The 55,417-nt window shown below is 71.1% G+C and carries 53 protein-coding genes and 1 pseudogene (2 of these 54 cut by a window edge); 25 read left to right on the top strand and 29 right to left on the bottom strand.

Features of this window, described 5'->3' with window-relative positions; genetic code table 11:
• Positions 1–469, bottom strand: partial view of a hypothetical protein gene (locus tag ACIGXX_RS22500; RefSeq protein WP_399978047.1) — the 5' end (the start) only. The gene continues 698 nt to the left of window position 1, outside the view; the window shows 469 of its 1,167 coding nt (coding positions 1–469); it begins with the start codon at positions 467–469; its stop codon lies beyond the left edge, outside the window.
• Complete coding sequence (locus tag ACIGXX_RS22495; RefSeq protein ID WP_351161945.1) at positions 466–1,419, bottom strand: 5-dehydro-4-deoxyglucarate dehydratase; 954 nt, start codon at positions 1,417–1,419, stop codon at positions 466–468. The genes ACIGXX_RS22500 and ACIGXX_RS22495 overlap by 4 nt, the downstream gene beginning before the upstream one ends.
• A gap of 283 nt (positions 1,420–1,702) precedes the next feature.
• Here ACIGXX_RS22495 and ACIGXX_RS22490 point away from each other — a divergent pair, with 283 nt between their 5' ends.
• The 7 genes from ACIGXX_RS22490 to ACIGXX_RS22460 all read left to right on the top strand — a co-directional run bounded on the left by ACIGXX_RS22490 (position 1,703) and on the right by ACIGXX_RS22460 (position 9,232).
• Positions 1,703–2,512 carry an NAD(P)-dependent oxidoreductase gene (locus ACIGXX_RS22490; protein WP_361463521.1) on the top strand — a complete coding sequence of 270 codons (810 nt, stop codon included), beginning with the start codon at positions 1,703–1,705 and terminating at the stop codon, positions 2,510–2,512.
• A gap of 260 nt (positions 2,513–2,772) precedes the next feature.
• On the top strand, positions 2,773–3,543 hold the full coding sequence (locus ACIGXX_RS22485) for a DeoR/GlpR family DNA-binding transcription regulator (protein ID WP_351161949.1): 771 nt from the start codon (positions 2,773–2,775) through the stop codon (positions 3,541–3,543).
• A 165-nt stretch (positions 3,544–3,708) separates the two neighbouring features.
• Entirely contained in the window at positions 3,709–5,076 is a 1,368-nt protein-coding gene (locus ACIGXX_RS22480; protein ID WP_351161951.1) for a sugar ABC transporter substrate-binding protein, read from the top strand.
• Positions 5,073–6,026, top strand: coding sequence for a sugar ABC transporter permease (locus ACIGXX_RS22475; RefSeq protein ID WP_366463973.1), 954 nt, complete (start codon positions 5,073–5,075; stop codon positions 6,024–6,026). The genes ACIGXX_RS22480 and ACIGXX_RS22475 overlap by 4 nt, the downstream gene beginning before the upstream one ends.
• Positions 6,023–6,892 (top strand): carbohydrate ABC transporter permease, encoded by an 870-nt coding sequence (locus ACIGXX_RS22470; protein WP_399978039.1) that lies wholly within the window; start codon positions 6,023–6,025, stop codon positions 6,890–6,892. The genes ACIGXX_RS22475 and ACIGXX_RS22470 overlap by 4 nt, the downstream gene beginning before the upstream one ends.
• Positions 6,889–7,878, top strand: coding sequence for a zinc-dependent alcohol dehydrogenase family protein (locus ACIGXX_RS22465; RefSeq protein WP_399978036.1), 990 nt, complete (start codon positions 6,889–6,891; stop codon positions 7,876–7,878). The genes ACIGXX_RS22470 and ACIGXX_RS22465 overlap by 4 nt, the downstream gene beginning before the upstream one ends.
• Before the next feature lie 127 nt (positions 7,879–8,005).
• The gene (locus tag ACIGXX_RS22460; protein WP_361463798.1) at positions 8,006–9,232 is read left to right on the top strand and encodes a TerD family protein; all 1,227 of its coding nucleotides are present in this window, start codon (positions 8,006–8,008) and stop codon (positions 9,230–9,232) included.
• A 134-nt stretch (positions 9,233–9,366) separates the two neighbouring features.
• Here the strand turns inward: ACIGXX_RS22460 and ACIGXX_RS22455 are convergent, their stop codons facing one another.
• The 4 genes from ACIGXX_RS22455 to ACIGXX_RS22440 all read right to left on the bottom strand — a co-directional run bounded on the left by ACIGXX_RS22455 (position 9,367) and on the right by ACIGXX_RS22440 (position 13,089).
• The gene (locus ACIGXX_RS22455) at positions 9,367–9,594 is read right to left on the bottom strand and encodes a CarD family transcriptional regulator (RefSeq protein ID WP_351161959.1); all 228 of its coding nucleotides are present in this window, start codon (positions 9,592–9,594) and stop codon (positions 9,367–9,369) included.
• A 179-nt stretch (positions 9,595–9,773) separates the two neighbouring features.
• The gene (locus tag ACIGXX_RS22450) at positions 9,774–10,796 is read right to left on the bottom strand and encodes a 1-aminocyclopropane-1-carboxylate deaminase (protein ID WP_351161961.1); all 1,023 of its coding nucleotides are present in this window, start codon (positions 10,794–10,796) and stop codon (positions 9,774–9,776) included.
• A gap of 16 nt (positions 10,797–10,812) precedes the next feature.
• On the bottom strand, positions 10,813–11,457 hold the full coding sequence (locus ACIGXX_RS22445; RefSeq protein ID WP_351161963.1) for a GntR family transcriptional regulator: 645 nt from the start codon (positions 11,455–11,457) through the stop codon (positions 10,813–10,815).
• Positions 11,458–11,505: 48 nt separating this feature from the next.
• Complete coding sequence (locus tag ACIGXX_RS22440; protein WP_399978031.1) at positions 11,506–13,089, bottom strand: TROVE domain-containing protein; 1,584 nt, start codon at positions 13,087–13,089, stop codon at positions 11,506–11,508.
• A 319-nt stretch (positions 13,090–13,408) separates the two neighbouring features.
• On the opposite strand from ACIGXX_RS22440, the gene ACIGXX_RS22435 reads away from it, so the two are divergent.
• The gene (locus ACIGXX_RS22435; RefSeq protein WP_399978028.1) at positions 13,409–15,655 is read left to right on the top strand and encodes a PQQ-binding-like beta-propeller repeat protein; all 2,247 of its coding nucleotides are present in this window, start codon (positions 13,409–13,411) and stop codon (positions 15,653–15,655) included.
• A 52-nt stretch (positions 15,656–15,707) separates the two neighbouring features.
• Positions 15,708–18,137, top strand: coding sequence for a protein kinase (locus ACIGXX_RS22430; protein WP_399978025.1), 2,430 nt, complete (start codon positions 15,708–15,710; stop codon positions 18,135–18,137).
• Here ACIGXX_RS22430 and ACIGXX_RS22425 read toward each other — a convergent pair.
• Positions 18,106–19,545: an alkaline phosphatase PhoX gene (locus tag ACIGXX_RS22425; protein WP_383819769.1), complete on the bottom strand. Its 1,440-nt coding sequence runs from the start codon at positions 19,543–19,545 to the stop codon at positions 18,106–18,108. The genes ACIGXX_RS22430 and ACIGXX_RS22425 overlap by 32 nt on opposite strands.
• 176 nt (positions 19,546–19,721) lie before the next feature.
• Between ACIGXX_RS22425 and ACIGXX_RS22420 the strand changes: the two genes are divergently transcribed.
• From ACIGXX_RS22420 to ACIGXX_RS22405, 4 genes are all read left to right on the top strand, one after another.
• Complete coding sequence (locus tag ACIGXX_RS22420) at positions 19,722–20,498, top strand: SDR family oxidoreductase (protein WP_351161974.1); 777 nt, start codon at positions 19,722–19,724, stop codon at positions 20,496–20,498.
• A 147-nt stretch (positions 20,499–20,645) separates the two neighbouring features.
• Positions 20,646–20,873, top strand: a complete 228-nt coding sequence (locus tag ACIGXX_RS22415) for a hypothetical protein (protein ID WP_351161976.1) — start codon at positions 20,646–20,648, stop codon at positions 20,871–20,873.
• A 64-nt stretch (positions 20,874–20,937) separates the two neighbouring features.
• Positions 20,938–22,092, top strand: a complete 1,155-nt coding sequence (locus tag ACIGXX_RS22410) for a hypothetical protein (RefSeq protein ID WP_399978020.1) — start codon at positions 20,938–20,940, stop codon at positions 22,090–22,092.
• Positions 22,093–22,120: 28 nt separating this feature from the next.
• Positions 22,121–22,567, top strand: coding sequence for a hypothetical protein (locus ACIGXX_RS22405; protein ID WP_351161980.1), 447 nt, complete (start codon positions 22,121–22,123; stop codon positions 22,565–22,567).
• 61 nt (positions 22,568–22,628) lie between these two features.
• Here the strand turns inward: ACIGXX_RS22405 and ACIGXX_RS22400 are convergent, their stop codons facing one another.
• Positions 22,629–24,098 (bottom strand): hypothetical protein, encoded by a 1,470-nt coding sequence (locus tag ACIGXX_RS22400; RefSeq protein WP_351161982.1) that lies wholly within the window; start codon positions 24,096–24,098, stop codon positions 22,629–22,631.
• 288 nt (positions 24,099–24,386) lie between these two features.
• Here ACIGXX_RS22400 and ACIGXX_RS22395 point away from each other — a divergent pair, with 288 nt between their 5' ends.
• Entirely contained in the window at positions 24,387–26,243 is a 1,857-nt protein-coding gene (locus tag ACIGXX_RS22395; protein ID WP_351161984.1) for an endonuclease/exonuclease/phosphatase family protein, read from the top strand.
• A gap of 34 nt (positions 26,244–26,277) precedes the next feature.
• Here the strand turns inward: ACIGXX_RS22395 and ACIGXX_RS22390 are convergent, their stop codons facing one another.
• From ACIGXX_RS22390 to ACIGXX_RS22370, 5 genes are all read right to left on the bottom strand, one after another.
• Positions 26,278–27,018, bottom strand: a complete 741-nt coding sequence (locus tag ACIGXX_RS22390; protein ID WP_351161986.1) for an SRPBCC domain-containing protein — start codon at positions 27,016–27,018, stop codon at positions 26,278–26,280.
• 144 nt (positions 27,019–27,162) lie between these two features.
• Positions 27,163–27,729, bottom strand: a complete 567-nt coding sequence (locus ACIGXX_RS22385) for a hypothetical protein (protein ID WP_366463965.1) — start codon at positions 27,727–27,729, stop codon at positions 27,163–27,165.
• A gap of 72 nt (positions 27,730–27,801) precedes the next feature.
• Positions 27,802–28,590: an SGNH/GDSL hydrolase family protein gene (locus ACIGXX_RS22380; RefSeq protein ID WP_366463964.1), complete on the bottom strand. Its 789-nt coding sequence runs from the start codon at positions 28,588–28,590 to the stop codon at positions 27,802–27,804.
• A gap of 291 nt (positions 28,591–28,881) precedes the next feature.
• Positions 28,882–29,538 carry a hypothetical protein gene (locus ACIGXX_RS22375; protein ID WP_399978012.1) on the bottom strand — a complete coding sequence of 219 codons (657 nt, stop codon included), beginning with the start codon at positions 29,536–29,538 and terminating at the stop codon, positions 28,882–28,884.
• A complete protein-coding gene (locus ACIGXX_RS22370; RefSeq protein WP_399978009.1) occupies positions 29,535–29,687 on the bottom strand; it encodes a hypothetical protein in 153 nt (50 codons plus the stop codon). The genes ACIGXX_RS22375 and ACIGXX_RS22370 overlap by 4 nt, the downstream gene beginning before the upstream one ends.
• Before the next feature lie 184 nt (positions 29,688–29,871).
• Between ACIGXX_RS22370 and dapA the strand changes: the two genes are divergently transcribed.
• Positions 29,872–30,777, top strand: a complete 906-nt coding sequence (gene dapA / locus ACIGXX_RS22365) for a 4-hydroxy-tetrahydrodipicolinate synthase (protein ID WP_399978006.1) — start codon at positions 29,872–29,874, stop codon at positions 30,775–30,777.
• A 14-nt stretch (positions 30,778–30,791) separates the two neighbouring features.
• On the opposite strand, the gene ACIGXX_RS22360 is transcribed toward dapA, so the two are convergent.
• The 4 genes and pseudogenes from ACIGXX_RS22360 to ACIGXX_RS22345 form a co-directional block, all read right to left on the bottom strand.
• Positions 30,792–31,406: a hypothetical protein gene (locus ACIGXX_RS22360; protein WP_399978003.1), complete on the bottom strand. Its 615-nt coding sequence runs from the start codon at positions 31,404–31,406 to the stop codon at positions 30,792–30,794.
• 149 nt (positions 31,407–31,555) lie between these two features.
• Complete coding sequence (dapD, locus tag ACIGXX_RS22355) at positions 31,556–32,545, bottom strand: 2,3,4,5-tetrahydropyridine-2,6-dicarboxylate N-succinyltransferase (RefSeq protein ID WP_351161999.1); 990 nt, start codon at positions 32,543–32,545, stop codon at positions 31,556–31,558.
• A 178-nt stretch (positions 32,546–32,723) separates the two neighbouring features.
• A pseudogene (locus ACIGXX_RS22350) lies at positions 32,724–33,257 on the bottom strand (TetR/AcrR family transcriptional regulator); the annotation flags it as partial.
• Positions 33,257–33,595 carry a multidrug efflux SMR transporter gene (locus ACIGXX_RS22345; protein WP_351162001.1) on the bottom strand — a complete coding sequence of 113 codons (339 nt, stop codon included), beginning with the start codon at positions 33,593–33,595 and terminating at the stop codon, positions 33,257–33,259. The gene ACIGXX_RS22345 and the pseudogene ACIGXX_RS22350, both read right to left, overlap by 1 nt.
• A gap of 119 nt (positions 33,596–33,714) precedes the next feature.
• Here ACIGXX_RS22345 and ACIGXX_RS22340 point away from each other — a divergent pair, with 119 nt between their 5' ends.
• Positions 33,715–34,776 carry a hypothetical protein gene (locus tag ACIGXX_RS22340; protein WP_361463552.1) on the top strand — a complete coding sequence of 354 codons (1,062 nt, stop codon included), beginning with the start codon at positions 33,715–33,717 and terminating at the stop codon, positions 34,774–34,776.
• An 82-nt stretch (positions 34,777–34,858) separates the two neighbouring features.
• Here the strand turns inward: ACIGXX_RS22340 and ACIGXX_RS22335 are convergent, their stop codons facing one another.
• From ACIGXX_RS22335 to ACIGXX_RS22300, 8 genes are all read right to left on the bottom strand, one after another.
• A complete protein-coding gene (locus tag ACIGXX_RS22335; protein ID WP_160504340.1) occupies positions 34,859–35,194 on the bottom strand; it encodes a metal-sulfur cluster assembly factor in 336 nt (111 codons plus the stop codon).
• Positions 35,191–35,661 (bottom strand): Fe-S cluster assembly sulfur transfer protein SufU, encoded by a 471-nt coding sequence (gene sufU, locus ACIGXX_RS22330; RefSeq protein ID WP_344527077.1) that lies wholly within the window; start codon positions 35,659–35,661, stop codon positions 35,191–35,193. The genes ACIGXX_RS22335 and sufU overlap by 4 nt, the downstream gene beginning before the upstream one ends.
• 16 nt (positions 35,662–35,677) lie before the next feature.
• A complete protein-coding gene (locus ACIGXX_RS22325) occupies positions 35,678–36,946 on the bottom strand; it encodes a cysteine desulfurase (protein WP_351162006.1) in 1,269 nt (422 codons plus the stop codon).
• Positions 36,943–37,707: a Fe-S cluster assembly ATPase SufC gene (gene sufC / locus ACIGXX_RS22320; RefSeq protein ID WP_351162008.1), complete on the bottom strand. Its 765-nt coding sequence runs from the start codon at positions 37,705–37,707 to the stop codon at positions 36,943–36,945. The genes ACIGXX_RS22325 and sufC overlap by 4 nt, the downstream gene beginning before the upstream one ends.
• Before the next feature lie 5 nt (positions 37,708–37,712).
• Positions 37,713–38,030 (bottom strand): bifunctional 3-phenylpropionate/cinnamic acid dioxygenase ferredoxin subunit, encoded by a 318-nt coding sequence (locus ACIGXX_RS22315; protein ID WP_351162010.1) that lies wholly within the window; start codon positions 38,028–38,030, stop codon positions 37,713–37,715.
• Complete coding sequence (sufD, locus tag ACIGXX_RS22310) at positions 38,027–39,220, bottom strand: Fe-S cluster assembly protein SufD (protein WP_399977995.1); 1,194 nt, start codon at positions 39,218–39,220, stop codon at positions 38,027–38,029. Before sufD ends, ACIGXX_RS22315 begins: the two co-directional genes overlap by 4 nt.
• Positions 39,221–39,282: 62 nt before the next feature.
• A complete protein-coding gene (sufB, locus tag ACIGXX_RS22305) occupies positions 39,283–40,704 on the bottom strand; it encodes a Fe-S cluster assembly protein SufB (protein WP_351162014.1) in 1,422 nt (473 codons plus the stop codon).
• Positions 40,701–41,432 carry a metalloregulator ArsR/SmtB family transcription factor gene (locus ACIGXX_RS22300; protein ID WP_351162016.1) on the bottom strand — a complete coding sequence of 244 codons (732 nt, stop codon included), beginning with the start codon at positions 41,430–41,432 and terminating at the stop codon, positions 40,701–40,703. Before ACIGXX_RS22300 ends, sufB begins: the two co-directional genes overlap by 4 nt.
• A 161-nt stretch (positions 41,433–41,593) precedes the next feature.
• Here ACIGXX_RS22300 and ACIGXX_RS22295 point away from each other — a divergent pair, with 161 nt between their 5' ends.
• From ACIGXX_RS22295 to ACIGXX_RS22280, 4 genes are all read left to right on the top strand, one after another.
• Positions 41,594–42,442 carry an AAC(3) family N-acetyltransferase gene (locus tag ACIGXX_RS22295; protein ID WP_366462214.1) on the top strand — a complete coding sequence of 283 codons (849 nt, stop codon included), beginning with the start codon at positions 41,594–41,596 and terminating at the stop codon, positions 42,440–42,442.
• Positions 42,443–42,452: 10 nt separating this feature from the next.
• Positions 42,453–43,379, top strand: coding sequence for an ABC transporter ATP-binding protein (locus ACIGXX_RS22290; protein ID WP_399977990.1), 927 nt, complete (start codon positions 42,453–42,455; stop codon positions 43,377–43,379).
• A complete protein-coding gene (locus tag ACIGXX_RS22285; protein ID WP_351162022.1) occupies positions 43,376–44,146 on the top strand; it encodes an ABC transporter permease in 771 nt (256 codons plus the stop codon). The genes ACIGXX_RS22290 and ACIGXX_RS22285 overlap by 4 nt, the downstream gene beginning before the upstream one ends.
• Before the next feature lie 85 nt (positions 44,147–44,231).
• Entirely contained in the window at positions 44,232–45,239 is a 1,008-nt protein-coding gene (locus tag ACIGXX_RS22280; protein WP_399977986.1) for a heme A synthase, read from the top strand.
• A 46-nt stretch (positions 45,240–45,285) separates the two neighbouring features.
• Here ACIGXX_RS22280 and ACIGXX_RS22275 read toward each other — a convergent pair whose 3' ends face one another.
• From ACIGXX_RS22275 to ACIGXX_RS22265, 3 genes are all read right to left on the bottom strand, one after another.
• Positions 45,286–46,374 (bottom strand): amidohydrolase family protein, encoded by a 1,089-nt coding sequence (locus ACIGXX_RS22275; RefSeq protein WP_399977983.1) that lies wholly within the window; start codon positions 46,372–46,374, stop codon positions 45,286–45,288.
• A 93-nt stretch (positions 46,375–46,467) separates the two neighbouring features.
• The gene (locus ACIGXX_RS22270) at positions 46,468–46,815 is read right to left on the bottom strand and encodes a hypothetical protein (RefSeq protein WP_361463565.1); all 348 of its coding nucleotides are present in this window, start codon (positions 46,813–46,815) and stop codon (positions 46,468–46,470) included.
• A 107-nt stretch (positions 46,816–46,922) separates the two neighbouring features.
• Entirely contained in the window at positions 46,923–47,876 is a 954-nt protein-coding gene (locus ACIGXX_RS22265) for a heme o synthase (RefSeq protein WP_351162502.1), read from the bottom strand.
• A gap of 388 nt (positions 47,877–48,264) precedes the next feature.
• On the opposite strand from ACIGXX_RS22265, the gene tkt reads away from it, so the two are divergent.
• From tkt to pgl, 5 genes are read left to right on the top strand one after another with little or no spacing between them, the layout of a single operon-like run.
• Positions 48,265–50,358, top strand: a complete 2,094-nt coding sequence (gene tkt / locus ACIGXX_RS22260; RefSeq protein WP_351162030.1) for a transketolase — start codon at positions 48,265–48,267, stop codon at positions 50,356–50,358.
• A 35-nt stretch (positions 50,359–50,393) separates the two neighbouring features.
• Positions 50,394–51,512 (top strand): transaldolase, encoded by a 1,119-nt coding sequence (gene tal / locus ACIGXX_RS22255; RefSeq protein WP_351162032.1) that lies wholly within the window; start codon positions 50,394–50,396, stop codon positions 51,510–51,512.
• 5 nt (positions 51,513–51,517) lie between these two features.
• Positions 51,518–53,041, top strand: coding sequence for a glucose-6-phosphate dehydrogenase (gene zwf, locus ACIGXX_RS22250; protein WP_383819719.1), 1,524 nt, complete (start codon positions 51,518–51,520; stop codon positions 53,039–53,041).
• Positions 53,038–54,075, top strand: a complete 1,038-nt coding sequence (opcA, locus tag ACIGXX_RS22245) for a glucose-6-phosphate dehydrogenase assembly protein OpcA (protein WP_351162034.1) — start codon at positions 53,038–53,040, stop codon at positions 54,073–54,075. The genes zwf and opcA overlap by 4 nt, the downstream gene beginning before the upstream one ends.
• Positions 54,072–54,851, top strand: a complete 780-nt coding sequence (gene pgl, locus ACIGXX_RS22240) for a 6-phosphogluconolactonase (protein ID WP_351162036.1) — start codon at positions 54,072–54,074, stop codon at positions 54,849–54,851. Before opcA ends, pgl begins: the two co-directional genes overlap by 4 nt.
• 67 nt (positions 54,852–54,918) lie before the next feature.
• On the opposite strand, the gene pgi is transcribed toward pgl, so the two are convergent.
• A protein-coding gene (pgi, locus tag ACIGXX_RS22235) for a glucose-6-phosphate isomerase (protein ID WP_399977975.1) crosses the window boundary here: on the bottom strand, positions 54,919–55,417 show its 3' portion. Its footprint extends 1,154 nt past the window's final position; the window shows 499 of its 1,653 coding nt (coding positions 1,155–1,653); the start codon falls outside the window, past its right edge; it ends in the stop codon at positions 54,919–54,921.

Below are 55,417 nucleotides of genomic sequence, written 5' to 3'. Positions count from 1 at the left end.
CGCCGGGGCGCACGGCGGCCTCCGCCGCGAGGTCGACGAGGTACGCGCGCGTGGCGGGCCGCGCGATGCAGGGCGCCCAGGGGTAGCGGTCTCCGTAGGCGTTGACGACGGAGGTGTCCGGATGCTCGGCGCCCATACGGGAGTTGTGCGCGAGGACCACCCAGGTGTGCACGTCGAGCCCGGCGCCCGCCAGCGCGGCGGCGGCCTCTCCGTAGGCGTCGCCCGGGGCCCAGCCGCCTGCCGCGTACGGCCGCAGCTCGCGCCCCTTCCACCGGTCACCGGGCTCGTACAGGACCGCCGCGTGCTCGGCGGTGACGATGCGGTGGCGGGGGTGGCGGGGGGTCAGCGCGCGCGTGGAGTGGTAGGCGGAGGCGAGGGTGACCTGCTGGACGCCGAGGCCGGCGATGCGGGCGGGCGCCCCGGGGTCGCCGACGACGTCCCAGGGGTACAGGAAGGCGGAGGTCCTCACGCGCTCTCCTCCCGCAGCAGGGCGCGCCCGCGCTCGGTCAGCTCGGCCAGGCGCTTGATGTGTTCGTCGGCGGGTTCGTGCAGCGGCGTCCGCACCCCGCCGACGTCGAGCCCGGCCAGGCGTACGCCCGCCTTGACGAGGGAGACCGCGTACCCCCGGCCCTCGCTGCGCAGCTCCACGAAGGGGCGATAGAACCCGTCGATGAGCCGGTTCACGGTGGCGTCACCCTCGGCGGTCCCAGCATTGAAGGCGCGGTGGAAGGCGAGCGCGATGTCGGGCGCGAAGCAGAAGACCGCCGACGAGTAGAGCGTCACGCCGATGCCGCGGTAGGCGAGCCCGGTCAGCTCGGCGGTGGGCAGGCCGTTGAAGTAGAGGAACTCCTCCGGGACCTCGGCGCGCACGGCGCTGACGACGCGCTGCATCAGGTCCATGTCGCCGAGGCCGTCCTTGAAGCCGATGATCCCCTCGGTGCGGGCGAGTTCGACCACCGTCTCCGGGGTGAACACGGCGTTGTCGCGCTGGTAGACGATGACGTCCAGCGAGGTCGCCGCGGCCAGTTCGGCGTAGTGCCCGAGCAGCCCCTCCTGCCCTGCGACGACGAGGTAGGGCGGCATCGCGAGCAGCCCGTCGGCGCCCGCCTCCTCGGCGATCCGCGCGTACCGCACGGCGAGCGCGGTGCCGTACCCGGCGCCCGCGACCACCGGCACCCGCCCGGCCGACTCCTCGACGGCGGCGCGTACGCACACCCCGAACTCCTCGGGCGTCAGGGCGTGGAACTCACCGGTGCCGCAGCAGGCGAAGACGGCCGCCGCGCCCGCGTCGACGCCCGCGCGCACGTGCGCGCGGAAGACGTCGAGGTCGATGGAGCCGTCCGGGCCGTAGGCGGTGACCGGGAAGAACAGTGGCCCGCTGGGGATGTCGAGTCGAGCGGCGAGGGGTGCTGACGTCACGGGCTCTCCCTTAGCGTGCACGTTTCTGATCCACGTCCATATTTCTGAACGCACCCACGCTAATCCGCCTCCTGAGCCCTGGTCAAGCAGCAAGGTCGCCAAGAGAACCGTGATTTCAGGAGCGGATTCCCCGCCTCCGTACGACACTTGACGCGACGAGGCACTGCTCCTTAGCGTGTCCACAGATGTGAATGCTGTACGTACACGCGAATGCGCGTACATACGGATGCGCGTACACGCGAACGCAGCCGCTGAGCAGCCCCTGATCCGAGGAGACCCCCTCATGCCCGCTCCCCGCACCGTCCTGCTCACCGGCGCCGCAGGCGGCCTCGGCACCTTGATGCGCGGGCTGCTTCCGGCCTACGGCTACGAACTGCGGCTGCTCGACGTACGGCCCATCGAGGGCGAGCCGGACGCGATCACGGCGGACCTCGCCGACAAGAAGGCGCTGCGGGAGGCCGTGCGGGGCGTCGACGCGGTCATCCATCTCGCGGGCATCTCCCTGGAGTCCACCTTCGACAAGATCCTGCGGGCCAACATCGAGGGGACGTACAACCTCTACGAGGCGGCGCGCGAGGAGGGCATCGGCCGGATCGTCTTCGCGTCGTCCAACCACGCCGTGGGGTTCACGCCGCGGCCCGTCGGCGACGATCCGCTGATCCCGGTGAACACCCCGCGCCGCCCCGACACGTTCTACGGCCTGTCGAAGTCCTTCGGCGAGGACCTCGCCCAGCTCTACTGGGACAAGCACGGGATCGAGACGGTCTCGGTGCGGATCGGCTCGTGCTTCCTCGAGCCGTCGAGCGTGCGGATGCTGTCGGTCTGGATGAGCCCCGGGGACGGCGCCCGGCTCTTCCACGCGGCGCTGACCGCTCCCGAGGTGGGGCACGCGGTGGTCTACGGCTCGTCCGCGAACACCCGGCTGTGGTGGGACCTCTCGTCGGCGCGCGCGCTCGGGTACGAGCCGCAGGACGACTCCGAGCAGTACGCGGAGAAGCTGGTCGCGGACCAGGGAGAACTGGACCCCGCCAACCCGGACCACGCGAACATCGGGGGCCACTTCTGCACCAACCCCCCGGTGTGGCCGTACTGAGGACGCCCCCGACCGGCCGGACGGGCTGAATCCAGCCGTCCGGCGGGGTGCGCCGAGCCGCCCCGGTCCGCATACGGGCACCGAACGGGCAGCCCTTGCCCCCGAACGGGCACCGCCCTCGCCCGCCGCACAGGCCGTAGCCCTGCCAACCGGGCAGATGCGGGCATCATCGCCCCGGTTTCGAGCCTGTTCACACACCGCCCCCCGCTGTAGAACTTTTCCCCAGGGCCCGAACGGGCACAGCGAGGGAAGGGGCGGTCATGACCGCGGAGGAACGCCAGCGGGAAATCGTCCGGGCAGCGCGGACATCCGGCTCCGTGGACGTCACCGCACTCGCCAGCCAACTGGGCGTCGCCAAGGAAACCGTCCGCCGTGACCTGCGCGCCCTGGAGGACCACGGCCTGGTCCGCCGCACCCACGGCGGCGCCTACCCCGTGGAGAGCGCGGGCTTCGAGACGACCCTCGCGTTCCGCACCACCATGCACGTCCCGGAGAAGCGAAGGATCGCCACCGCCGCCGCCGATCTCCTCGGCGACGCCGAAACGGTCTTCGTCGACGAGGGCTTCACCCCGCAGCTCATCGCCGAGGCCCTGCCCGAAGCGGCCAAGGGCCGCCCCCTGACCGTCGTCACCGCGTCCCTGGCCACCGCCGGCGCCCTCGCCGAGGCCGACAACATGTCCGTCCTCCTCCTCGGCGGCCGCGTCCGCCCCGGCACCCTGGCGACCGTCGACCACTGGACCACGCGCATGCTGGCCGGCTTCGTGATCGACCTCGCCTACATCGGGGCCAACGGCATCTCCCGCGAGCACGGCCTGACCACGCCCGACCCCGCGGTCAGCGAGGTGAAGGCGCAGGCCATCCGCGCGTCACGGCGCACCGTGTTCACGGGCGTGCACACCAAGTTCGGGGCGACCAGCTTCTGCCGGTTCGGGCATGTCGGCGAGCTGGAGGCGATCGTCACCAGCACACAGCTGCCCGCGTCCGAGGCACACCGCTACTCGCTCCAGGGCCCGCAGGTCATCCGCGTCTGACACCCTCGCTCGCCCTCCCTGACCCGTCCTCCCCCGCTCACCCCTCACCTCATCCCTCATCACCCCTCATCACCCGCTCGGCACCTCCCGTGATCCCGCACGCCCGAATTCACCCTCGACGCACCCCCACACCTCCCTTTGGTCCCCATACGTCCAGGAGCATTCATGCGAACCCAGAGCCGACGGAGGCCGCGCGCACTCGCCGCGGCAGCCGCAGGGACGCTGCTTGCCCCGCTGCTCTCCGGCTGCTGGGCCGGGGCGGGCGGGGCCGGCTCAGGCGGCGACTCCATCAACGTACTGATGGTGAACAACCCGCAGATGGTCGAGCTGCAGAAGCTCACCGCCGCCCACTTCACCAAGGAGACGGGCATCAAGGTGAACTTCACCGTGCTGCCCGAGAACGACGTCCGCGACAAGATCAGCCAGGACTTCGCCAACCAGGCGGGCCAGTACGACGTCGCCACGCTCAGCAACTACGAGATCCCGATCTACGCCAAGAACGACTGGCTGCACGAGCTCGGCTCGTACACCCGCAAGGACAAGGCGTACGACGAGAAGGACATCCTGCCCTCCATGCGCCAGTCGCTCACCGGCGACGACGGCAAGCTCTACGGACAGCCCTTCTACGGAGAGTCGTCCTTCCTGATGTACCGGAAGGACGTGTTCAAGAAGGCCGGTCTCACCATGCCCGAGCACCCCACCTGGCAGCAGGTGGCCAGGCTCGCGGCCGACGTGGACGGCGCCGAGCCCGGGATGAAGGGCATCTGCCTGCGCGGCCTGCCGGGCTGGGGCGAGTTGATCGCGCCCCTGACGACCGTGGTGAACACCTTCGGAGGGACGTGGTTCGACAAGGGGTGGAAGGCCCGCCTCGACTCCCCCGAGTTCGAGAAGGCAACTCGCTTCTACGTAGACCTCGTTCGCAAGCACGGCGAGTCCGGAGCCGCCCAGTCCGGCTATGCCGAGTGCCTGAACAACCTCACCCAGGGCAAGACCGCCATGTGGTACGACGCCACGGCCGCCGCCGGTTCGCTGGAGTCCGCCAAGTCGCCGGTCAAGGGCAAGATCGGCTACGTACCGGCGCCCGTGGAGAAGACCGAGAGCTCCGGGTGGCTCTACACCTGGGCCTGGGGCCTTCAGAAGGCCTCGCGCAACCCGGACAAGGCCTGGAAGTTCGTCTCCTGGGCGTCCAGCAAGGAGTACGAGCAGCTGGTCGGCGAGAAGATCGGCTGGTCCAACGTCCCCGCGGGCAAGCGCGCGTCGACGTACGACAACCCGGCGTACCGCAAGGAGGCCGCCGCCTTCCAGGACGTCACCCACGACGCCATCGAGGGCGCACGGCCGCGCGACCCGGGCGTGCAGCCCCGGCCCGCGCCCGGCATCCAGTTCGTCGGCATACCCGAGTTCACCGATCTCGGCACGAGGGTCTCCCAGGAGATCAGCGCGGCCATCGCCGGGCGTCAGTCCGTCGAGTCGGCCCTCAAGAAGTCGCAGAAGCTCGCCGACAAGATCGCCGAGGAGTACGAGGGACGATGACCGCCACCGCGAGTACCCCCACCGTCGCGCCCGCTCCCGCGCGCGTGCCCGGAGCACGGACACCGGGACGGCTGCGCGCCTGGGCCACCAGGGCCCCGCTCCTGCCCGCCCTGATCTTCATGGTCGTGGTGACCCAGCTGCCGTTCGTGGCCACGCTGGTGATCTCCTTCTTCGACTGGAACGCCCTCTACCCCGACGCCCGCAGCTTCGCCGGGTTCGACAACTACTCCGAGGTCCTGACCGACGCGGACCTGCGCAAGTCCGTCCTGACGACCATCGTGCTCACGGCCACCGTGGTGATCGCGAGCCTTGTCATCGGCCTCGGGCTCGCCCTGCTCCTGGACCGGAGGTTCCGGGGCCGGGGCATGGTGCGCACGTTGCTCATCGCGCCGTTCCTGCTGGTCCCGGTGGCCGCGGCCCTACTGTGGAAGCACGTGCTCTACAACCCCGAGTACGGCCTGTTCAACGGGCTGCTGCACTGGGTGGGCGGTGACGGCGCCGCCCAGCCCGACTGGGTCTCCAACACCCCGCTGATCGCCATCGAGGCCTCCCTGATCTGGCAGTGGACGCCCTTCATGATGCTGATCCTGCTCGCCGGGCTGCAGAGCCGCGACAGCGAACTCATCGAGGCGGCCCGCATGGACGGCGCGGGCAACTGGCAGGTGTTCCGCTACCTCACGCTGCCGCATCTGCGCCGCTACCTGGAGCTGGGCGCACTGCTCGGCTCGATCTACATCGTGCAGAACTTCGACGCCGTCTTCACGATCACCTCGGGCGGCCTGGGCACCGCCAACCTGCCCTACACCGTCTACCAGAGCTTCTATCAGGCGCACGAGAACGGCCTGGCCTCCGCCGCCGGCGTCCTCGTCGTCATCGGTTCCATCATCATCGCGACCTTCGCGCTGCGGGTCGTCTCGTCCCTGTTCCGTGAGGAGGCGTCCCGCGCATGATCACTGCCGTGACGCGTGTAGGTACACAGCCCGGGAGCCGCTTTCGCATCCGGGGTTCCGCGGGCCTCGGCCTGGCCGCCTGGCTGGCCGGAATCCTGTTCTTCCTGCCCATCGCCTGGATGACGCTGACCTCCTTCCACTCGGAGGAGGACGCGGCCACCAATCCGCCCTCGCTCGCCGCCTCGCTCACCCTGGACGGCTACCGCGACTTCTTCGGCTCGGGCGGCGGCGCGAGCCCCTGGCCCTCGCTCATCAACTCGACCGTGGCGTCGGTCGCGTCGACGCTCCTTGTGCTGCTCCTCGCGCTGCCCGCCGCGTACGCCCTGTCCATCAGGCCGGTGAAGAAGTGGACGGACGTCCTGTTCTTCTTCCTGTCGACGAAGATGCTGCCGGTCGTGGCGGGCCTGCTGCCGATCTATCTCTTCGCCAAGAACACCGAGATGCTCGACAACATCTGGCTGCTCGTCATCCTCTACACGTCGATGAACCTGCCGATCGCGGTGTGGATGATGCAGTCCTTCCTCGCCGAGGTGCCGGTCGCGATCATCGAGGCCGCGCAGATCGACGGGGCGCGCCTGCCCACCATCCTCACGCGCGTGGTGGCCCCCATCGCGCTGCCGGGGATCGCGGCGACGTCCCTGATCTGCTTCATCTTCAGCTGGAACGAGCTCCTCTTCGCGCGGGTGCTCACGGGCGTCGTCGCCCAGACCGCGCCCGTGTTCCTGACCGGCTTCATCACCAGCCAGGGCCTGTTCCTGGCGAAGGTGTGCGCCGCGTCCCTCGTGATCTCCCTGCCGGTGCTCGCCGCGGGGTTCGCCGCCCAGGACAAGCTGGTCCAGGGCCTGTCGTTGGGAGCCGTCAAGTGAAGGCCGCCATCATCGAGTCCGTCGGCAAGGCCGTCGTCGGCGAGGTGCCCGACCCCGCCCCGGGGCCGCGCGACGTCGTCGTCGAGGTCGCCGCGTGCGGACTGTGCGGGACCGATCTGCACATCCTGCAGGGCGAGTTCGCGCCCACGCTGCCGGTGGTGCCGGGGCACGAGTTCGCCGGGGAGGTGGTGGGGCTCGGCCGCGAGGTCACGGAGCTCGCGGTCGGCGACCGGGTCGCCGTCGACCCCTCGCTCTACTGCTACGAGTGTCGCTACTGTCGCACCGGCCACAACAACCTCTGCGAGCGCTGGGCCGCGATCGGCGTCACCACCGCGGGCGGAGCCGCCCAGTACGCCGTCGCGCCCGTCGCCAACTGTGTGCGGCTCCCCGAGAACGTACGCACCCAGGACGCGGCCCTCATCGAGCCGCTGTCGTGCGCGGTGCGCGGCTACGACGTGCTCCGGGCCCGGCTGGGCGCCCATGTCCTGATCTACGGCTCCGGGACGATGGGCCTGATGATGCTGGAGCTCGCCAAGCGGACGGGCGCGGCGAGCGTGGACGTCGTGGACCTCAACCCGGACCGCCTCGCCACGGCGCGGCAGCTGGGCGTATCGGGCTCGGCCGCGGGCGCCGACGAACTGGACCGGCCGCAGGGCTGGGACATCGTGGTCGACGCCACCGGCAACGCGAACGCGATCCAGGACGGCCTCGGGCGGGTCGCCAAGGCCGGGACGTTCCTTCAGTTCGGGGTGGCCGACTACGCGACACGGGTCAGCATCGACCCGTACCGCATCTACAACCAGGAGATCACCATCACCGGGTCGATGGCGGTGCTGCACAGCTACGAGCGGGCGGCGGAGCTGTTCGCCGCGGGCGTGCTGGACCCCGATGTGTTCATCAGCGACCGGATGCCGCTGGACTCCTACCCGCAGGCGCTGGAGCGGTTCGCCTCCGGTATGGGCCGCAAGATCGTGGTGGTTCCGTAGCAGCAGTTCCGGACGCCGGACCGGCCGGGAGGCGGCCCGTCCGGCGTTCCGGGAGCGCGGGAGTGAAAACTTCCGCAGGTAAGGGAACGGCAAAGCCGGGACGTTCGTTACCCCGGACATGACCGCTATGACACCCGGCTCGAACATCCCCCTCACCGCCACCCGCGTGGCGGTGGACGTCGCCGCACCGGTGCGGCTCGACGTATCGGGCCTGCTGCTCACCGCCGACGGCAAGGTGCGCTCCGACGACGACTTCATCTTCTTCAACCAGCCCGCGGGCCCCGGCGTGACCTACACGTCGGGTGGCGGCACGACCCCCGACAAGATCACGGTGGACACCACCGCCGTGCCCGCAGGCATCGAGAAGATCGTCGTCACCGCAAGCCCGGACGCGGCGGGCCAGACCTTCCAGGGCGTCGAGCCCACCGCCACCATCCGCAACGCGGACGACGGTTCCGTGCTCGCCACGTTCACGCCCCCGCAGCTCGGCGGCGAGACCGCCCTGGTGATCGTCGAGGTCTATCTGCGCAACGGCGCGTGGAAGGCCCGCGCCGTCGGCCAGGGGTACTCGAACGGCCTGGCCGGCATCGCGACGGACTTCGGTGTCTCGGTCGAGGAGCCCGCCGCCCCGGCCGCTCCGGCCGCTCCGGCCGCCGCCGCGCCCGCAGCCCCGGCCCCTGCCGCCCCGATGGCGCCCCCGGCCGCCGACCCCCGTCTCGCCGCCCCGGCGGCGCCCGCCGCTCCCCCGGCGCCCCCGGCCCCCGTGCTCGGCGCCGGGAAGATCAACCTGGACAAGGGCCGGGTCAGCCTCCAGAAGAACCAGACCGTGTCCCTGGTCAAGGGCGGCAAGCCGCTGCTCTCGCAGGTCAAGATGGGCCTCGGCTGGGAGCCGGCGTACGGCGGCAAGGACATCGACCTGGACGCCTCCGTCATCGCGTACGGCCCGCAGCGCAACCACGTGGACAGCTGCTACTTCGGCAAGCTGTCGATCGTGAACGGCGCGATCAAGCACTCCGGCGACAACCTCACGGGCGAGGGCGGCGGTGACGACGAGGTGATCGTCGTGGACCTGGGCCGTCTGCCGCAGGAGGTCACGGGCCTGGTCTTCACGGTGAACTCGTTCTCGGGCCAGAAGTTCACGGCCGTCGCCAAGGCTTATTGCCGCCTGCTGGACGCGGCGACGGGCGAGGAGCTGGTCCGCTTCGACCTCACGAACGCCGAGGCGCAGACGGGCGTGATGATGGCCAAGCTGATCAAGCAGTTCACCGGAGAGTGGGAAATGACCGGCATGGGTGACTTCGTGAAGTCACGGACCGTGCGCGGCATGGTGAAGCCCGCGGCGCAGGCGCTGTAGCCGCCGCGCGGGCGCCCTCGGGGCCCGCGCGCAGCGCGTGGGGACATGCAGGGGCGGTCGGTGGGGAAGGGTTGGACCTTCCCGCCGACCGCCCCTTGTCGTGCTTGCAGACGCGCCCGCAGGCGTACGTCAGGTCAGAGCTTGGCCAGCTTCGCGTAGGGGCTCAGGAACCTTCCCTGGCGGCCTGCGAAGTCGATGACCACCGCATCCTCGCCTTCGACTCCGACGATCCGTCCGAGTCCGTACTGGTCGTGAGAGACCCGATCGCCCACGGCGAACTGCTCGATGGGCGGTGCGGGCGGCGGCGGAACGTTAAAAGGGCTGTTCGGCAGGTGGCGTCGGGTACCGGGGGGCCTCGTCATGTTCCGAGTATGCGCCCTCCGGACCCCGACGCACCATGCTCCGAGCTCACACGGTCCTCACATCGGCATCAAACCGACACACAACCGCGGGTTCCTCGTAGCGGTACGTAGTTGCTCCGTGGCACCGCGCGCACATGTGTGCCCCACGGGTCCCCGTCAACCCCTGCCCCTCAGGAGGATCAGAACAGGGCGCTGTAGGCGTTCAGCGCGGGTTGCCCGCCGAGGTGGGCGTACAGGACGGTCGCGTCGCGCGCGATCTCTCCCCTGTCCACCAGATCGATCATCCCGGCCATCGATTTCCCCTCGTACACCGGGTCGGTCACCATGCCCTCCGTGCGGGCGGCGAGCCGCATCGCGTCGAGGGTCGCCGCGTCCGGGAGGCCGTAGGTGCCCGCGTGATAGCGCGCGTCCAGCTCGATGTCGGAGTCCTTGACCTCTGCCTGCACGCCGATGAGTTCGGCCGTCCCGCGCGTGATCCTGGCGATCTGCTCGCGGGTGCGGTCGGGATCGGCGGAGGCGTCGATGCCCAGGACACGGCGGGGGCGCTCGCCCTCCTCCGCGAGCGCGGCGAATCCGGCGACCATGCCCGCCTGCGTGGACCCGGTCACCGAGCAGACCACGACGGTGTCGAAGAAGACCCCCAACTCCGCCTCCTGCTCGGACACTTCGTATGCCCAGCGGGCGAAGCCCAGGCCGCCCAGCCGGTGCTCGGAACAGCCCGCCGGGATCGCGTACGGCCTGCCGCCCGCCTCCTCGACCTCGCGCACCGCCCGCTCCCAGCTCTCCTTGACGCCGATGCCGAATCCGGCGCGCACGAGGCGCACGTCGGCGCCCGCGAGCCTGCTGATGAGGATGTTGCCGACCTTGTCGTACACGGAGTCGGGCCAGTCGACCCAACTCTCCTGGATCAGCACGCACTTGAGCCCGGCGCGGGCGGCGACCGCCGCGACCTGGCGGGTGTGGTTGGACTGGACGCCGCCGATCGACACGAGGGTGTCGCAGCCCTGCGCGAGCGCGTCGGCGACCAGATACTCCAGCTTGCGCGTCTTGTTGCCGCCGTACGCGATGCCGGAGTTGCAGTCCTCCCGCTTGGCCCAGAGCGCGGCGCCGCCGATGTGGTGGGTGAGGCGGTCCAGGGGGTGCACGGGTGAGGGGCCGAAGAGGAGGGGGTAGCGGGCGTAGGAGTCGAGGAGCGCGGACACGGGGCCTCCGGGAGGTTCAGGGGTGGGCGAGCTCTTCCAGGACGCGCCAGATCTCCGTGGTGACGGCCGCCGCCGCGTCCGGGTCGCCGTCCGCGCAGGCTTCGATGAGCCGCTCGTGCAGTTCGGCGGAGCCGCAGGTCACGCCCTCGGCGAAGCGCTGCCGCGCCAGACGGCGGATGAGGGGGGTGTAGCGCGTGATGGTGGCCGCCGCCGCGCTGTTGCCGCAGGCCGCGACGAGGACGCCGTGCAGGTCGTCGTCGGCCCGCAGGGCGCCCTCCACGTCGCCGGACGCGACGGCCGCCGCGAACCCGCGGTTGGCTTCCCGCATCGCGTAGAGGTCCGTTGGCGCCAGGCGGGGCACCGCGGCGCGGGCCACGAGTTCGTGCATGGCGCGGACGACGGCCGCCGCGTCCCTGACGCCGGCCGCGTCCAGCGGTGTCACCCGGGTGTGGCTCTGCGGTTTGGTCTCCAGGAGTCCCTCGTCGACGAGCCGTGAGAACGCCTCGCGGACGGGCGCGCGGGACAGGCCGAGCGAGGCGGCCAGGTCGGCGTCCCGCACGACGCTGCCCGGCGGGATGTCCCCGCCGACGATCGCGTCACGGATCGATGCGTACGCCTGGTCCCTCAGGAGGGTGCGGCGCACCGGTTGCATGGCTCCCATGAACTGAAATGTTAGATACCAATTCCCGTGACGGACAAGAGCCTTGCCTCACTTCCGCACCCACGGCCAGTCGCTCGACGAGCCCGCTTCGAGCAGCTGCACCATCCGGAAGGCCGCGTCCGAAAGCCCCCCGAACACATGGCGGTTGCCCGTGCCGGACTTGCCGTGGCCCACCCGGTAGCCCGCGAGGTTCCAGGTGTAGACCGGGATGTGCGCCGGGACCTGCTCGGTCGGGTCGCCGTGGCAGTCGTACGTCACCTGCTCGTCGGTGACGATCAGGACGCGGTCGTGGTTCTTGTAGAAGCGGCGCACCGCCTCGGTGGTGTTCGTGCCGCCGAGGTCGCCGAAGCGCCCGAGCACCTTCAGGACGGACTCGCCCTTGCGGTACTTCACCCGGGCGCTGCCCGTGCCGAACTCGACCAGGTCCGCGTCCGCCGCCCGCAGTGCGAGCGCCGTGCCGAAGACCGCCGCCGCGTCCGCGCGGTTGAGCTGCGAGCGGGCCGAGAGCGGCGACCACATCGAGCCGGAGCGGTCGACCAGGATCAGCGAACGGCCGGGCAGCGCGGGCACGTTGGCCAGCGAGTGGCCGAGCGCCCGCTCCAGCGGGTACGCCCAGCGCAGCGACGGCGCGTGCCGGTACGCGGCGAGGTAGCGGAAGGGGAACTGCCGCGAGCGCGCGACCTCCGCCGGGTCCGCGAGCTTCGCCGCGACGACGCCCGCGACCTCGTCCGAGACGCCTGCCTCGTCGAAGTTGCGCAGGTTGCGCACGAGCGCCATCGCGCCCATGGACGGAATGACCGCTTCCCAGGCCGCCTTGTCCATCGGACCCTGCAGCCAGCCCGCCAGCGCCTCCCAGGTCATGCCCGCCACCGCGAGCCGCTCGGCGCCGCCCGCGCCGGTGACCACCGCACGCCGCTCGGCGACCGGCAGGGCCATCAGCTCGCGGTGTGCGGCCAGGATGCGGGCGGCGGCGGGCGGGACGGCGGTGTCGGGGTGGTGGCGGCGGTCGAGCGCGTACCGGAAGAGGTCGCCCTGCCACGGCTTGTCCGGGTCGGGCGCGGCGTGCACGAGGTTGAGGATGTCGCCGATGCGGTAACCCTTGGCGGCCGTGTCGTACTTGAGCAGGGCCTTCTCGCCGTACAGCCGGCGCACCGCGTCGGCGATGCCGCGCTTGACGGGCTTGGGGACGTTCCGGCCGTACGTCGCCGTCCAGTACCCGAGCAGCTCGCCGGGCTCGTCCGGGCGGCGCAGCACGGAGTCGACGACCCGGCGGTTGGCGGGCCCTTCGGTGGCGCCCGCGTCGAGGCGCGCCTTCACGTACTCGGCGGCGCCGACGATCGAGGCCGTGCGCATGTTGCCGTCGCCGCGCAGCCAGCCGAGCAGGCCCGCGGTCCACTCCGGGTCCTCTACGGCGAGGCGTCGCACGAGCGCGGAGAACCGGTCGTCGCGGTCGGCGCCGTTCTCGTAAAAGGTCTGCTGGGAGACGAAATTCGCCACCGCGAGCAGAAAGAGCTCGGAGCGCGGGTCACGCAGGTGACCTCGGCCGCCCTGGTGGGTCGGCGCGGTGCGTCCATTCGACTTCACGACGGAAGTGACGAGTGCCTTCGCGGACTTGGTGTTGAAGCGTGCCATGTGAATTCCCCCGAATTCAGAATTACTGGGGGAGGCAGCACAGCAGAAGGGCTGAGCCTCCCGAGATCAAAGTGGCCGCGGCGTGGATTCTTTGAAGGAAGGAGCCGCTTCCGGCGCACCGGGAGGTGCGTGACATGAAAAAGTCCTGGGTGCCCAGAGCGAGTGGGAGTAAGTCCTGCCCTCGCACCCGGACCGGATTCACATTAGGAGAGCGAACTGGCGGGGCACCAATGCTTTTCCGCTGCAACCGTACGATGGCTCACAGGCGTCGCACAGATCGTCCGTTGGGTGCGGTCGAGGCGGAGGGGGATGCCGGGGCATGGCACGGACGGCGAGGGATGAGCCGGTCGAGTTCGGCGGGTTCCGGATCGTCGCGCCGATCGGCGAGGGCGGGATGGGGCGGGTGCGGCTCGCCCGTTCCGCGTCCGGGCGGCTCGCGGCGGTCAAGACGGTGCACGAACACCTGGCGGCGGACCCGGAGTTCAGGGAGCGTTTCCGCAGGGAGACCGTGGCCGCGCGCGCCGTCGTCGGGCCCTTCACCGCGGCGGTGCTCGCCGCCGATCCGGACGCGGCGCAGCCGTGGCTGGCCACGGAGTTCTGCGCGGGCCCCGGTCTGACGGCGGCCATCGCCGCGCACGGCCCCCTCGGCGCCGCCGATCTCGCCGCGCTGGGCGCGGCCCTCGCGGAGGCGCTGGCCGGGGTGCACGCGGCGGGACTCACGCACCGCGACCTGAAACCGTCGAACATCGTCATCGGCCGCGACGGCCCGAAGGTCCTCGACTTCGGCATCGCCAAGAGCGCGGCCGACGAGAGCCTGACCGCCGCCGACGAGGCGATCGGCTCGCCCGGCTTCATCGCCCCCGAGCAGCTGGCCCGTGACGGCAGGCCCGGCCCCGCGGCCGACGTGTTCGCCCTCGGCGCGGTCCTCACGCTCGCCGCCACGGGCCGCGCCCCGTTCGGCACCGGCGGCGCCCCCGCGGTCCTGTACCGCACGCTGCACGACGAGCCGGACCTGGAGGGCGTGCCGGGCGCTCCCTGGCACACGTTCCTGGGCCGCTGCCTGGCCCGCGCCCCGGCGGACAGACCGACGGTCGGCGAGGTCCTCGCCTGGTGCGCGGCGCGCTCGGACGCGGCACCGTGGTGGGAGCGGGAGCCGATCGCGGGCCTGGTCCGCCGCCACGAGGACGAGACAGCGGAGCTGGTCGGGCGCCTGGAGGAGCCGCGGCCCGCGGGAACCCCGCCCCGGGACCTCGCGCGGGACCGCGTCCCGTCCGCCGCTCCTCGGCTCGCGTCCCCGTCACGCCGGCGCCTCTTCGCCTGGACCGGCGCGGCCATCGCCACCGCGGGCGTCGCCACCGCCACCGCCGTCGCGCTCAGCCAGGGCGGCGAAGGCGGCGGCTCGGCCGGGAAACCGGGTGCGCCCGGCGCACGGCTGCCGAAGGGACGGGTGCGGTGGAAGACCGGGATCGGTGAAATCACCTACGGGGGATCGCTGTTGCGCAAGGGGGACGATCTGTACGTCGTCGACGACGCGGCCGTCACCCGGGTGGACGCGGCGACCAGCACCGTACGCTGGGAGTATCCGGCAAAGAACCTGCGGGGCGTGGACGTCCGCGGCGATCTGGTCTACGTCCTGCACGACCCGCTCTTCGAACCCGAACTCCTCGCCCTGCACAGGGCCACGGGCCGCAAGGCCTGGGACTCGGGCCTGCTCTCCCGCAACCCCCACCGCCCCCGGCCCGTGTTCGGGAAGCCCGGCGAACAGGAGGGGAACAAGGGCCAGTTGATCGTGGCGGGCGACGTGGTCTGTCTGCTCACCTACGCCGCGTACGGCACCATCCAGGCGCGGCGCACCGCCTGGGGCCGGAAGTGGCGGGCGTACGGCTTCGACGCCCGTACGGGAGAGCCTCTCTGGTTCCACGGCGGCGGCGCGGGTGAGGTGATCAGCTCCGACCAGGCGGGCGGACGCATCGCCCTGGCCGTCTCGGCGAACCCCGGCATGCCCGGCACGGACGTGTACGCGCAGGGCGATCCGCTGATCGTCCTGCGGGCCGCGCGCGGCACGGTGGAGAAGGAGATCGGGGGCGGCGCGGTGTACCCGCACGTCCACCCCGGAGCCAAGGGGACGCGCTACTACGGGCAGCGCGGGAAGATCCGGGCCGTCGACCTGTCCACCGGCCGCACCCGCTGGACCCGCGCCGCGGACACCGCGCCGGACGTCACCCCGACCGCCGCGAACGGCCTGGTGCACGCTCCCTCGCCGGACGGCGTCCGCGCGTACGACGCTACGTCGGGCGCGGTCCGCTGGACCCGCACGGGCTATCGCGTACTGGACGGGACGCCGCTCGTCGCGGACGGCCTGGTGTACGTCGCCGGTCCGGAACCCGGCGGCTCGGGCCGGCCGGTCTGGGGCCTGTACGCCCTGGACGCGGCGACGGGCGATCCGCGGTGGGGACTCGCCCTGGACGCCGTCAGCTCCGTCGACGTCGCCACCGCCGGCACGGGCCTCGTCCACCTGTGCGCGGACGGCACCCTGTACGCGATCACCGGCCCGGACCGGCCATGACGGCTGACCGCCCCACCCGCCACCCGCCCGTGCCCGGCAACCCGGAGCGTCCATGACGACAGCACCCCACGGCGAGACGCACCCCGCCCTGCCCGGAACCCCGCTCCTGCCCGGTGACCCGATCCGTCTCGGTGGGCATCGCATCGTGCGGCGGCTCGGGGCCGGGGGGATGGGGCAGGTCTACCTGGGGCGGAGCCCCGGTGGGCGGCTCGTCGCCGTGAAGACCGTGCACGAGCACCTCGCCGCCGATCCGCACTTCAGGGAGCGGTTCCGTCGGGAGGCCACCGCCGCGCGGGCCGTGACCGGGGCGCATACCGCTGCCGTGCTCGACGCCGATCCGGACTCCGCGGTGCCGTGGCTCGCCACGGCCTTTCTCCCGGGGCTGACCCTGCGTCAGGCCGTGGCCGCCGGTGCGCCCTTCGGGGCGGGCGTCACCCGGTCGCTCGGGGCACATCTCGCCGAGGCCCTGGCCGCCATTCACGCGGCGGGCATCGTGCACCGTGACCTCAAGCCGTCGAACGTCCTGCTCACCGCCGAGGGGCCCCGCGTCATCGACTTCGGCATCGCGCGCGCCGCGGGCGACCGGGTGCTCACCGAGGCGGGCTCGATGATCGGCACTCCGGGGTTCATGGCCCCGGAGCAGATCGACGGGGCTCCCGTCGGTCCGCCCGCCGACGTGTTCGCGCTCGGCGCCGTCCTCACCTTCGCCGCGTCCGCAGAGCATCCCTTCGGCTCCGGGCCCGTGGCGGTGCTGCTCTACCGCGCCACGCACGAGGAGCCCGACCTCACCGGCGTACCGGAGCAGGGCGGGCTGCGCGGGCTCGTCGCGGAGTGCCTGCGCAAGGACCCGGCACTGCGGCCGTCCGTGGCCGACGTCCTGGCGCGGGCCGCCGATCCCGCCGCCCACCTGTGGTGGCGTGAGGAGCCACTGCGGTCCCTGATATCCCCCGGCCGCCCGCGCGCCACCGGACCGGACACGGAACCCGCCGGGTCGGGCACGGAACCCCCCGGGGCGGGCACGGAACCCCCCGGGCCGGGCAAGGAACCCACCCGGCCCGAACCCGTCGACCGTGCCGCCGCCATCGCCGCCGCCGTCCGTTCCGAGCGCCGCGGGACCCTCACCCGGCGCTCCCTCCTGACCGCCACCGGCGCGGGCTTCGCCGGGCTCCTGGGGTACGGGATCTCGCACTCGTCGCCGGACGAGGGCGGGGACGACGAGGACGCCGGGCTGCGCGTCGAGAAGGGTTCGCGGCGCCCCGGCAAGGTCCGGTGGACGCTGCGCACCGACGGCGGCACCATCGACGCCGCCCTGCTCGGCGGGTCCACCCTGCTCGTGCACGGGACCAAGCCCTACAGCAGCACCGAGGGCCTGGTCCGCGCCGCCGACACCCGCACCGGCGCCCGGCGCTGGCAGTCGTTCGAGGCCACCGTCAAGGCGCCGACGATGTGGGGCGTGGCCGATGGCATACTGATCACGCCCGAACTCACCGACGAGGTAAGGGACTTGACCACCGGCGAGCCGTGGAGTCCGGAAGGCGCCTGGTCACCGGGCACCCGGTGGTTCGCCGTCGCCGGTCGGCGCCTGGTCGCCCTGGGGAACAAGAAGAACAGCACCACCGAACTGACCCTGCGCTCCCGCGCGCTGCCCGGGGGCGGATCCCCCTGGGCCCTGGACGACGGCGTCGTGGACTGGCAGAAGCCCGCGGTCTCCGGTTCGGCACTGTTCCTCGCGCCGACGCCGTCGCCGGTCGGCGGCAAGCCGCTCTGCCTGGACGCCACGACCCGGCGCGCACTCTGGACGTACGAGGGACTCGCGGACGATGACCAGGTCCTCACCGCCCCCGTCACGCCGGCCGCCGGCCGGTTCGCGCTGCTCACCGAGGACAGCGCGCTGCACGTCGTCGACGTGCGCGACGGCCGTCGGCTGCACCGCAGGGACATGAAGGTCTCCGCAGGTCGCGGCAGCACCGCCCTCGGCCACGTCCCCGGCACCGGCGGGCGCCCCGGCACCGGCCTCCTCCTCGCCGGCGGGGCGGGGCGGCTCATCGGCTTCGATCCGATGGACGGAGAGATCCGATGGGCCTTCCCCACGGCCGGGCTCGCCGCCAGCTGGCGCCGGCTGCCCGGCGGCGGGCACGGCCCCGTCACCGCCGACGGCGTCCTGCTGCACTGGGCCGACGAGAAGACCCTGCAGGCCATCGACCTCACCAGCGGCAAGAGCCGGTGGCTGGAGACGTTCGGCGCGACCGCCCAGCTCCCCCCGGCCGTCGCGGACGGCACCGTCTACGCCACCGCGGGCCGCGTCTGCAGGGCCCTGACCCTGCGTGGCGGCAAGGTGATCGAGGAGTGGCCGGTGGACGGCGACATCACCGATCTCGCCGCCGACGCCTCCGGGTGGTACGCGCGGATCGACGGCGGCTCCGTGCGCGCCGTCAACGCCGCCCGAGCCGTCAGTGGCGCTGGCGCCGCCACGGCCCCGTGATCGCCAGCATGATGCCGGGCGTCTGGATGTTGGCGTAGAGCGTCTTGCCGTCGGGTGAGAACGTGACGCCGGTGAATTCGCTGTAGGAGGGCTTCTCGGGGGTGCCCGCGTTGAGTTCGTTGCGTGCGATCGGGTACGTGCGGCCGCGCTCGGTCGCCCCGAAGAGGTGCTGGATGCCGTCGCCGTCCTCGGCGATGACGAGGCCGCCGTACGGCGAGACGGTGATGTTGTCCGGGCCGTCGTAGGCGCCGTCCTTGGCGGGGTCCGGGTTGACGCCGAGCAGGACCTTGAGGGTGAGGGTGCGGCGCGCCGGGTGGTAGAACCACACCTGTCCGTCGTGCTGGACGGGGCTCTCGTCGCGGGCGAACGAGGCGACGATGTAGGCGCCGCCGTCGCCCCACCACATGCCTTCGAGCTTGCGGGCGCGCGTGATGTCGCCGTCGTCGAACTGCTCGCGCACCGGGACCGTGCGGGCGTCGCGGTCGGGCACCTCGACCCAGTCCACTCCGTAGACGGTGCCGATCTTGGTGGCGCGGGACAGGTCGTCCACGAAGCGGCCGCCGGAGTCGTAGCACTTGGGCGCCTTCAGTACGCCCGCGTCGTCGGAGAGGGTGCGCAGCTTGCCGCGGCCGTGCTTGAAGCCGTGGGGCGGGGTCCAGCGGTAAAACAGGCCGTTGGGCTCGTCGGCGTCCTCGGTGAGGTAAAGGTGACCGCGCTTGGGGTCGACGACGACGGCCTCGTGGGCGTAGCGGCCCAGCGCCTTGACGGGCTTGGGGGCGCGGTTGGCACGCCGGTCGTAGGGGTCGACCTCGAAGACGTAGCCGTGGTCCTTGGTCATGCCGTTCTGGCCGGCCTTGTCCTCGGTCTCCTCGCAGGTGAGCCAGGTGCCCCAAGGAGTGCTGCCGCCCGCGCAGTTGGTGGCGGTGCCCGCGATGCCGACCCACTCGGCGACGTGTCCGTCGCGGCGGACCTCGACGACGGTGCAGCCGCCGGACGCGGCCGGGTCGTAGACGAGGCCCTCGGTCAGCGGGACCGGGTGCGGCCACTTGGAGCGGGGGCCGCTCAGCTCGTGGTTGTTGACGAGCAGCGTCACGCCGCGCGGGCCCTCGAAGGCGGCCGTGCCGTCGTGGTTGGACGGCGTGAACTCGCCGGTCTCCAGCTTCGTCTTCCCACTGTGGGTGAGCACGCGGTACGAGAATCCGGCGGGCAGCGCGAGCAGGCCCTTCGGGTCGGGGACGAGGGGGCCGTAGCCGGGGGCGCCGCCGAGCAGGTCGGCCCCGTCGTCCGCCGTGTCCTCGGCGGCGAGCGCGCCGGGCGCGGTGGCGAGCGCGCCGACGCTGCCGGCCAGCGCGACCCCCGCACCGGTGATCGCGGAGCGTCTGGCGAAGTCCCTGCGGGTGAGCGGCATGATGTCTCCTGAGGCGCGTACGAGCGGGCTGCGGGCTGACTGTGTACGTGCTGCGACGCTCGGCCTGCGTACGTCGAGGTGTGCTTCCCGTTTCGGCCGGGCTGCTGTCGGCGTCACGTTCCCGCTCACGTATAAACGGCGGTTGAACGCCGTCCGACGTCGAGGGGCCTCCTTCCATGAATCTGCCTGCCACCGGCCGCCGTGTCCTGATCAGCGGAGCCTCCCGAGGACTGGGCAGAGCCCTCGCACAGGCCTTCGCGGAGAACGGTGACCGTGTCGCGGTGCACTACGGCTCGCGCGAGGAGGACGCGCGCGCGACCCTCGCGTCCCTGGCGGGCGACGGCCACGTGCTGGTGGGCGGGGACCTGTCGGATCCGGCGGGCGCGGCGGACGTCGCCGAGCGGGCCGCCGCCGTGGCCGGGGGGCTCGGAGGCCTCGACGTACTGGTCAACAACGCCGCCGTGAATCTGCCGCACCCCCTCGCCGACACCTCGTACGAGGACTGGGCGGACCTCTGGCAGCGGCACGTGGCGGTGAACCTCCTGGCCACCGCGAATCTCAGCCATCTGGCGGCCCGCCGGATGATCGACCAGGGCACGGGGGGCCGGATCGTGAACATCGGCTCGCGCGGCGCGTTCCGCGGGGAGCCCGACCACCCGGCGTACGGGGCGACCAAGGCGGCCGTCCACGCGCTCGGCCAGTCCCTCGCGGTGTCGCTGGCGCCGTACGGGATCGCGGTGGCGTCGGTCGCGCCCGGCTTCTTCGAGACGGAGCGGGTCGCCCACCGGCTGAGCGGCGACGAGGGCGCGGCGATCCGCGCGCAGAGCCCGTTCGGGCGTGCGGGCACGGCGGAGGAGATCGCCGCGGCGGTGCTGTGGCTCGCGTCGCCGGTCGCGGAGTGGGCGTCGGGCACCGTCCTGGACCTCAACGGCGCTTCACATCTGCGCACCTGAACGAGAGGGCGGAAGAGACTTCGTAAACAAGGTCAACAGGCGTGAATCACCCGCAAAGCCAAGATTTCGTGCAGAACGCCTTGACCCGCCATCCACACGGCAATAGACATCCCCTACCTGCATCACCCGTTGGGGGAGGCGAGCCGCGTGGACGCTTCGCAGGCACGCAGCCTCCATGAGGACCGGCTGATGAAGCTGGCCAATGTCACCGGCGTCGGCATCGGGAGGGACGAGCACTCGGGGGCGGACGTCATCGTCGTGTTCGTCACCCGCAAAGTGCCCCGTGACCGGCTCCGGGAAGAAGACGTGGTTCCGGAAGTGCTCGAAGGCGTCCCCGTGCGCGTACTCGCCATCGGCGAGCCCGCGGCGCAGTAGGACGGCCTGCGCGAGCGGACCGGAACTCCACCCTTCAACCAAGGGGAAGAGGTGGTCTGGCGTGGTGAGCCAGCCCGAATTGATGCGCGGACCCACCGGCGGTCAGCTCAGCGACAGCTCGCGCCAGCAGGCGACAGGGGACTTCCTGGGCCCCCAGACGTCCCTGGCCAACGTCGTCGGCTTCGGCCACGGCGTGAAGTGGACCGATGGCGAGCCCACGGGCGAACCCGCGGTCATCGTGTTCGTGACCCAGAAGGTCTCGGAGTCCATGCTCCCGGAGCGGGACGTCATCCCCGCCCAGATGGACGACGGCACCCCCACCGACGTCGTGGCCGTCGGCCACATCGCCGCACAGCGCCAGCAGCGCAAGGCCGGCCGCACCGACGACCGCTCGGTGACGTACGGACCCGACGGCGGCGTGAGCGAGCAGCTCTCGGGCATCTCGCAGCCCATGCTGGAAGAGCTCGGCGGGCTCGGCTCGTTCGAGCCGCAGCTCCTCAAGCGCCGGATGCGCCCATGCCCCTCCGGCGCCTCGGTCGGCAACGTACGCGTGACGGCCGGCACGCTCGGCAGCGTGGTCTACGACTTCCTGCCCGGCGCCTCCGTCGACCCGCCGGGCTCCGGCCTCGGCGTACCGGCGAAGTTCTACATCCTCTCCAACAACCACGTGCTCGCCGACTCCAACCGCGCCCAGCTGGGCAGCGCGATCGTGCAGCCGGGTGTCTTCGACGGCGGCCAGGACCCGGCCGACCGCATCGCGACCCTGGAGCGCTTCATCACGATCCAGTTCGCCCCGCAGATTCCGCTGGAGCGGCACAACAACGTCGTCGACGCCGCGCTCGGCACCGTCGACTTCCAGGACGCGACCCGCGAGACGTACTTCAGCGGTGCGCCGCGCGCCTGGCGCCGCAAGGCGAACGTCGCGGTCGGCGACCTGGTGAAGAAGACCGGCCGTACGACCAACATCTCCTTCGGCCGGATCATCGCCGTCGACGCGACCATCGACGTCAACTACGGCACGGCGGGCACCGCCCGCTTCAAGGACCAGATCCTGACGACGAACATCTCGGCGGGCGGCGACTCGGGGTCCCTGGTGACCTCGCTCGACAACGTCGCGCTCGGCCTGCTGTTCGCCGGTTCCTCGACCGTCACCGTGCTCAACCACTTCGAGAACGTCCGCGCGCTGCTGCGGGTCGAGGTCTCCGAACAGCTGGCCTGACCGGTCGCACCACGAGAGGAGGGCTTTCATGACCACTCAGGCACGCAAGCAGAAGGGCCAGGCCCGCGCGGAGCACCGCTTCCACAATCCGCAGGGCGCCGAGGTCAAGACGCGCGACGAGGCGTTCGCCGCGCCCCAGGAGGTGTCCGCCGAGGCGGTCGCCACCACGTCCAAGCTGGAGCTGCACAACGGCGCGATCACCTTCGCCATGGAGGTGAAGTTCAACCCGAACACCTACCCGCACGTGGTGACGGGCGGCCAGATCACCTCCGGCATCTGCGGCGCTCCGTGGGACATCACGGGCGGCTTCATCGGCGACACGATCCGCCTGGACGCCAAGCGCACGGGCCAGGGGTCCTGCGCCAACACGATCACGATCGTCGGCGAGTACCAGAACCCTCCGGCGTACCGGGGGACGTACGGCTTCGACGGCGCGACGTCGTCGTTCAAGCACACGACGCTGTACCAGTGCTGAGCTGACCGCTCGGTGCGTCGAGTACCGGCCGGGCTGGAATTCCAGCCCGGCCGGTATCGCATCACATGCCTTGCTGCGACCGCGCCTTGAACGCCGCCTTGCGGGCTTCCTTGGCCACCTTCTTGTCGGGGTGCAGCCGCCCCATCGCCTCCAGTACGTCCGCGGTGGCGGGGTGCTCGACCCGCCAGGCCGCGGCGAAGAACCCGCTGTGCTGCCGGGAGAGCCCCTCCACGAGGCCCTGCAGCTCGTCCGAGTTGCCCTCGGCGGCGAGCTGCGCCGCGATCGTGTCGATCGTCAGCCAGAAGACCATCGCCTCGGGCGGCGCGGGCACGTCCGCGGCCCCGTGCTCGGCCAGCCAGACCCGGGCGAGCCCACCGAGCTCGGCGTCGTCGAGCACCTCGCGCAGGGCGGGCTCCGCCTCACGGCCCACCAGCGAAAGCGCCTGCTGGCACCGGAGCCGCCGCAGCGGCGCACCCTCGTCGCCGCCCCGCGCGGCGGCCAGCAACTCCCGTGCCGCGTCCAGCGGTTCGTGCCGGGCGAGCCACAGCTCGATCTCGGCCTGCGCGGCGGCCTGCGGGAAACCGGCCGTCCCTTCGAGCAGCGCGTCGGCGCCCTTGTCCGCGAGATCACCGACGGCGGGCGCGTCCACGCCCGCCTCCAGCATCCGCGCCCTGATGCCGTACACGCCGAGCGGGGTGAGGCGGACCATGCCGTACCGCGTGACGTCCTCGTCGTCGTCCGGCAGCGGGGCCTCGGCCTCGTCGATGTCGACCATGAGGGCCTCGTCGACCGGCTGGTACTCGACGACCCCCAGCGGCTCGAAGAGCCGGAACTGGTCGTCGAGCTTCATCATCGCGTCCGACACCTGCTCCAGGATGTCGTCCGTCGGCTCGCCCATGTCGTCGGGCACGATCATCGACGCGGCGAGCGCGGGCAGCGGCACCGGGCCATCGCCCGCCCCGGCGTCCCCGGCGGTGAGCAGGTACAGGTTGCCGAGCACGCCGTCCAGGAAGTCCGCCTCCGCCTGGGGGTCCCAGCCGAGCTCCTCGAAGTCGATCTCGCCGTTCTCCTCAAGGACGTCCAGGAGGTTGTCCATGTCGGGCACGGTCGCGTCCCCGTACACGGTGTCCAGGGCGCCGAGCCAGACGGCGAGGATGTCCTGCGGGCTGCCGGAGGTGAGCGCGGCGAGGTCCTCGCCCGGGGTCACCGTGCCCTGCGCGTCCGCTCCGTCGGGGCCCTCCTCCTCGTCGCCGTCCGTGACGTCCACCAGGCCCGTGTCGACGGCCACGCGCCAGGCCTCGCTCGCGTGCGCGGCGGCGTCCGGGTCGTCCGCCGCGAGGCCAAGCTCGGCGGCGGCGGCGGGCAGCTGCTCCTCGATGAGTTCACCGCCCGCACCGACGCGCGTCTGGGGGCCCGCCCAGCGGGCGAGCCGCGCGGCGCGGGAGAGCAGCGGCGTGGCGAGCGCGGCCCGCGCGAGTTCCGCTTCGGAGTGCAGCAGCACCGGCGGCAGGGTGGCGGGACTTACGGACATCGGCTGGTTCTCCTCCGAAGGATGGGGCCTCCCCTGCTCGAGCGAAGTCGGGAGCCTGGGGAAGGGTCGGCTGGGCTGAAGCCTAGACGGATTTGGACCCATGCCGCCCGGTTCATGTCCCTGTCAGAAGACATACACGGTGAGAACACCCGCCGAACCTTGACAACTCCCCTGGCCACACAAGAGATTGACGCGCGTAGAACGTGGTGGGCGTCCGCCGGTCCACCTCGCTCGCTCCTTACGTGCTCACCCCTCATATACGTACTCACCCTCATCCGGAGTCTCTCCATGCCGTACATATCCCGCGCCACCCGGCCCACCGTGAGATCCGCGGCCGTCTCCACCGTCGTGGCCACCGCCCTCGCGGCCGGTCTGCTCGCCGTGAGCTCCTCGTCCGCGTCCGCCGCCGAGGTCCGCGTCCACGACATCCAGGGCACCACCCGCCTCTCGCCCCTCGCGGGGCAGCAGGTCACGGACGTGACGGGCATCGTGACCGGCGTCCGCTCGTACGGCTCGAAGGGCTTCTGGCTCCAGGACCCGAAGGCCGACACCGACCCCGCGACCAGCGAGGGCGTCTTCGTCTACACGGGGTCGGCGGCGCTGACGGTGAAGGCCGGTGACGCGGTCCGCGTCTCGGGGACCGTCAGCGAGTACGTCCCCGGCGGCGAGGCCTCCGGCAACCAGTCCCTGACCCAGCTCACCAAGCCGACGGTGACGGTCGAGTCGTCCGGCAACGCGCTGCCCGCGCCGGTCACGGTGCACGCCAAGTCGGTGCCCTCCGCGTACGCGCCCGACGGCGACCCGGCGGACGGGGGCAGCGTCAACGGGCTCCGGCTGGAGCCCCGCTCGTACGCCCTGGACCTGTACGAGTCCCTGGAGGGCATGAACGTACGCGTCGGCACCTCGCGCGTGGTCGGCGCCACGGATCCGTACTCGGAGCTGTGGATCACCGTGAAGCCGCACGAGAACCCGAACCGGCGCGGCGGCACGGTGTACAAGTCCTACGACGACCAGAACACCGGCCGCCTGCAGATCCAGCAGCTGGCCCCGGTCTCCGAGCAGCCCTTCCCGAAGGCGAACGTCGGCGACGCGCTGTCCGGCGGCGCCGAAGGGCCCCTGGACTTCAACCAGTTCGGCGGTTACACGCTGGTCGCGCGGACGCTCGGCAAGGTCACGGACAAGGGTCTCGTCCCGGAGAAGACGCGGCGCCAGGCCAAGGGTGAGCTCGCCGTCGCGACGTACAACGTCGAGAACCTCGACCCGGGCGATCCGCAGACGAAGTTCGACGCGCTGGCCGGGGCCGTCGTCTCGAACCTCGCGTCGCCCGACATCCTCGCCCTGGAGGAGATCCAGGACGACAACGGCGCGAAGAACGACGGGACCGTCTCGGCGGAGGCGACCCTGAAGAAGTTCACGGACGCGATCGTCGCGGCGGGCGGGCCCCGCTACGAGTGGCGGTCCATCGACCCGGAGAACAACAAGGACGGCGGGGAGCCGGGCGGCAACATCCGCCAGGTGTTCCTCTTCAACCCCGAGCGGGTCTCCTTCACGGACCGGGGCGCCGGGGACGCGACGACGGGCACGGGTGTCGTGCGGTCCTCCGGCGGGCGCGCCGCGCTGACGCTCTCCCCCGGGCGCGTCGACCCCGCGAACACCGCGTGGGCGGACAGCCGCAAGCCGCTGGCCGGTGAGTTCGGCTTCCGTGGGCGCAGTGTGATCGTGGTCGCCAACCACTTCGGGTCGAAGGGCGGCGACGAGGGCCTCACGTCGCGGCATCAGCCGCCGGTGCGCTCGTCGGAGGCGAAGCGGCTGCGGCAGGCCCAGTCGGTGAACGCCTTCGTGCGGGACGTGCGGAAGGTCCAGAAGGGCGCGGACGTGGTGGTCGTCGGCGACGTGAACGACTTCGAGTTCTCGGCGACGACGACGGCGCTGGAGGCGGGCGGCGCACTGAAGTCCGCCGTCAAGTCCCTTCCCCGGTCCGAGCGTTACTCGTACGTGTACCAGGGGAACTCCCAGGTCCTTGACCAGATCCTGACGAGTCCCGGGGTCGGCAGCGGCTTCGCGTACGACAGCGTGCACATCAACGCGGAGTTCGCGGAGCAGAACAGCGACCACGACCCGCAGGTGCTGCGGTTCCGCCCGTAGGACGCGCAGGACTCCCGGGGCTGCTGCTCGGGCGCTACGCGTAGAGCCTGAGCAGCCAGTCCCGCCAGGCCATTTCGGTGCCCTTGGCATCGGCCTGCGGCGCGAAGTCGTGGATGCTGATGCCCACCGGGGCACCGAAGTGGTTGCGGCCGAAGAAGCGGTAGAGCGCGGTGTCGGTGCGCAGGCCGATGAAGTGCCGGCTGCGGAAGTCGACCATCGCGTCGAGGGATTCGCCGGGGGCGTCCACGCGCACGCGGGCGCCTTCGGACGCGTCGTCGGGCAGGGCCAGGCGGCGGCCCAGCTTCGTGAAGGCGTCCGGGGCCGTGGAGGGGGCGGGGCCGTCGAGGGTGGTGAAGGTGACGGGGAGGCCCGTGAAGTGCGTGAGGTACTGGCGCAGGGTGTGCAGGTAGAAGTCGGTGTGCTTGCTGGCCCCGTCGTACTGGTTGTCCCAGTCACCGGTGAGGATGCCGCTGTGTACGTAGCGGACCCATGAGCGGCGGCCGCCGTCGCGGGGCTCGATGGTGCGGTCGAGCTGGTTGAGGGTCTGGCCCGGTGGGAGGCCTTCGGGGTTGTCGGCACGGTCCGTGAGGCGGTGCGGTGGCTCCCAGTGGGTGACGACACCGCCGAAGGGGGCGGCGCCGCCTTCGCGGGGTTCGTACTCCGCCAGGGGCCACAGCCAGCCGCCGGTGCCGGTGGTGAACGCGTCCCAGACCTCGGCAGGAGAGGCATCGACCTCGAATTCCCGCTCGATCTCGAACTCCTTGCCGGTGGTCATGGTGGCTCCTTAAGCTCGCACGCCCCCTCGCGCGGGCCGCCGGGGCCGAGGTACGGAAAACGCCCGCCCCGCGCGGGGATTCCACCGTCCCACCGGCCAATATTTTCGTCCAGGGGACGGCCGGGCGCCCGGCGCCCCGGATGTTCAGCGCACCGGTTCGAAGCCGTACGCCAGGCGATACCTGCCCTCCACGGGCAGCCCGTCGCCGCTCTCCCACTCCTCGTGGCGGATCACCCGCTCGCCGTCCGTCGTCACGTGGAAGTGGACGCCGATCAGCCCCGGCGCCGCCTCCGGCAGCCCCGTGTCCCCCTCGGTGATCACGATCGCCCCGGCCACCCGCTCGTCACCGGCCGCCCGTGCCACTCCGCCCCGCAGCCGCGTCCTGTGCAGCCCCAGCCGTTCGATGCCCGGCACGGCCCTGTCGATGTCGGCGTTCCGCTCGTCCCTGTGGCGGGCGAAGAACTCCTGGTACGCCTCCTCGTCACGCCAGTGCGAGCGGTGCGCCAGCGTCGAGCCGTCCGCACCGGCGTACACGGTGTACGAGAGCAGGCCCTCGTGCGGCCACGGGCGACTCCCCCAGGCCGCGGCGATCGCCTCGGCCGCCGCCCGCTGCCGCTCCGGAGTGCCCGTGCTCCACGTACTGAGGAAGACGAGCCCGCCGTCCGCGCGGGCCGGGTCGGGGAGGGTGGTGGCGCTGATGCGTGTCTTCATGGCCTGCTCCTTCAGTGTGTACGGGGCGCTGTGCCCGTCTCGCACACACTGCGACCTCAACTTTGCTTGAGGTCAAGCCCGTTCGGGAGAGGCCACCGGACCGAGGTCCGGCCGCTTCGCCTCGCGCCCGTCGCCCGACGAGCGCCCCCTGACGCGTCGCCACAGCCACGGGCCCATGAACCCCGCGAACCACTTCGCCTCCGCCGCCATCGTCCGCAGCGTGGACACCGGCGGCGGCGGTGGCAGCAGCGGCCGCACCCAGTCCTCGTGGCCGGGGATGCCCAGTGCGTCCGCCATGCCCGAGGCGATCCGCGCATGACCCACGGGGCTCGCGTGCAGGCGGTCGGCGCTCCACAGGCGGGGGTCCGTGGTGACCCGGTGCGGGAAGGTGTCGAGGACGACGACTCCGTGGCGGTCCGCCGCCGCGCGGATGCGGGCGTTCAGGTCGAGGACGCGGGGCAGCGCCCTGCGCGCGAGCGGCGAGATCCGGCCGAGGTCCGGGAACGTCACCGTGGCCACGCGCGCGCCCGCCGCGGTCAGCTCGGTGAACATGTCCTCGATGTCGCGGGCCACCTGGGCCGCGTCGAAGCCGGGGCGCACCAGGTCGTTCATGCCCGCCATGACCGTGACCAGGTCCGGCCGCAGCGCCAGGGCCGGGGCGAGTTGCTCCGCCTTGATGCGCGCCGTCAGCCTGCCGCGCACCGCGAGGTTCGCGTACTCGAACTCCGGGTTCCGTTCGGCCAGGATCTCGGCGAGGCGGTCGGCCCAGCCGCGGTAGCCGTGGGCCTCGTCGCCGTCGCCGACCCCTTCGGTCTGGCTGTCGCCGATCGCGACATAGCGCGCGTACGCATGCGTCGTCATGGCCAGAGCCTCCCTCCGGAGTCAGGACCCGTCAACGCGACGGTGACCGACGTGCCCCACGCCGGCCCACGCCCGCCCCGCACCCCGCGCTCCGCGACCCCGCGCGCCCGCGTCGCAGCCGTGCGGGTGGGGGGTGCGCGCGTGGCTGCGCCCTGATTTAGCTCACCGGCTCACCAGCGGCACACGGACGCGCACCACTCCTACGCCCCGCTGATGGGCCCGCTGGGGTTCGCGCGCAGCCACGGCGGGTTCGACCAGGCCCTCTGGCCGGCATCCGCAGAGGTCGGCACGCTAACCCCCCTCCTCCCTCGCCAGACGCGCCAACTCGCCCTGGAAAACGTCGAGTCGGGCCTGTAGCAGCGCCGCCTCCGCGACCAGCTCCGGCACCCCCATACCCTCGGAAGGTGCCCCCGGCAGGGACTCGGCGACCGTGACGCCGTCCCCGGCGAGGCGGGCGAACTCCGCGAGCCGCAGCGACGTACGGCTGCCCACGCAGGCCCCGCACACCCCCTCGACCACCCGCCACCCCGGCCTGCCCCACCCCGCGTCGGCGAGGACCGCGGCCCGCGCCCCGCAGCCGCACGGCCGCACCGTCACCGTGCGCACCCGCTGCCGCGCGTACCGGAAGCCCCGCTCGAAGCGGATGTACGCGCCGAGCACCGTCACCTCGAGCAGCGCGGCCCCACGGTGATCGCCGGTGCACAGGAGCGCCTCCGCGTCGGCGCGTTCGTGGACGCAGTGGAAGCCGCAGTCGCAGCGGCGGTGCGGGGCCGCGTGCCGTCGGCCGTAGACGCAGTGGGCCGCGTCCAGCGTGCCGTAGGGCAGGGCCGCGCCCAGGGAGACGCCGGTGAACCCGGCCCTGGCGCCGTCGTGGGACAGCACCAGGCGGGCGATCTTGTATCCGGTCGGCGGCTCCGTCGGGCGTTCCTCGGGGAGCCGCAGCCTCATCGGACCGCGGGGACCTCGACCGCCGGCTTCTCGGCCGGCACCGCCGGTTCGGGATGCGGCTCCGCGTGCTGCTCAAGACCTTCCGGCCGCAGCCGCTCCTGCGGGTCTTCCTCGGCGATCCCGGTGGCGAGTGCTTTGCCCAGCCTCATGACGCCTCCTGTGGCCGGCGGCCCTGCGGCCGTCCGTCGACTACCGTCCGGCCCATGGTGGCCCATACGGGGGCGAGTTGGCACTAGGGCCCGGCCCGCCCGCGGCCACCTCGTAGCATTCCTGTCGTATATCTCGTAGCAGAATTAAGTGGAGCTTCAGCTTCGCTGAACCGACACTGCCCCTATGACCTCTCCCTCCACAGCGCCTCCTCCCTTCGGCCGCGCCCTCTGCGCGATGGTCACGCCCTTCACGGACGACGGCCTGCTCGACCTCGACGGCGCCCAACTGCTGGCCGAGCGCCTGGTGGCCGACGGCTGCGACGGTCTCGTGCTCTCCGGCACCACCGGCGAGTCGCCCACCACCTCCGACAGCGAGAAGGCCGCGCTCGTACGCGCCGTCGCCGAGGCGGTCGGCGACCGGGCCTCGGTCGTCGCGGGCGTCGGCAGCTTCGCCACGCGGCACACCGTGGAGATCGCCCTCCAGGCCGAAAAGGCGGGCGCGGACGCCCTGTTGGTGGTCACGCCCTACTACAGCAAGCCGCCCCAGGACGCCGTCGAGGCGCACTTCCTGGAGGTCGCCGACGCGTCGGGGCTGCCGCTGGCGCTGTACGACATCCCGGGGCGCACCGGGACCCGCATCGAGCCGGAGACGATGCTGCGGCTCGCGGAGCATCCGCGGATCGTGGCCGTGAAGGACTGCGCGTACGACCTGATGGGCACCCAGAAGGTCCTTTCCCGGACCGACTTGGCCTACTACACGGGATGCGACGAGTTCATCCTCGCCCTGTACGCGGTGGGCGGCGTCGGCTACATCAGCACGGTGGCCAACGTGGCACCGCGCCAACTCCGTTCGATCCTCGACGCGTTCGACGCCGGTGACACGGCGGAGGCGCGACGGCATCAGCAACAGGCCATGGAGCTCATCGAGTTGATGATGGGCGCGGGCCTCCCCGGCACGGTCACCTCCAAGGCGCTGCTCGGCGCGCTCGGTCTGCCCGGCGGTCCCGTCCGCGCACCGCTGCGGCCCGCCGGCCGCGAGGCGACCGACGGGCTGCTTGCCGCGTACGAGGCACTGCGGCAGTCGGCGTAGCCGCCGCGTCAAGATCAGCCCGCGGCGGGGAAGCCCCCGGCCTTGGTCCAGTTGAGCGTGTCACTGCCCCGGCTGAACGTGACCTTCTTGCCACCGGTGGCGACGGCGATCTTCTCCCAGCCGTCGAAGTTCTTCGTGAGGTGCGTGGCCCACTTCGTCAGCGGGCCCGTGGCGACCGCGGCGACCGACTCGGTCGGCGGCTCGCCGTCGGCGCAGTACACGCCGAAGTCCCCGAAGGCCGCGACGGTGCCGTCCTTGGCCTTGAGCGTGATCCCCTGGCAGGCGTCGGTCTTCGTCTTGTACACGAGGGCCGACTTGGACCAGCCCTTGGCCCTGGGGCTGTAGTCCTGCACGAGGAGCCCCTTGCCCTTCATGTAGTGCATCGCCACGCGCCGCCCGTCGGCGAGCTTGACCTGGGCGTTGAACGGGCTCGGGCTGCCGCTCCAGTGGATGTCGCTCTTCTCCAGCGGATAGCTGTGGTCGCCGGTGCCGACGGAGGTCCGGGTCACTTCCTGCGCGCCACCGCCGCCGACGTCCTGGCTCTGCCCGGCGCTCTCACCGCACCCGGCCACCAGACCGAACACCGCCACTCCGCTCAGGGCAAGGGCCCTGATCCCCGTTCGGCGCATGTCGCTCTCCTGTCGTCCCAGTCGTCCCGGTTCGCCCCGGCCGTCCCGTGCGGCATCCGCACCGCACGCATGACAGGGCAGCTTACGCACGGCACCACGCGAAGAGCGCCCTCCGGAAGACCGAAAGGCGCTCTCTTGGGCGGCGATGCTCAGTTGTTGCTGTGCAGCACGTCGTTCAGGCCGCCCCACACCGCGTTGTTCGGGCGGGCCTCGACGGCGCCGCTGACCGAGTTGCGGCGGAAGAGGATGTTCGAGGCGCCGGACAGCTCGCGGGCCTTGACGATCTGCCCGTCGGGCATGGTCACGCGGGACCCTGCGGTGACGTAGAGACCGGCCTCCACGACGCACTCGTCGCCGAGCGCGATGCCCACGCCCGCCTCGGCGCCGATCAGGCAGCGCTCGCCGATGACGATGCGGACGTTGCCGCCGCCGGAGAGGGTGCCCATGGTGGAGGCGCCGCCACCGATGTCGGAGCCGTCGCCGACGACGACACCGGCGGAGATGCGGCCCTCGACCATGGAGGTGCCGAGCGTGCCCGCGTTGAAGTTCACGAAGCCCTCGTGCATGACGGTCGTGCCCTCGGCGAGGTGCGCGCCCAGGCGCACCCGGTCGGCGTCGGCGATGCGGACGCCCTTCGGCGCGACGTAGTCCGTCATGCGCGGGAACTTGTCGATGGAGGTCACCGCGAGGTGCAGGCCCTCGGCGCGGGCGTTGAGCCGGACCTTCTCGACGTCGTCGACGGCGACCGGGCCGAGCGAGGTCCAGGCGACGTTGGCGAGCAGGCCGAACTGGCCGTCCAGGTTCTGGCCGTGCGGCTTGACCAGGCGGTGGCTGAGCAGGTGCAGACGCAGGTACACGTCGTGGGTGTCCAGCGGCTTCTCGTCCAGGGACGCGATGACCGTACGTACGGCGACGATCTCCACGCCACGGCGCGCGTCCGGGCCGATGGCCTTGGCGGCGCCCTCGCCGAGCAGCTGCACGGCACGCTCGGCGGTGAGCCGCTCGGTGCCTGCGGGGCCCGCTTCGGCGGCGAGCTCGGGCGCGGGGAACCAGGTGTCGAGAACGGTGCCGTCGGCGGTGATGGTGGCGAGGCCTGCGGCGACGGCGCCGGTGGTGCGGGAAGCGTTCGTGTCGGTCATGGGGAAAACCTAACCGGCGGTGCGCCGCGCGGGCGAACCGGTCTCAGTGACCGGGCTCGGCGACCGGGCTCGGCGACGGCTCTCAGCGACCGGCTTCCGGCGCGACACCGTCCGCCGTGGACGCCGTGGACGCCGTGGACGCCACGGACGCCTTGACCGCCGTGGACGCCGTATCCGCCGGGACGAGCCGGTTGAACACCTCGCGCGCGTACGCCTCGTCGTACGGCACGCCCGTGAGCAGCACCTGCAGACAGATCCCGTCCACGAGCGCGACGAGCGCCTGCGCGGTGACGGGGTCGGTGCGGCGCCGCAGGACCTCGGCGAGCACCTCCCCGCACTCGGCGGCCACGGGCTGCAGCGCCGGCTTGCGCAGGGCGGCCAGATAGAGCTCGTACTCCAGCTCCAGCTCGGTACGGTCTCCCGCGAGCCACCGTCCGAGCAGCCCGGCGAGCTCACCGGCGAGGTCGGCCCGCGCGTCCTCGAACGCGCCGCTCGCGGTGACCGCCTTGGCGAACCCCTCGTTGGCCTGCCGCATGGCGGCCACCATCAGCTCGTCGAGTGTCTTGAAGTGGTAGGTGGTGGACCCGAGCGGCACGTCGGCCTCCGCGGCGACGGACCGGTGGCTGAGCCCCCCGATCCCCTTCTCCCCCACCACGCGGATCGCGGCGTCGATGATCCGCTGACGCCGCTCGGGGTCGTAGCGCCGGGCCATCAATGGGCTCCGCCGAGGTTGAGCAGGACGACGCCCGCGATCACCAGGGCGATCCCCGTGATCTTGACCAGTCCGGTGGATTCCCCCATGAAGAGCATCCCGATGGCGGCGACCGCGGCGGTTCCCGCCCCCGCCCAGATCGCGTAGGCGGTGCCGACGGACAGCGTCTTCAGGGTCTGCGCGAGCAGCGTGAAGGCGATCAGATAGCCGGCGACGGTGATCAGCGAGGGCCAGAGCCTGCTGAACCCCTCGCTGTACTTCATGGCCGTCGTCCCGGCCACCTCCGCCGCGATGGCCGCGGCCAGCAGTCCGTATCCCATGCGTACGAGTGTACACAACGGTGCGTACGGGCGTACATAACGCCGGTCGCCCGAACGGCTAAGGTGACGCGATCACTGTGGGGGGCCACAGCGAACACGCGCCGCGCACGGCAAGACACCACGGGAGCACAAGAGCGATGTCGGACACATCGGGGTGGGGACCACAGGGCTGGGGCCGGCACGGCGGCTGGACGCCTCCGCCCCCGCCGCCCAAGCCGGGCGTCATACCCCTCGCCCCGCTGGGCGTCGACCATGTCCTGGGCGGCGCGTTCGCCACGATGCGGCGGTACGCGAAGCCGCTGTTCGGCACCGGGGCCGCGGCGTACGGCGCGCTCGCCGTCGTCATGGCCGTGGCCGCCGCCCTCGCCTACCTCTCCGTACGCGAGCACGTCCGGGCGGTGTCCGAGCCCGGCTCGGCGTTCTCCTGGGACCACGGCATGCCGGTGCTCGTCGCCTTCGGGGCGCTGTGGCTGGTGGGCCTCCTGGGCACGCTGGCGGTCAACTCGTTCATCCAGGCCTCGTGCGCGGCCACGCTGCACGAGGCGGTGCTCGGCCGCCCCGCGACGTTCGCGGCGGTCTGGCGCAGGGCGTGGTCGCGGACGCCGTCCGTGATGGCGGTGACCGTGCTCCTGTCCTTCATCCTGCTGCTGCCGCTCGGCGCGTGCGTCCTGCTCGTCGTGGGCCTCTTCGTCATGATCCTGAGCGGGTGGGCCGTACCGCTCGGCATGATCTTCCTGCTGACCCTCGTCGTGACCCCGCTCGCGGCCTGGCTGTACGTCCTGTTCGCCTTCGCCCCGGCGATCGCGTCCCTGGAGACGGCGGGCCCGCTCCAGGCGCTGCGCCGCTCCGTACGCCTGGTCCGCGGCGCCTGGTGGCGCACGTTCGGCATCTCGCTGCTCGCCGGGGTCATCGTGGCCGTCGCGTCCATGGCGGTGCGCCTCCCCCTGCAGTTCGCCATGCCGGACCCGCCCCCGGTGGACCCGGACAGCTCCACCTCCACGGTCCTGCTGGACCAACTGAGCTCCCAGGTCGGCCTGTACGCCCTGCTCGGCCTGGTCGGCACGCTCATCACGCAGCTGGCCGCCAGCGTGTTCCTGCCCCTGGTGACCGCCGTGCTCTACATCGACCGACGCATCCGCAAGGAGGGCCTGGCGCACACGCTGGCGCAGGCCGCGCCGGTTCAGCCGTACGCCCCGTAAGACCCCCGTAGAGCCCGCAGAGCCCGTGAAAACAGTTCGGCCCCCCGCGCGGTGAGCGCGGGGGGCCGAATCAGTGGTCGCCTCAGACGTTGAACCCGAGCGCGCGAAGCTGCTCGCGGCCGTCGTCCGTGATCTTGTCCGGGCCCCACGGCGGCATCCAGACCCAGTTGATCCGGAGCTCGTTGACGATGCCGTCGGTGGCGGACTTCGCCTGGTCCTCGATGACGTCCGTCAGCGGGCAGGCCGCCGACGTGAGCGTCATGTCGATCGTGGCGATGTTCGCGTCGTCGACGTGAATGCCGTAGATCAGGCCGAGGTTGACGACGTCGATGCCCAGCTCGGGGTCGACCACGTCGTACAGCGCCTCGCGGACCTCTTCTTCGGAGGCCGGCTTGGTCAGGGTCTCGTTCTCGCTCATGCGGTCTTCCTCTCAGCGACGTCGTCGGTACCGAGTGCCTGTGCCGTCGCGTCCTTCCACGCCATCCAGCTCAGCAGAGCACACTTCACACGCGCCGGGTACTTCGAGACCCCGGCGAACGCGACGGCGTCCTCCAGGACCTCCTCCATCGCGTCGTCCGGCTCCAGCTTGCCCTTGGACTGCATCAGCTCCAGGAACACCGCCTGGATCTTCTGCGCGTCCGCGAGCTCCTTGCCGACCAGCAGGTCGTTCAGGACGGATGCGCTGGCCTGGCTGATGGAGCAGCCCTGGCCCTCGTACGAAACGTCGGCGATCGTCGACCCGTCGTACTTCACGCGCAGCGTGATCTCGTCGCCGCACGTCGGGTTGACGTGGTGCACCTCGGCGTCGCCGTCGCGCAGACCGCGCCCGTGAGGGTGCTTGTAGTGGTCCAGGATGACTTCCTGGTACATCGAATCCAGCTTCACGTTCCCAGCCAGCCCCTCAGCCGAAGAAGTTCCGTACGTGCTCCAGGCCGTCGATCAGCGCGTCGATCTCGCCGGGCGTGGAGTACAGATAGAACGACGCTCGCGTCGTCGCAGGAATTCCGTAACGGAGGCAGACGGGGCGGGCGCAGTGGTGACCCACGCGGACCGCGATGCCTTCCTCGTCCAGGACCTGGCCGACGTCGTGCGGGTGGATGTCGCCGAGCGTGAAGGAGATCGCGGCGCCGCGGTCCTCGGCCGAGGCCGGACCGATGATCCGGAGGTCGGGGACCTCCAAGAGGCGCTTGACCGCGTACTCGGTGATCGCGTGCTCATGAGCGGCGATCTTGTCCATGCCGATCGCGGAGAGGTAGTCCACGGCCGCGCCCAGGCCGACGGCCTGGGAGACCGGGGGCGTGCCCGCCTCGAACTTGTGCGGCGCGGGAGCGTAGGTCGACGAGCTCATCGACACGGTCTCGATCATCTCGCCGCCACCGAGGAACGGCGGCAGGTCCTCCAGGAGCTCCTGCCGTCCCCACAGCACGCCGATGCCCGTCGTGGCCAGCATCTTGTGGCCGGTGAAGGCCACGAAGTCGGCCTGCAGCGCCTGAACGTCGAGCACCATGTGCGGGGCGGCCTGCGAGGCGTCGATGAGGACGAGCGCACCGACCTCCTGCGCACGGCGGACGATCGCCTCGACGGGGTTGACCGTGCCCAGGATGTTCGAGACCAGGACGAAGGAGACGATCTTCGTCTTCTCCGTGATGATCTCGTTGATGTTGGACAGGTCGAGCCGGCCGTCGTCGGTGAGACCGAACCACTTCAGCTTCGCGCCCGTGCGCTGCGAGAGCAGCTGCCACGGCACGATGTTGGAGTGGTGCTCCATCTCCGTGATGACGATCTCGGTCTCGTGGTCCACGCGGTAGGGCTCGTCCGCCCAGCCGAGCATGTTGGCCACGAGGTTGAGCGACTCCGAGGCGTTCTTCGTGAAGATCACCTCGTCGCGGCTCGGCGCGTTGATGAACGCGGCGACCTTGTCACGGGCGCCCTCGTAGAGCTCCGTGGCCTCCTCCGCGAGGACGTGCACTCCGCGGTGGACGTTGGCGTTGTGCTTCTCGTAGTACTCGTTGAGTACGTCGAGCACCTGGCGCGGCGTCTGCGACGTGGCCGCGTTGTCCAGGTAGACCAGCTTCTTGCCGTCGTGGATCGTGCGATCCAGGATCGGGAAGTCCTTGCGGATCGCCTCGGTGTCGAGGAGGCCGGTGAGCCCCTGGTGGGCCACTGTCACGCGGATACGCCACCCTTCGTGTATGCCTCGTAGCCCTCGGCCTCGAGCTTGTCGGCGAGCTCGGCGCCGCCGGACTCGGCGATGCGGCCGTTCGCGAAGACGTGCACGAAGTCGGGCTTGATGTAGCGCAGGATGCGCGTGTAGTGCGTGATCAGCAGGGTGCCGACCTCACCGGTCTCGCGGACGCGGTTGACGCCGTCCGAGACCTGGCGCAGGGCGTCGACGTCCAGGCCGGAGTCCGTCTCGTCGAGGATCGCGATCTTCGGCTTGAGGAGCTCCATCTGGAGGATCTCGTGGCGCTTCTTCTCACCGCCGGAGAAGCCCTCGTTCACGTTGCGCTCGGCGAAGGCCGGGTCCATCTGGAGCGTCTCCATCGCGGACTTGACCTCCTTCACCCAGGTGCGCAGCTTGGGGGCCTCGCCGCGGATCGCCGTCGCCGACGTACGCAGGAAGTTGGAGACCGAGACGCCGGGGACCTCGACCGGGTACTGCATGGCCAGGAACATGCCGGCGCGGGCGCGCTCGTCGACGGACATCTCCAGGACGTCCTCGCCGTCGAGGGTGACGGTGCCCTGCGTGATCGTGTACTTGGGGTGACCCGCGATGGAGTAGGCGAGAGTCGACTTGCCGGAGCCGTTCGGGCCCATGATGGCGTGCGTCTCGCCCTGCTTCACGGTGAGATCGACACCCTTGAGGATTTCCTTGGTGCCGTTCTCGACCTCGACGGTGACGTGCAGGTCGTGGATTTCAAGCGTTGCCATGTGCCTCAGGACTCCTGGGTGACGGAGACGAGCACATCGTCCCCTTCGATCTTTACGGGGTATACGGGGACGGGGCGCGTCGCGGGGAGGCCGGACGGCTTGCCGGTGCGCAGGTCGAAGCTGGAACCGTGCAGCCAGCACTCGATCTGACAGTCCTCCACCTCTCCCTCGGAGAGGGAGACGTTCGCGTGCGAGCAGATGTCGTGGATCGCGAACACCTCGCCCTCGGTGTTGACGACCGAGACCGGCGTGCCGTCGAGTTCCACCCGCTTCGGGGTGTCCTCCGCCAGCTCGCTCAGGCCACAGGCGCGTACGTATGTCATGCCGCCGATGCCTCCAGCTCCTCTTCGATCTTGGTGAGGAGGCGCTCTTCGACGTCGGGCAGGCCGATCTGCTGGATCAGCTCCGCGAAGAACCCGCGGACGACCAGGCGGCGCGCCTCGCCCTCCGGGATACCGCGCGACTGCAGGTAGAAGAGCTGCTCGTCGTCGAAGCGGCCGGTCGCCGAGGCGTGTCCGGCGCCGACGATCTCGCCGGTCTCGATCTCGAGGTTCGGCACGGAGTCGACGCGGGCGCCGTCGGTCAGAACCAGGTTGCGGTTCATCTCGTACGTGTCCGTGCCCTCGGCGGCGGCCTCGATGAGGACGTCGCCGATCCACACCGCGTGGGCGTCGTCGCCCTGGAGCGCGCCCTTGTAGACGACGTTCGACTTGCAGTGCGGCTGGTTGTGGTCGACCAGGAGGCGGTGCTCCTGGTGCTGGCCGGCGTCCGTGACGTACAGACCGATGAGCTCGGCCTCGCCGCCCGGGCCCGCGTACTCGACGCGGGGGTGCAGGCGGACGAGGTCGCCGCCGAAGGTCACGACGACCGACTTGAAGGTGGCGTCCCGGCCGATCAGCGCGTTGTGCTGGGCCACGTGCACGGCCTTCTCGTCCCAGTCCTGGACCGAGACGACGGTCAGCTTGGCGCCGTCGCCGACGATGAAGTCGACGTTGGCGGCCAGCACGGCGTCACCGGTGTGGTCGATGACGACCAGCGCCTCGGCGAACGCGCCGAGCTCGATGACCTGGTGCGCGAAGGCGGTGCCGCCCTCGCCGTGCACGGCGATCCGGATCGGCTCGGTGAGGACCGTCTCCTTGGGCACGGACACGACCGAGGCCTTCTCGAAGGACGTGTACGCCTGCGCGGCGACGCGGTCGACGGGCTTGCCCGCCTTGCCGACGCGCGCGTCGTCACGGCCGACGGTCTCCTGGATCACGCCGGCCGGGGCGGTCACCTCGACGCGGATGCCGCCGGTGGCGCCCCCGTCGGGAATTGCCGTACCGTCGTGCAGCCCGCGCAGGCGCTCCAGCGGCGTGAACCGCCACTCCTCCTCGCGACCCTGGGGGACCGGGAAGTCGGCCACGTCGAAGGACGGGGGCGCGCTCATGCGGGTGGCGACGGTGGACTCGGCGGCCACCGCGATGGACCCGGCGGTCGTGGACCCCACGGGGATGTTCTGAGCCTCAGCCATGGCTGTCGTCGTGCTCTCTCTCTGCGTAAGAAATCTGCTCGCTACGGGGGACGCGGCCGGTCTTAACCGACCGAACCCTCCATCTGCAGCTCGATCAGCCGGTTCAGCTCCAGGGCGTACTCCATGGGGAGCTCCTTGGCGATCGGCTCGACGAAGCCGCGCACGATCATCGCCATGGCCTCGAACTCCGTCAGACCGCGGCTCATCAGGTAGAAGAGCTGGTCGTCCGAGACCTTGGAGACGGTCGCCTCGTGGCCCATGGACACGTCGTCCTCGCGGACGTCCACGTAGGGGTACGTGTCGGAGCGGGAGATCGTGTCGACGAGCAGTGCGTCGCAGAGCACGTTCGACTTCGATCCGGCCGCGCCCTCGCCGATCTCGACGAGACCGCGGTAGGAGGTGCGGCCACCGCCACGCGCCACGGACTTCGAGACGATGTTGGAGGACGTGTTGGGCGCCATGTGGACCATCTTGGAACCGGCGTCCTGGTGCTGGCCCTCGCCCGCGAAGGCGATGGACAGCGTCTCGCCCTTGGCGTGCTCGCCCATCAGGTAGACGGCGGGGTACTTCATCGTCACCTTGGAGCCGATGTTGCCGTCGATCCACTCCATGGTCGCGCCCTCGTACGCCACGGCGCGCTTGGTGACCAGGTTGTAGACGTTGTTCGACCAGTTCTGGATCGTCGTGTAGCGGCAGCGGCCGCCCTTCTTCACGATGATCTCGACGACCGCGGAGTGCAGGGAGTCCGACTTGTAGATCGGCGCCGTGCAGCCCTCGACGTAGTGAACGTAGGCGTCCTCGTCGACGATGATCAGCGTGCGCTCGAACTGGCCCATGTTCTCCGTGTTGATACGGAAGTAGGCCTGGAGCGGGATCTCGACCTGCACGCCCTTGGGGACGTAGATGAACGAGCCACCGGACCACACGGCGGTGTTCAGCGACGCGAACTTGTTGTCGCCGACCGGGATGACCGTGCCGAAGTACTCCTTGAAGAGCTCCGGGTGCTCCTTCAGCGCCGTGTCGGTGTCCATGAAGATGACGCCCTGCTCCTCCAGGTCCTCACGGATCTGGTGGTAGACGACCTCGGACTCGTACTGGGCCGCGACACCGGCGACGAGGCGCTGCTTCTCCGCCTCGGGGATGCCGAGCTTGTCGTACGTGCTCTTGATGTCCTCGGGCAGGTCCTCCCAGGACGTCGCCTGCTTCTCCGTGGACCGCACGAAGTACTTGATGTTGTCGAAGTCGATGCCCGACAGGTCCGAGCCCCAGTTGGGCATCGGCTTCTTGCCGAAGAGCCGCAGGCCCTTGAGGCGCAGCTTCGTCATCCACTCGGGCTCGGACTTCTTCGCCGAGATGTCCTTGACGACGTCCTCGTTGATGCCGCGCTTGGCGGAGGCCCCGGCCACGTCGGAGTCGGCCCAGCCGTATTCGTACGTGCCCAGACCCTCGAGTTCGGGGTGGGCAGTCTCCGTGGGGAGCGTCATGCGGGGTTCCTCCCGGCCGTGCTTGCGGATGCGTTGTCAGTGGTCTGTGTGGGCTGTGGGGCGTTGCGGGGGATGAAGGTCGTGCAGACGCCGTCGCCGTGGGCGATGGTGGCGAGCCGCTGGACGTGCGTCCCCAGGAGGGCGGAGAAGATCTCCGTCTCCGCCTCACAAAGTTGTGGGTACTGCTCGGCGACGTGGGCGACCGGGCAGTGGTGCTGGCAGAGCTGCTCGCCCACCGGCGCGCTGCGAGCCGTAGCAGCGTACCCGTCGGCGGTCAACGCCTTCGCGAGAGCCTCCGTGCGCTGCTCGGGGGGCGCCGCGTCGATCGCCTTGCGGTAGGCCACGGCCTGGGCGGCCATGCGCTCGCGGGCGAATTCGACGACCGCTCCTTCGCCGTGCCGCTCGCTGATCCAGCGCAGGGCGTCGGCGGCCAGTTTGTCGTACGACTGGTCGAAGGCGTCCCGGCCGCAGTCGGTGAGCGCGAAGACCTTGGCGGGGCGGCCGCGCGTCCGCGCTCCGTAGATCCGCTGCTCGCGGGGCTCGACGACGTTCTCATGGGCGAGGGTGTCGAGGTGCCGGCGGACGGCGGCCTGGGTCAGACCGAGGCGTGCGGCGAGGTCGGCCACCGTGGAGGGGCCGTGGTCCAGGATGGAGCGCGCGACCCGGTTGCGCGTAGACCGCTCCCCGGTCGCGAGTTCCTCCTGCGGAGCCTCGCCAACGTTTTTCACAACGCCATTGTTGCGTAATTCCTCAGAGCCTGACAACCCGCGTCCGGATCACGGTCCGGTGCGCTGCATCACTTAGGCATACCTAAGCTGACCTGCGGAAATGATCACTGATCGATCAAATCGGTGGCGCGCGACGGCCTGCGGGAGGAGACTCCCTGACCATGCCTACACCCCCTCCCACCGGCCCTTTGTGTACCCGCGCGTCCCTCGCCGACGACCTCCGCGAGCTCGGTGTGAGCCCCGGTGAGACCCTCCTCGTGCACTCCTCGCTGAGCGCCCTGGGCTGGGTCAGCGGCGGCCCGGTCGCCGCCGTCCAGGCACTTCTGGACGCACTGGGCCAAAAGGGCACCCTGGTCGTCCCCACGCAGTCCAGCGACAACTCCGACCCGGCCGAGTGGGGAAACCCGCCCGTGCCCGAGTCCTGGTGGCCGGAGATCCGCGCCTCCATCCCCGCGTACGACCCGCGCACCGCCCCCACGCGCGGCGTGGGCGTGATCCCCGAGACCGTACGGACCTGGCCCGGCGCCCTGCGCAGCGCGCACCCCCAGACCTCCTTCGCCGCGGTCGGCCCCCGCGCCCAGGCGCTCCTGGAGGGCCACGCGCTCGACTGCCGCCTGGGCGAGCGCAGCCCGCTGGCCCGCCTGGAGGAATCGGGCGCCCGGGTGCTGCTGCTCGGCGCGGGCTTCGACTCCTGCACCTCCTTCCACCTGGCCGAGTACCGGCTCCCCGCCCCCGAGGTGGCGAACTCCTTCGCGGTCATGACCCCGGAGGGACGCCGCTGGACGACCGTGCGCGAGCCCTCCATCTCCGAGGAGCGCTTCGACGAGCTCGGCGCGGACTTCGAGCGGGACCGCCCCGTGGTGCGCGGCACGGTGGGCGCGGCGACGGCCCGGCTCTTCCCGGTGGCCGACGCGGTCGCGTACGCGCAGAGGTGGCTGGAGACCCACCGCTCACGGGCGGAGTGGGTCGGTCGGCAGCCCCCCGCCCGCGGCCCTGTTTCCCCTCTCTAGACTTCCCGCCATGGGAAATGAGTCCGTCGTCCAGGTCACCGGCCTGGTCAAGCGGTACGGCAAGAAGACCGCGGTGGACGGCCTCGACCTCCGGGTCCGCGCGGGCACCGTCACCGCGGTCCTGGGCCCGAACGGCGCCGGGAAGACCACCACGATCGAGACCTGCGAGGGCTACCGCAGGCCGGACGCGGGCACGGTCCGCGTCCTGGGCCTCGACCCGGTCCGCGAGGCCGGCCCGCTGCGGCCCCGCATCGGCGTGATGCTCCAGTCCGGCGGCGTCTACTCCGGGGCCCGCGCCGACGAGATGCTGCGCCACATGGCCAAGCTGCACGCGCACCCGCTGGACGTGGGCGCGCTGATCGAGCGCCTGGGCCTGGAGAGCTGCGGCCGCACCACCTACCGGCGCCTGTCCGGCGGCCAGCAGCAGCGCCTGGCCCTCGCGATGGCCGTGGTCGGACGGCCCGATCTCGTCTTCCTGGACGAGCCGACCGCGGGCCTCGACCCGCAGGCACGCCGGGCCACCTGGGATCTCGTACGCGATCTGCGCACCGACGGCGTCAGCGTCATCCTCACCACGCACCACATGGACGAGGCCGAGCAGCTCGCCGACGAGGTCGCGATCATCGACGCGGGCAAGGTCATCGCCGAGGGCACCCCCGAGGAGCTGTGCCGCGGCGGCGCCGAGAACACCTTGCGCTTCTCCGGCCGCCCCGGACTCGACGTCGCCTCGCTCCTCAAGGCGCTCCCGCCGGACTCGGCCGCGGCCGAACTCACCCCGGGGGCCTACCGCGTGAGCGGCACGGTCGACCCGCAGCTGCTCGCCACGGTCACCTCCTGGTGCGCCCAGCACGGCGTGATGCCGGAGAAGATCGCCGTCGAACGCCACACCCTGGAAGACGTCTTCCTGGAGCTCACAGGCAAGGAGCTGCGCGGATGAGCGCCGCCGGTACGTACACGCCGAAGCCGGGCGCCGCCCCGCTCCCCCGCATGATCGCCGCGCAGGCGGCGCTCGAGACGAAGATGCTGCTGCGCAACGGCGAACAGCTGCTGCTCACCGTCGTCATCCCCACGCTCCTGCTCGTCCTGTTCAGCGCGGTAGACATCGTCGACACGGGTGACGGCAAGGCGGTCGACTTCCTCGCGCCCGGCATCCTGGCCCTCGCCGTGATGTCGACGGCGTTCACCGGGCAGGCCATCGCCACGGGCTTCGAGCGCCGCTACGGAGTCCTGAAGCGGCTCGGCGCGTCCCCGCTGCCCCGCTGGGCCCTGATGGCCGCGAAGACGCTGTCGGTCCTGGTCACCGAGGTCCTGCAGATCGCGCTCCTGACGGTGATCGCCTTCGCGCTCGGCTGGTCGCCGCACGGCAACCCCTTCGCCGTACTGCTCCTCCTGATCCTCGGCACCGCGGCCTTCTCCGGCCTCGGCCTGCTGATGGCGGGCACCCTGAAGGCGGAGGCGACCCTGGCCGCCGCGAACCTGGTCTTCCTGCTCCTGCTGGTCGGCGGCGGCGTCATCGTGCCGCTGGACAAGTTCCCGGACGCGGCCCAGTCGGTGCTCGGCCTGCTGCCCATCTCGGCCCTCTCGGACGGCCTGCGGGACGTGCTCCAGCACGGCGCGGGGATGCCGTGGGGAGACCTCGCGATCCTGGCGGTCTGGGCGGTGTTGGGGCTCGGGGCGGCGGGCAGGTTCTTCCGCTGGGAGTAGCCGCGGCACCGGGGCGGCGTAAGGCGCGTCACAGAAGCTGCGGATACGTCCCCCTCGTGAAGCCGTGCACAAGCGGACCCCTACGATGGTCCCCGTGCCAAACGTGACCCGAGCCGACGCCGTCTCCGCCGTGCGCAACCCGCTCGCCTTCATCGCCGAACGCTGGACCCCGCAGCAGCGGACCGTCCGGCACGCCGCCCTCATCTCGCTCGCGATGACGGTGTGCATCGTGGTCACCGGCGGCGCCGTCCGGCTGACCGGCTCGGGCCTGGGCTGCCCGACCTGGCCCAAGTGCACCGACGAGTCCCTGACGGCCACCCACGAGATGGGTTTCCACGGGTACATCGAGTTCGGCAACCGCATGCTGACGTACGTCCTGTGCGCGGCCGTCGGCTGGGCGATCATCACGGCGCGCTCGCAGAAGCCGATGCGACGCAGCCTCACGCGCCTGGGCTGGGTCCAGTTCTGGCTGGTCATGGGCAACGCCGTGCTCGGCGGCATCGTGGTCCTGGTCGGCCTGAACCCGTACACGGTCGCGGCGCACTTCCTGCTCTCCACCGCCCTGATCGCGGTCGCCGTCACGATGTGGCAGCGCACCCGCGAGGGCGACGGCGACGCTCGCCCGCTGGTCGGCAAGGCCGTGGCGCAGCTCGTGTGGTTCCTGGTCGCGGCGTCCGTGCTGCTCATCGCGGTCGGCACCGTCGTGACGGGCTCCGGGCCGCACGCCGGCGACTCCAGCGAGGTGCCGCGCATGGGCTTCGACTGGGAGACGGTGAGCAAGCTGCACGCCGTGCTCGCCTGGATCGTGGTGACGCTGACGTTCGCCCTGTGGTTCGTCCTCAAGGCCGTCGACGCCCCCAAGGGTCCCCTGCACCGCACCCGCGACCTGTTCCTGATCCTGCTCGCCCAGGGCGCGATCGGCTACGTCCAGTACTTCACGGACCTGCCCGAGGTCCTGGTCGGCCTGCACATGTTCGGCTCGTGCGTGGTGTGGATCGCCGTGATGCGCGTCCTGCTCTCGCTGCGCGAACGCCCCTCCGGCGCCGCCGAAGTGCCGTCCCAGACGGGCGGCTCCCAGCTGTCCTCCGTCTGAGGAGTCCGCTCGGTCCGCGGGGTCCGTGGCCGCGAGCCGTCAGCCGTCAGCCGTCCGAAAGGCCGTACACGCGCCGTGCGTTGCCCGCCGCGACGAGCCCGGCCACCCGCTGCGCGTCCGGCAGCGACCACGCCCCCTCCGTGACCCACCCGCCGAGCACGCGCCCCAGCGCCTCCCCGAAGAGCCGCGCTCCCACCACGTGCAGCTCGGGAAGCCCGTGCGCGCCGCTGGAGAACAGCAGCTTGCCGAAGGGGGCCAGCTCCAGGATCTCCGCGAGCACGGCCGCCGCGCGGGCCCCCGTGCGCACCAGGGCGGGCCCCAGATCGGCGTACACGTGCGGGAAGAGGGCCGCGAGGTCCGCTGCGTTGCGGTGGTACGGATAGCCGTGCAGCAGGACCAGATCGGTGCCGAGCCCCGCGGTCGCCCGCGCGAAACCGCCGAAGTAGCCCTGCGGATCACCGGCCCCCGCGTGCAGTTGCAGCGGACGTCCCGACGCGACGGCGATCCACAGCAGATGCCTCAGCAGTACGGGGTCCTGGAGCGCCCCGCCCACCTGCCGCCGGGCGAGCCAGCGGTCCGCCGCGCCCCGCACCTCGCCGGGACCCGGCGGTTCGGGGGCCAGGGCGAGACTGCGCCGCACGCCCGCCACGGAGGTGAAGGCGACGGCGTTCGCGGCGGCCGCGTGCACGGACTCGGCGAGATTGGCGAGGAACGAGTCGACGGTGCCGGAGGTGTCGGCCACCTGTTCGGCCAGTAATTCCAGGCGGACGATCTCATGCGCGTCGGCGTCGCCGGTGGAGGCCATCTCGCCCGGCCCGGTCAGATCGCCGGGCAGCCCTGTGTCCACGAGATACGTCGTGATGCCGCTCCCCCGCAGCAGCCGCCGCCCCGACTCAAGGACGCCCAGTTCGCGCCGGCGGGCGAGATAGCGGGCGGGCGGGCAGTGCGGTTCGAGGCCGAGCAGCGGCGGGCACCAGCGGCGTACGGCGAAGCCCGTCTGGGTGTCGAAGAAGGTGGTGCCGGGCGCGGGCGGTCCCTCGCCGCGGCCGAGGTGGGCCTCGAAGGTGCCGAGGCCCAGCTCCATACGCAGCACACCATGGCAGTACTGGTCCACCAGGGACGGCGTTTCGATCATCCGGGCTCCCTGTAGGCGGACCGTGCTCCTTACGGTCCTAACGGGTGACCCGGGCGTCAGGTGTTGCTTTCGGCCAGTCCGTCCGCGACGGACTCAGCCGTTGCTCGGGCCGCCGAGCTGAATGCCCGCCATGCGGGACCACTCGTAGGGGCCGGTCTTCACCTTCGCCGCGAAGTCGCCGTCGAAGTCCTCGTGGACGGTGACCCCGGCCTTCTCGACGGCGCTCTGCGCGATCGCGTAGGTGGGCGCCACCAGGTCGCCCCAGCCGCCGTCCTCGCCGACCAGGACGATGCGGGTGCCCTCGTGCCCGATGTACGCGACCTGCGCCTCGGCACCGCCGTGCGCCTGGGCGAAGGAACCGATCTGCTTGGCCAGCTTGGCCGCCTTCTTCTCCGCGCGGGCGGCCTGCTTGCTGTCCTCAACCTGCTGCGTCTCTGCCATAGCCAGGATGCTACCGACGGGTAGATCAACTGGCGACGGGCGGGGCACGTGGCGTTCAACACCAGGTGCCCCGCCCGTCGGCGAGTCAGGAACCGCTACGCGCGGACTCAGCGGAGGAAGGGATCCACCGCGACCGCCACGAACAGCAGCGAGACGTAGGTGATCGACCAGTGGAACAGCCGCATCTCCTTGAGCTTGCCGCCCGTGACCTCGGCCTTGGCGCGGTTCTGCAGGCCGTGCGCCTCCCACAGCCACCAGCCGCCGGTCACGAAGGCCACCACCGTGTAGAACCAGCCGGTGTAGCCGAGCGGCTGGAGCAGCAGCGAGACGGCGACCATCACCCAGCTGTAGAGGACGATCTGACGCGCGACCACTTTGTTCGACGCGACGACCGGCAGCATCGGCACGCCCACGCGGGCGTAGTCGTCCTTGACCTTCATGGACAGCGGCCAGTAGTGCGGCGGCGTCCAGAAGAACATGACGAGGAAGAGGATGACCGGCGCCCACGACATGGAGTTGGTGACCGCGGACCAGCCGATGAGCACCGGCATGCAGCCCGCGATGCCGCCCCAGACGATGTTCTGCGAGGTCCGGCGCTTCAGGATCATCGTGTAGACGACCACGTAGAAGAGCAGGGCGCCCAGAGCGAGCCAGGCGGACAGCCAGTTGACGACGAGGCCGAACAGCAGCGTGGAGGCGATCGCGAGCGCGATGCCGAAGACGAGGCACTCGCGCGGGCTGACCATCCCCGTGACCAGCGGCCGCTGGGACGTACGGTCCATCAGCGCGTCGATGTCCCGGTCGATGTACATGTTGAGCGCGTTGGCGCCACCCGCCGACAGGTAGCCGCCGAGGCAGGTCACGAAGACCAGCCAGAGATCGGGCACCCCCTGTTCGGCGAGGAACATCACCGGAACGGTGGTGATCAGGAGGAGCTCGATGATTCGCGGCTTGGTCAGCGCCACGAACGCCATGACACGGGCCCCGAGCGGCCGGTGGCTTGGGCTAGAGCTCGTCCCAATTGCTCCCGCTGGACGGGATTCAACGGCCGTCACGCACACCCCTGACAGAGACTTCCCAGCAAGCCGCGTCGGACGTTCAGACATGAAGATCCGGTAAAGGCTCGCGCGTACCACGCCACTGTAGACGTTGCCCATACCTCGCCCTTCGCGGGGGTGGGGTCGTGTTGAGCAGCGTGTTGGACCGCCCGAAACGCGGCCCGACACCCGTTCAGATGAGCGGTCCGGCACTCGTTCTGAGAGTCCAGATGAGCGGCCCGCGGATCACATGGTGAACACCGTGGATCCCTTTCGGGAGGCGGATACCGGCGCACCCCGGCACTCTGGAATGACTCGAAAAAATGCACGTCTTTACAGCGGTAGGCTCGACATCGGCCGGTGGGATCTACATCGCCGGCATTCGACATGTGGAGAGGAGCCCTGACTCAGGGTGAGCACCAAGCCGACCACCACAGACCTCGAGTGGACCGAACTGGACCAGCGGGCTGTTGATACTGCCCGCGTCCTGGCCATGGACTCCGTACAGAAGGTCGGCAACGGCCATCCGGGTACGGCCATGAGCCTCGCGCCTGCCGCGTACACCCTCTTCCAGAAGGTGATGCGGCACGACCCCGCGGACGCCGAGTGGACCGGGCGCGACCGGTTCGTTCTTTCCGCGGGCCACTCGTCCCTGACCCTCTACATCCAGCTCTACCTGGCCGGCTTCGGCCTGGAGCTCGATGACCTGAAGGCCTTCCGCACCTGGGGCTCGAAGACCCCCGGCCACCCGGAGTACGGGCACACCACGGGCGTGGAGACGACGACGGGCCCCCTCGGCCAGGGCGTCGCGAACGCCGTGGGCATGGCGATGGCCGCCCGTTACGAGCGTGGCCTGTTCGACCCGGAGACCGCCGCCGGCGAGTCGCCGTTCGACCACCACATCTTCGCGATCGCGGGTGACGGCTGTCTCCAGGAGGGCATCTCCGGCGAGGCGTCGTCGCTGGCCGGGCACCAGAAGCTCGGCAACCTCGTGCTGCTGTGGGACGACAACCACATCTCCATCGAGGGCGACACCGAGACCGCGGTCTCCGAAGACACCATGAAGCGGTACGAGGCCTACGGCTGGCACGTCCAGCGCGTGGAGCCCAAGGAGAACGGCGACCTCGACCCGGCCGCCCTCTACAAGGCGATCCAGGCCGCGAAGGCGGAGACGGAGCGCCCCTCCTTCATCGCCATGCGCTCGATCATCGCCTGGCCCGCGCCGAACGCGCAGAACACCGAGGCCGCACACGGCTCGGCGCTCGGCGACGAAGAGGTCGCGGCCACCAAGCGCGTCCTCGGCTTCGACCCGGAGCAGACCTTCGAGGTCTCGGACGAGGTCCTCGCGCACACCCGTGCGGCCCACGACCGCGGCACCGACGCCAAGGCCGCGTGGGAGAAGAGCTTCGCCGCCTGGCGCACCGCCAACGCCGAGCGCGCCGCCGAGTTCGACCGCATCGCCGCGGGCGAGCTCCCGCAGGGCTGGGAGGAGAAGCTCCCGGTCTTCGAGGCGGGCAAGGGCGTCGCGACGCGTGCCGCGTCCGGCAAGGTCCTCCAGGCGCTCGGCGCGGTGATCCCCGAGCTGTGGGGCGGCTCCGCCGACCTCGCGGGCTCGAACAACACCACGATCGACAAGACGTCGTCGTTCCTCCCCGTGGGCAACCCGCTGCCGGAGGCCGACCCGTACGGCCGAACGATCCACTTCGGCATCCGCGAGCACTCCATGGCCGCGGAGATGAACGGCATCGCGCTGCACGGCAACACCCGCATCTTCGGCGGCACCTTCCTGGTGTTCTCCGACTACATGCGCAACGCCGTCCGGCTGTCCGCGCTGATGCACCTTCCGGTGACGTACGTGTGGACGCACGACTCCATCGGTCTCGGCGAGGACGGCCCCACGCACCAGCCGGTCGAGCACCTGGCCTCGCTGCGCGCCATCCCGGGCCTGAACGTGGTCCGCCCCGCGGACGCGAACGAGACCGCGATCGTGTGGCGCGAGATCCTCAAGCGCTACACCAAGGAGTTCGGCAAGGGCGCCCCGCACGGCCTCGCGCTGACCCGTCAGGGCGTGCCGACGTACGACCGCGAGGTCACCGAAGGCGCGGTCAAGGGCGGTTACGTCCTGTTCGAGGCCGACGGCGGCAAGCCCGAGGTCGTCCTCATCGGCACCGGCTCCGAGGTGCAGCTCGCCGTCGAGGCGCGCGAGCAGCTCCAGGCGGCGGGCGTGCCCACGCGCGTCGTCTCGATGCCGTGCGTCGAGTGGTTCGAGGCGCAGGACCAGGGGTACCGCGACAGCGTCCTTCCGCCGTCCGTCAAGGCGCGCGTGGCGGTCGAGGCGGGCATCGGCCTGACCTGGCACCGCTTCGTGGGCGACGCCGGGCGCATCGTCTCGCTGGAGCACTTCGGTGCATCGGCCGACGGCAAGGTGCTGTTCCGCGAGTTCGGGTTCACCGCCGACGCCGTCGCATCGGCCGCCCGGGAATCGATCGACGCCGCTCAGCGCTGACGCCGACATACGACCAAGTAGGAGATGTAATCCTCATGACAGACGCACTCAAGCGCCTCTCCGACGAAGGCGTCGCGATCTGGCTGGACGACCTGTCGCGCAAGCGGATCACGTCCGGCAACCTCGCCGAGCTGATCGACCAGAGCCACGTCGTGGGTGTCACCACGAACCCGTCGATCTTCCAGAAGGCGATCAGCAGCGGTGACGGTTACGAGCAGCAGCTCGCCGACCTCGCCGCCCGCAAGGTCACCGTCGAGGAGGCCATCCGCATGATCACGACGGCGGACGTCCGTGACGCCGCCGACATCCTGCGCCCGGTCTTCGACGCGACGGGCGGCCAGGACGGCCGTGTGTCGATCGAGGTCGACCCGCGCCTGGCGCACAACACCGAGGCGACCATCGCCGAGGCCAAGCAGCTCGCGTGGCTGGTGGACCGTCCGAACACGCTCATCAAGATCCCGGCGACGAAGGCGGGCCTGCCCGCGATCACCGAGGTCATCGGCAAGGGCATCAGCGTGAACGTGACGCTGATCTTCTCGCTCGAGCGCTACCGCGAGGTCATGGACGCGTACGTGGCGGGCCTGGAGAAGGCGAAGGCCGCCGGCCTGGACCTCTCCAAGATCCACTCGGTGGCGTCCTTCTTCGTGTCCCGCGTGGACACCGAGATCGACAAGCGCCTGGACGCGCTCGGCACGGACGAGGCCAAGGCCGTCAAGGGCAAGGCCGCGCTGGCCAACGCCCGCCTGGCCTACGAGGCGTACGAGGAGGTCTTCTCCTCCGACCGCTGGGCCGCGCTCGACAAGGCGCAGGGCAACAAGCAGCGTCCGCTGTGGGCCTCGACCGGCGTCAAGGACCCGGCGTACAAGGACACCCTGTACGTCGACGACCTGGTCGCGCCGAACACGGTCAACACGATGCCGGAGGCGACCCTCGAGGCCACCGCCGACCACGGCCAGATCACGGGCAACACCGTGGCCGGGACGTACGACGCCTCGCGCGGCGAGATCGAGGCCGTCGAGAAGCTCGGCATCAGCTACGACGACGTGGTGCAGCTGCTCGAGGACGAGGGCGTCGAGAAGTTCGCGGCGTCCTGGAACGACCTGCTCAAGTCCACCGAGGCGGAGCTCAAGCGCCTCACCCCTTCGGAGGGCTGACCATCTTGTCAAGCAGCAATCCGCTGCGTGACGCCGCAGACCGACGGCTCCCGCGTATCGCGGGGCCGTCGGGCCTGGTCATCTTTGGCGTCACGGGCGATTTGTCCCGTAAAAAGCTGATGCCCGCTGTCTACGACCTCGCCAACCGAGGTCTTCTCCCGCCGGGCTTCTCCCTCATCGGTTTCGCCCGCCGCGAGTGGCAGGACGAGGACTTCGCGCAGGAGGTGCACGACGCGGTCAAGCAGCACGCGCGTACGCCCTTCCGCGAGGAGGTCTGGCAGCAGCTCATCCAGGGCATGCGCTTCGTCCAGGGCAACTTCGACGACGACGACGCCTTCGAGCAGCTCAAGGCCACCATCCAGGAGCTCGACAAGGCACAGGGCACGGGCGGCAACTTCGCCTTCTACCTCTCCGTGCCGCCGAAGTTCTTCCCGCAGGTCGTCCAGCAGCTCAAGAAGCACGAGCTGGCGGACGCCCCGCCCGGATCCTGGCGCCGCGCGGTCATCGAGAAGCCCTTCGGACACGACCTGACGTCCGCCAAGGAGCTCAACTCGATCGTGCACGAGGTGTTCGCCCCGGACCAGGTGTTCCGGATCGACCACTACCTCGGCAAGGAGACCGTCCAGAACATCCTGGCGCTCCGCTTCGCCAACCAGATGTTCGAGCCGATCTGGAACCGGTCGTACGTGGACCACATCCAGATCACGATGGCCGAGGACATCGGCATCGGCGGCCGTGCCGGCTACTACGACGGCATCGGCGCCGCCCGTGACGTCATCCAGAACCACCTGCTCCAGCTGATGGCGCTGACCGCCATGGAGGAGCCCGCCTCCTTCGAGGCGGACGCGCTGGTCGCCGAGAAGGCGAAGGTCCTGGGCGCCGTACGGCTGCCCAAGGACCTCGGCGAGAGCACGGTCCGCGGTCAGTACGCCGCGGGGTGGCAGGGCGGCGAGAAGGCCGTCGGCTATCTCCAGGAAGACGGCATCGACCCCAAGTCGAAGACCGACACCTACGCGGCCATCAAGCTGGAGGTGGACAACCGCCGCTGGGCGGGCGTCCCCTTCTACCTGCGCACCGGCAAGCGCCTTGGCCGCCGCGTCACCGAGATCGCGGTCGTCTTCCAGCGGGCGCCCCACTCCCCCTTCGACCACACGGCGACGGAGGAGCTGGGCCAGAACGCGATCGTCATCCGCGTCCAGCCCGACGAGGGCATCACGGTCCGGTTCGGCTCGAAGGTGCCCGGCACCTCGATGGAGATCCGCGACGTGTCGATGGACTTCGCGTACGGCGAGTCCTTCACCGAGTCCAGCCCGGAGGCGTACGAGCGCCTGATCCTGGACGTCCTGCTCGGCGACGCCAACCTCTTCCCGCGCACGGAGGAGGTCGAGCTGTCCTGGAACATCCTCGACCCGATCGAGGAGTACTGGGACAAGCACGGCAAGCCCGCGCAGTATTCGTCCGGCACCTGGGGCCCGACCGAGGCGGACGAAATGCTCGCACGAGACGGACGGAGCTGGCGTCGCCCATGAAGATCGACCTTACGGACACCACGTCCAGCAAGATCAACAAGGCGCTCGTGAAGGGGCGCCGCGCGATCGGCACCCCGGCCGTCGGCATGGTGCTCACCCTCGTCATCGTCACCGACGAGGAGAACGCCTACGACGCCCTGAAGGCCGCCAACGAGGCGTCCCGCGAGCACCCTTCGCGCACCCTGGTCGTCATCAAGCGGGCCGCGCGCTCGCCCCGCGACCGCACGACGTCGCGCCTGGACGCCGAGGTGCGGGTCGGCGCGGACGCCGGAACCGGCGAGACGGTGATCCTGCGCCTCTACGGCGACGTCATCAACCACGCCCAGTCGGTCGTCCTGCCGCTGCTGCTTCCCGACGCCCCCGTGGTCGTGTGGTGGCCGGTCAACGCGCCGCTCAACCCGGCCAAGGACCCCCTTGGCGCGCTCGCCCAGCGCCGCGTCACGGACACGTACGCCGCCGAGCAGCCGATCCACGAGCTGACCGCGCGCGCCGAGGCCTACCACCCCGGCGACACGGACCTGTCCTGGACCCGGATCACCCCGTGGCGCTCGATGCTCGCGGCGGCGCTCGACCAGGTCACCTGCAAGGTGACGTCGGTCGAGGTGGAGGGCGAGGAGTTCAACCCGAGCTGCGAGCTGCTCGCCATGTGGCTCGCGGACCGGCTCTCCGTCCCCGTCAAGCGCTCGCTCTCCGCGGGCCCGGGCCTCACCGGCGTACGCATGGACACCGACTGCGGTCCCATCGTGCTCGGCCGGGCCGACGGCTCGCTGGCCACGCTCTCCATGCAGGGGCAGCCCGACCGCGCTGTGGCGCTCAAGCGCCGCGAGACGGCCGAGCTGATCGCCGAGGAGCTGCGCCGTCTCGACCCGGACGACACCTACGCGTCCGCGCTGCGGTTCGGCGTGGACCGCCTGGGCGAGTCCATCGAGGAGAAGACGGCGCCGACCACCGAGGCGGCTTCGCGGGAGGAGCCCGCCGAGCCCAAGAAGGCGGCGGCGAAGAAGGCCCCGGCCAAGAAGGCGGCGGCCAAGTGAGCGCGGCCCCGCAGCTGGTCGTGCACCGCGACAAGGAGCTGATGGCGCAGGCCGCTGCGGCCCGCCTCATCACGAAGATCGTCGACGCGCAGGCCGCCCGCGGCTACGCGTCGGTGGTCCTCACCGGCGGCCGCAACGGCAACGGCCTGCTTGCGGCGCTGAGTTCCTCCCCGGCGAAGGACGCGATCGACTGGTCGCGCCTGGACCTGTGGTGGGGCGACGAGCGCTTCCTGCCGGACGGCGACCCGGAGCGCAACTACACCCAGGCCAAGGAGGCACTGCTCGACTCGGTGCCCCTCAACCCGGCCCGGGTGCATCCGATGCCCGCGTCGGACGGGGTGTACGAGGTGGACGCGGCGGCCGGGATGTACGCCGCCGAGCTCACCGCGGCCGCGGGGCCCGAGGACCACGGTCCGGTGCCGACGTTCGACGTGCTGATGCTGGGCGTCGGCCCGGACACCCATGTCGCCTCGCTCTTCCCGGAGTTGCCCGCGGTCCGTGAGACGGAGCGGACGGTGGTCGGCGTGCACGGCGCGCCCAAGCCGCCGCCCATCCGCATCACGCTCACGCTCCCGGCGATCCGGTCGGCCCGCGAGGTATGGCTGCTCGCGGCCGGCGAGGACAAGGCGAACGCCGCGGCGATCGCCCTGTCGGGCGCGGGCGAGATACAGGCGCCCGCCGCGGGCGCGTACGGCAGGTCGCGGACGCTGTGGCTGCTCGACGCCGCCGCGGCCTCGCAGCTGCCGCGCGATCTGTATCCGCCGGCTTCTCCCTGAGGGGCTCATACGGCAGTGCGGCCCGGTCCACCTCCACGGTGGACCGGGCCGCACTGTTTTCAGCGGCTCAACGGCCGCGCAGGGTCCGGTACTTGGCGACGAGCGCGGTCGTCGACCCGTCGAGGTCCGGCACGTCCGTACCCTCGGTCAGGGCGGGCTCGATGCGCTTGGCGAGGACCTTGCCGAGCTCGACGCCCCACTGGTCGAAGGAGTCGATGTTCCACACGGCGCCCTGCACGAACACCTTGTGTTCGTAGAGCGCGATGAGTTGACCGAGAACCGACGGCGTCAGCTCCTTGGCGAGGATCGTCGTCGTCGGGTGGTTGCCCTGGAACGTCTTGTGCGGGACGAGCTCCTCCGGCGCGCCCTCGGCCCGCACCTCGTCCGGCGTCTTGCCGAAGGCCAACGCCTGCGTCTGGGCGAAGAAGTTGGCCATCAGGAGGTCGTGCTGGGCGACCAGGCCGGGCAGCAGATCGGCGACGGGCTCGGCGAAGCCGATGAAGTCGGCCGGGATCAACTTCGTGCCCTGGTGGATGAGTTGGTAGTACGCGTGCTGGCCGTTGGTG

Origin of the sequence: Streptomyces sp. NPDC055243 (assembly GCF_044544025.1) — a bacterium.
Classification (GTDB): domain Bacteria; phylum Actinomycetota; class Actinomycetes; order Streptomycetales; family Streptomycetaceae; genus Streptomyces.
This window is presented reverse-complemented; position numbering and strand designations above follow the sequence as displayed.

Coding starts and splice junctions, on each gene's coding strand:
- ACIGXX_RS22490 (WP_361463521.1), top strand. CDS start 1,703: ATGCCCGCTCCCCGCACCGTCCTGCTCACCGGCGCCGCAGGCGGCCTC.
- ACIGXX_RS22485 (WP_351161949.1), top strand. CDS start 2,773: ATGACCGCGGAGGAACGCCAGCGGGAAATCGTCCGGGCAGCGCGGACA.
- ACIGXX_RS22480 (WP_351161951.1), top strand. CDS start 3,709: ATGCGAACCCAGAGCCGACGGAGGCCGCGCGCACTCGCCGCGGCAGCC.
- ACIGXX_RS22475 (WP_366463973.1), top strand. CDS start 5,073: ATGACCGCCACCGCGAGTACCCCCACCGTCGCGCCCGCTCCCGCGCGC.
- ACIGXX_RS22470 (WP_399978039.1), top strand. CDS start 6,023: ATGATCACTGCCGTGACGCGTGTAGGTACACAGCCCGGGAGCCGCTTT.
- ACIGXX_RS22460 (WP_361463798.1), top strand. CDS start 8,006: ATGACACCCGGCTCGAACATCCCCCTCACCGCCACCCGCGTGGCGGTG.
- ACIGXX_RS22455 (WP_351161959.1), bottom strand. CDS start 9,594: ATGACGAGGCCCCCCGGTACCCGACGCCACCTGCCGAACAGCCCTTTT.
- ACIGXX_RS22445 (WP_351161963.1), bottom strand. CDS start 11,457: ATGGGAGCCATGCAACCGGTGCGCCGCACCCTCCTGAGGGACCAGGCG.
- ACIGXX_RS22440 (WP_399978031.1), bottom strand. CDS start 13,089: ATGGCACGCTTCAACACCAAGTCCGCGAAGGCACTCGTCACTTCCGTC.
- ACIGXX_RS22435 (WP_399978028.1), top strand. CDS start 13,409: ATGGCACGGACGGCGAGGGATGAGCCGGTCGAGTTCGGCGGGTTCCGG.
- ACIGXX_RS22430 (WP_399978025.1), top strand. CDS start 15,708: ATGACGACAGCACCCCACGGCGAGACGCACCCCGCCCTGCCCGGAACC.
- ACIGXX_RS22425 (WP_383819769.1), bottom strand. CDS start 19,545: ATGCCGCTCACCCGCAGGGACTTCGCCAGACGCTCCGCGATCACCGGT.
- ACIGXX_RS22420 (WP_351161974.1), top strand. CDS start 19,722: ATGAATCTGCCTGCCACCGGCCGCCGTGTCCTGATCAGCGGAGCCTCC.
- ACIGXX_RS22405 (WP_351161980.1), top strand. CDS start 22,121: ATGACCACTCAGGCACGCAAGCAGAAGGGCCAGGCCCGCGCGGAGCAC.
- ACIGXX_RS22400 (WP_351161982.1), bottom strand. CDS start 24,098: ATGTCCGTAAGTCCCGCCACCCTGCCGCCGGTGCTGCTGCACTCCGAA.
- ACIGXX_RS22395 (WP_351161984.1), top strand. CDS start 24,387: ATGCCGTACATATCCCGCGCCACCCGGCCCACCGTGAGATCCGCGGCC.
- ACIGXX_RS22390 (WP_351161986.1), bottom strand. CDS start 27,018: ATGACCACCGGCAAGGAGTTCGAGATCGAGCGGGAATTCGAGGTCGAT.
- ACIGXX_RS22385 (WP_366463965.1), bottom strand. CDS start 27,729: ATGAAGACACGCATCAGCGCCACCACCCTCCCCGACCCGGCCCGCGCG.
- ACIGXX_RS22380 (WP_366463964.1), bottom strand. CDS start 28,590: ATGACGACGCATGCGTACGCGCGCTATGTCGCGATCGGCGACAGCCAG.
- ACIGXX_RS22375 (WP_399978012.1), bottom strand. CDS start 29,538: ATGAGGCTGCGGCTCCCCGAGGAACGCCCGACGGAGCCGCCGACCGGA.
- ACIGXX_RS22370 (WP_399978009.1), bottom strand. CDS start 29,687: ATGAGGCTGGGCAAAGCACTCGCCACCGGGATCGCCGAGGAAGACCCG.
- dapA (WP_399978006.1), top strand. CDS start 29,872: ATGACCTCTCCCTCCACAGCGCCTCCTCCCTTCGGCCGCGCCCTCTGC.
- ACIGXX_RS22360 (WP_399978003.1), bottom strand. CDS start 31,406: ATGCGCCGAACGGGGATCAGGGCCCTTGCCCTGAGCGGAGTGGCGGTG.
- dapD (WP_351161999.1), bottom strand. CDS start 32,545: ATGACCGACACGAACGCTTCCCGCACCACCGGCGCCGTCGCCGCAGGC.
- ACIGXX_RS22340 (WP_361463552.1), top strand. CDS start 33,715: ATGTCGGACACATCGGGGTGGGGACCACAGGGCTGGGGCCGGCACGGC.
- ACIGXX_RS22335 (WP_160504340.1), bottom strand. CDS start 35,194: ATGAGCGAGAACGAGACCCTGACCAAGCCGGCCTCCGAAGAAGAGGTC.
- sufC (WP_351162008.1), bottom strand. CDS start 37,707: ATGGCAACGCTTGAAATCCACGACCTGCACGTCACCGTCGAGGTCGAG.
- ACIGXX_RS22315 (WP_351162010.1), bottom strand. CDS start 38,030: ATGACATACGTACGCGCCTGTGGCCTGAGCGAGCTGGCGGAGGACACC.
- sufD (WP_399977995.1), bottom strand. CDS start 39,220: ATGGCTGAGGCTCAGAACATCCCCGTGGGGTCCACGACCGCCGGGTCC.
- sufB (WP_351162014.1), bottom strand. CDS start 40,704: ATGACGCTCCCCACGGAGACTGCCCACCCCGAACTCGAGGGTCTGGGC.
- ACIGXX_RS22295 (WP_366462214.1), top strand. CDS start 41,594: ATGCCTACACCCCCTCCCACCGGCCCTTTGTGTACCCGCGCGTCCCTC.
- ACIGXX_RS22290 (WP_399977990.1), top strand. CDS start 42,453: ATGGGAAATGAGTCCGTCGTCCAGGTCACCGGCCTGGTCAAGCGGTAC.
- ACIGXX_RS22285 (WP_351162022.1), top strand. CDS start 43,376: ATGAGCGCCGCCGGTACGTACACGCCGAAGCCGGGCGCCGCCCCGCTC.
- ACIGXX_RS22280 (WP_399977986.1), top strand. CDS start 44,232: ATGGTCCCCGTGCCAAACGTGACCCGAGCCGACGCCGTCTCCGCCGTG.
- ACIGXX_RS22275 (WP_399977983.1), bottom strand. CDS start 46,374: ATGATCGAAACGCCGTCCCTGGTGGACCAGTACTGCCATGGTGTGCTG.
- ACIGXX_RS22270 (WP_361463565.1), bottom strand. CDS start 46,815: ATGGCAGAGACGCAGCAGGTTGAGGACAGCAAGCAGGCCGCCCGCGCG.
- tal (WP_351162032.1), top strand. CDS start 50,394: ATGACAGACGCACTCAAGCGCCTCTCCGACGAAGGCGTCGCGATCTGG.
- opcA (WP_351162034.1), top strand. CDS start 53,038: ATGAAGATCGACCTTACGGACACCACGTCCAGCAAGATCAACAAGGCG.